49 protein-coding genes (1 of these 49 cut by a window edge) are annotated in these 56,635 nt (G+C 71.8%); 26 read left to right on the forward strand and 23 right to left on the reverse strand.

Translation table 11 applies throughout. The features are described 5' to 3' along the window. Positions 1 to 536 precede the first annotated feature (536 nt). Positions 537 to 1,535, forward strand: a complete 999-nt coding sequence (gene trpS, locus AC07AB_RS29810) for a tryptophan--tRNA ligase (RefSeq protein WP_478573196.1) — start codon at positions 537 to 539, stop codon at positions 1,533 to 1,535. A gap of 19 nt (positions 1,536 to 1,554) precedes the next feature. Here trpS and proC read toward each other — a convergent pair whose 3' ends face one another. Then, complete coding sequence (gene proC, locus AC07AB_RS29815; RefSeq protein ID WP_478573198.1) at positions 1,555 to 2,364, reverse strand: pyrroline-5-carboxylate reductase; 810 nt, start codon at positions 2,362 to 2,364, stop codon at positions 1,555 to 1,557. Between the two features lie 300 nt (positions 2,365 to 2,664). Here proC and AC07AB_RS29820 point away from each other — a divergent pair, with 300 nt between their 5' ends. From AC07AB_RS29820 to AC07AB_RS29830, 3 genes are all read left to right on the forward strand, one after another. Further along, entirely contained in the window at positions 2,665 to 3,051 is a 387-nt protein-coding gene (locus tag AC07AB_RS29820) for a hypothetical protein (RefSeq protein WP_478573201.1), read from the forward strand. Between the two features lie 225 nt (positions 3,052 to 3,276). Next, positions 3,277 to 4,863: a SulP family inorganic anion transporter gene (locus AC07AB_RS29825; RefSeq protein WP_478573203.1), complete on the forward strand. Its 1,587-nt coding sequence runs from the start codon at positions 3,277 to 3,279 to the stop codon at positions 4,861 to 4,863. Between the two features lie 148 nt (positions 4,864 to 5,011). Continuing rightward, on the forward strand, positions 5,012 to 5,482 hold the full coding sequence (locus tag AC07AB_RS29830; RefSeq protein ID WP_478573206.1) for a hypothetical protein: 471 nt from the start codon (positions 5,012 to 5,014) through the stop codon (positions 5,480 to 5,482). A gap of 104 nt (positions 5,483 to 5,586) precedes the next feature. Here the strand turns inward: AC07AB_RS29830 and AC07AB_RS29835 are convergent, their stop codons facing one another. Next, positions 5,587 to 6,096: a hypothetical protein gene (locus tag AC07AB_RS29835; RefSeq protein WP_478573209.1), complete on the reverse strand. Its 510-nt coding sequence runs from the start codon at positions 6,094 to 6,096 to the stop codon at positions 5,587 to 5,589. Positions 6,097 to 6,198: 102 nt separating this feature from the next. After that, positions 6,199 to 6,513: an SH3 domain-containing protein gene (locus AC07AB_RS29840; RefSeq protein ID WP_478573211.1), complete on the reverse strand. Its 315-nt coding sequence runs from the start codon at positions 6,511 to 6,513 to the stop codon at positions 6,199 to 6,201. 167 nt (positions 6,514 to 6,680) lie between these two features. On the opposite strand from AC07AB_RS29840, the gene AC07AB_RS29845 reads away from it, so the two are divergent. Further along, the gene (locus AC07AB_RS29845) at positions 6,681 to 8,894 is read left to right on the forward strand and encodes a protein kinase domain-containing protein (RefSeq protein WP_478573213.1); all 2,214 of its coding nucleotides are present in this window, start codon (positions 6,681 to 6,683) and stop codon (positions 8,892 to 8,894) included. 160 nt (positions 8,895 to 9,054) lie between these two features. On the opposite strand, the gene AC07AB_RS29850 is transcribed toward AC07AB_RS29845, so the two are convergent. Next, positions 9,055 to 9,984 carry a helix-turn-helix transcriptional regulator gene (locus AC07AB_RS29850; protein WP_478573216.1) on the reverse strand — a complete coding sequence of 310 codons (930 nt, stop codon included), beginning with the start codon at positions 9,982 to 9,984 and terminating at the stop codon, positions 9,055 to 9,057. 143 nt (positions 9,985 to 10,127) lie between these two features. On the opposite strand from AC07AB_RS29850, the gene AC07AB_RS29855 reads away from it, so the two are divergent. Then, positions 10,128 to 11,159, forward strand: coding sequence for an MBL fold metallo-hydrolase (locus AC07AB_RS29855; protein ID WP_478573218.1), 1,032 nt, complete (start codon positions 10,128 to 10,130; stop codon positions 11,157 to 11,159). Continuing rightward, entirely contained in the window at positions 11,156 to 12,685 is a 1,530-nt protein-coding gene (locus AC07AB_RS29860) for a carboxylesterase/lipase family protein (RefSeq protein WP_478573221.1), read from the forward strand. Before AC07AB_RS29855 ends, AC07AB_RS29860 begins: the two co-directional genes overlap by 4 nt. A gap of 61 nt (positions 12,686 to 12,746) precedes the next feature. Here the strand turns inward: AC07AB_RS29860 and ilvD are convergent, their stop codons facing one another. The 4 genes from ilvD to AC07AB_RS29880 all read right to left on the reverse strand — a co-directional run bounded on the left by ilvD (position 12,747) and on the right by AC07AB_RS29880 (position 17,378). Then, the gene (gene ilvD / locus AC07AB_RS29865) at positions 12,747 to 14,597 is read right to left on the reverse strand and encodes a dihydroxy-acid dehydratase (RefSeq protein ID WP_478573223.1); all 1,851 of its coding nucleotides are present in this window, start codon (positions 14,595 to 14,597) and stop codon (positions 12,747 to 12,749) included. 230 nt (positions 14,598 to 14,827) lie between these two features. Continuing rightward, on the reverse strand, positions 14,828 to 15,502 hold the full coding sequence (locus AC07AB_RS29870; RefSeq protein WP_478573225.1) for a TetR/AcrR family transcriptional regulator: 675 nt from the start codon (positions 15,500 to 15,502) through the stop codon (positions 14,828 to 14,830). Beyond that, entirely contained in the window at positions 15,499 to 16,323 is an 825-nt protein-coding gene (locus AC07AB_RS29875) for a sugar phosphate isomerase/epimerase family protein (protein ID WP_478573228.1), read from the reverse strand. The genes AC07AB_RS29870 and AC07AB_RS29875 overlap by 4 nt, the downstream gene beginning before the upstream one ends. 23 nt (positions 16,324 to 16,346) lie before the next feature. Continuing rightward, entirely contained in the window at positions 16,347 to 17,378 is a 1,032-nt protein-coding gene (locus AC07AB_RS29880) for a Ppx/GppA family phosphatase (protein WP_478573230.1), read from the reverse strand. Positions 17,379 to 17,423: 45 nt separating this feature from the next. On the opposite strand from AC07AB_RS29880, the gene AC07AB_RS29885 reads away from it, so the two are divergent. Then, entirely contained in the window at positions 17,424 to 18,245 is an 822-nt protein-coding gene (locus AC07AB_RS29885; RefSeq protein ID WP_478573233.1) for a DUF3109 family protein, read from the forward strand. 31 nt (positions 18,246 to 18,276) lie between these two features. Here the strand turns inward: AC07AB_RS29885 and AC07AB_RS29890 are convergent, their stop codons facing one another. Beyond that, on the reverse strand, positions 18,277 to 19,947 hold the full coding sequence (locus tag AC07AB_RS29890) for a BACON domain-containing protein (protein WP_478573236.1): 1,671 nt from the start codon (positions 19,945 to 19,947) through the stop codon (positions 18,277 to 18,279). A 433-nt stretch (positions 19,948 to 20,380) separates the two neighbouring features. Here AC07AB_RS29890 and radA point away from each other — a divergent pair, with 433 nt between their 5' ends. Both radA and disA read left to right on the forward strand, forming a co-directional pair. Next, positions 20,381 to 21,793 (forward strand): DNA repair protein RadA, encoded by a 1,413-nt coding sequence (radA, locus tag AC07AB_RS29895; RefSeq protein WP_478573239.1) that lies wholly within the window; start codon positions 20,381 to 20,383, stop codon positions 21,791 to 21,793. A gap of 88 nt (positions 21,794 to 21,881) precedes the next feature. Beyond that, complete coding sequence (gene disA, locus AC07AB_RS29900) at positions 21,882 to 23,006, forward strand: DNA integrity scanning diadenylate cyclase DisA (RefSeq protein ID WP_478573242.1); 1,125 nt, start codon at positions 21,882 to 21,884, stop codon at positions 23,004 to 23,006. 442 nt (positions 23,007 to 23,448) lie between these two features. Here the strand turns inward: disA and AC07AB_RS29905 are convergent, their stop codons facing one another. Both AC07AB_RS29905 and AC07AB_RS29910 read right to left on the reverse strand, forming a co-directional pair. Beyond that, positions 23,449 to 24,261, reverse strand: coding sequence for a hypothetical protein (locus tag AC07AB_RS29905; protein WP_478573245.1), 813 nt, complete (start codon positions 24,259 to 24,261; stop codon positions 23,449 to 23,451). 198 nt (positions 24,262 to 24,459) lie between these two features. After that, positions 24,460 to 24,999 carry a pyridoxamine 5'-phosphate oxidase family protein gene (locus AC07AB_RS29910; protein ID WP_478573248.1) on the reverse strand — a complete coding sequence of 180 codons (540 nt, stop codon included), beginning with the start codon at positions 24,997 to 24,999 and terminating at the stop codon, positions 24,460 to 24,462. A 227-nt stretch (positions 25,000 to 25,226) separates the two neighbouring features. Between AC07AB_RS29910 and AC07AB_RS29915 the strand changes: the two genes are divergently transcribed. From AC07AB_RS29915 to cseC, 5 genes are all read left to right on the forward strand, one after another. Continuing rightward, complete coding sequence (locus AC07AB_RS29915; protein WP_478573251.1) at positions 25,227 to 26,162, forward strand: HhH-GPD family protein; 936 nt, start codon at positions 25,227 to 25,229, stop codon at positions 26,160 to 26,162. Positions 26,163 to 26,712: 550 nt separating this feature from the next. Beyond that, on the forward strand, positions 26,713 to 27,261 hold the full coding sequence (locus AC07AB_RS29920) for a SigE family RNA polymerase sigma factor (RefSeq protein ID WP_363135313.1): 549 nt from the start codon (positions 26,713 to 26,715) through the stop codon (positions 27,259 to 27,261). Positions 27,262 to 27,314: 53 nt separating this feature from the next. Then, positions 27,315 to 27,917 (forward strand): hypothetical protein, encoded by a 603-nt coding sequence (locus AC07AB_RS29925; protein ID WP_478573253.1) that lies wholly within the window; start codon positions 27,315 to 27,317, stop codon positions 27,915 to 27,917. A 7-nt stretch (positions 27,918 to 27,924) separates the two neighbouring features. Beyond that, positions 27,925 to 28,629 (forward strand): two-component system response regulator CseB, encoded by a 705-nt coding sequence (gene cseB, locus AC07AB_RS29930; protein WP_478573256.1) that lies wholly within the window; start codon positions 27,925 to 27,927, stop codon positions 28,627 to 28,629. Positions 28,630 to 28,763: 134 nt separating this feature from the next. After that, complete coding sequence (gene cseC, locus AC07AB_RS29935) at positions 28,764 to 30,098, forward strand: two-component system sensor histidine kinase CseC (protein ID WP_478573580.1); 1,335 nt, start codon at positions 28,764 to 28,766, stop codon at positions 30,096 to 30,098. Positions 30,099 to 30,296: 198 nt separating this feature from the next. Here cseC and AC07AB_RS29940 read toward each other — a convergent pair whose 3' ends face one another. Continuing rightward, entirely contained in the window at positions 30,297 to 30,752 is a 456-nt protein-coding gene (locus AC07AB_RS29940) for a VOC family protein (protein WP_478573258.1), read from the reverse strand. 280 nt (positions 30,753 to 31,032) lie between these two features. After that, a complete protein-coding gene (locus AC07AB_RS29945) occupies positions 31,033 to 32,235 on the reverse strand; it encodes an MFS transporter (RefSeq protein WP_478573261.1) in 1,203 nt (400 codons plus the stop codon). A 56-nt stretch (positions 32,236 to 32,291) separates the two neighbouring features. Between AC07AB_RS29945 and AC07AB_RS29950 the strand changes: the two genes are divergently transcribed. Beyond that, a complete protein-coding gene (locus tag AC07AB_RS29950) occupies positions 32,292 to 32,897 on the forward strand; it encodes a CGNR zinc finger domain-containing protein (RefSeq protein ID WP_478573264.1) in 606 nt (201 codons plus the stop codon). A 160-nt stretch (positions 32,898 to 33,057) separates the two neighbouring features. On the opposite strand, the gene AC07AB_RS29955 is transcribed toward AC07AB_RS29950, so the two are convergent. Continuing rightward, on the reverse strand, positions 33,058 to 34,572 hold the full coding sequence (locus AC07AB_RS29955) for an MDR family MFS transporter (protein WP_478573266.1): 1,515 nt from the start codon (positions 34,570 to 34,572) through the stop codon (positions 33,058 to 33,060). 263 nt (positions 34,573 to 34,835) lie between these two features. On the opposite strand from AC07AB_RS29955, the gene AC07AB_RS29960 reads away from it, so the two are divergent. Further along, complete coding sequence (locus AC07AB_RS29960; protein WP_478573268.1) at positions 34,836 to 35,411, forward strand: TetR/AcrR family transcriptional regulator; 576 nt, start codon at positions 34,836 to 34,838, stop codon at positions 35,409 to 35,411. 234 nt (positions 35,412 to 35,645) lie between these two features. Here the strand turns inward: AC07AB_RS29960 and AC07AB_RS29965 are convergent, their stop codons facing one another. Further along, positions 35,646 to 36,341, reverse strand: coding sequence for a M23 family metallopeptidase (locus AC07AB_RS29965; RefSeq protein ID WP_478573271.1), 696 nt, complete (start codon positions 36,339 to 36,341; stop codon positions 35,646 to 35,648). Positions 36,342 to 36,838: 497 nt separating this feature from the next. Between AC07AB_RS29965 and AC07AB_RS29970 the strand changes: the two genes are divergently transcribed. Further along, the gene (locus tag AC07AB_RS29970; RefSeq protein ID WP_478573273.1) at positions 36,839 to 40,216 is read left to right on the forward strand and encodes an NACHT domain-containing protein; all 3,378 of its coding nucleotides are present in this window, start codon (positions 36,839 to 36,841) and stop codon (positions 40,214 to 40,216) included. On the opposite strand, the gene AC07AB_RS29975 is transcribed toward AC07AB_RS29970, so the two are convergent. After that, positions 40,197 to 40,610 (reverse strand): ATP-binding protein, encoded by a 414-nt coding sequence (locus AC07AB_RS29975; protein ID WP_478573276.1) that lies wholly within the window; start codon positions 40,608 to 40,610, stop codon positions 40,197 to 40,199. The genes AC07AB_RS29970 and AC07AB_RS29975 overlap by 20 nt on opposite strands. A 215-nt stretch (positions 40,611 to 40,825) precedes the next feature. On the opposite strand from AC07AB_RS29975, the gene AC07AB_RS29980 reads away from it, so the two are divergent. The 3 genes from AC07AB_RS29980 to AC07AB_RS29990 are packed head-to-tail and all read left to right on the forward strand — an operon-like array spanning position 40,826 to position 42,145. After that, positions 40,826 to 41,716 (forward strand): helix-turn-helix domain-containing protein, encoded by an 891-nt coding sequence (locus AC07AB_RS29980; protein WP_478573278.1) that lies wholly within the window; start codon positions 40,826 to 40,828, stop codon positions 41,714 to 41,716. An 11-nt stretch (positions 41,717 to 41,727) separates the two neighbouring features. Then, positions 41,728 to 41,922 carry a DUF397 domain-containing protein gene (locus AC07AB_RS29985; protein ID WP_478573281.1) on the forward strand — a complete coding sequence of 65 codons (195 nt, stop codon included), beginning with the start codon at positions 41,728 to 41,730 and terminating at the stop codon, positions 41,920 to 41,922. A gap of 31 nt (positions 41,923 to 41,953) precedes the next feature. Further along, on the forward strand, positions 41,954 to 42,145 hold the full coding sequence (locus tag AC07AB_RS29990) for a DUF397 domain-containing protein (RefSeq protein WP_478573283.1): 192 nt from the start codon (positions 41,954 to 41,956) through the stop codon (positions 42,143 to 42,145). Between the two features lie 1,056 nt (positions 42,146 to 43,201). On the opposite strand, the gene AC07AB_RS29995 is transcribed toward AC07AB_RS29990, so the two are convergent. Beyond that, the gene (locus AC07AB_RS29995) at positions 43,202 to 43,837 is read right to left on the reverse strand and encodes a GNAT family N-acetyltransferase (protein ID WP_478573285.1); all 636 of its coding nucleotides are present in this window, start codon (positions 43,835 to 43,837) and stop codon (positions 43,202 to 43,204) included. Between the two features lie 131 nt (positions 43,838 to 43,968). Then, a complete protein-coding gene (locus AC07AB_RS30000) occupies positions 43,969 to 44,694 on the reverse strand; it encodes an SDR family oxidoreductase (protein ID WP_478573287.1) in 726 nt (241 codons plus the stop codon). Positions 44,695 to 44,765: 71 nt separating this feature from the next. Here AC07AB_RS30000 and AC07AB_RS30005 point away from each other — a divergent pair, with 71 nt between their 5' ends. Next, positions 44,766 to 45,581 (forward strand): helix-turn-helix transcriptional regulator, encoded by an 816-nt coding sequence (locus tag AC07AB_RS30005; RefSeq protein WP_478573290.1) that lies wholly within the window; start codon positions 44,766 to 44,768, stop codon positions 45,579 to 45,581. 118 nt (positions 45,582 to 45,699) lie between these two features. Here the strand turns inward: AC07AB_RS30005 and AC07AB_RS30010 are convergent, their stop codons facing one another. Continuing rightward, positions 45,700 to 46,239 carry a GNAT family N-acetyltransferase gene (locus AC07AB_RS30010; protein WP_478573292.1) on the reverse strand — a complete coding sequence of 180 codons (540 nt, stop codon included), beginning with the start codon at positions 46,237 to 46,239 and terminating at the stop codon, positions 45,700 to 45,702. A 250-nt stretch (positions 46,240 to 46,489) separates the two neighbouring features. Continuing rightward, a complete protein-coding gene (locus AC07AB_RS30015) occupies positions 46,490 to 47,257 on the reverse strand; it encodes a TioE family transcriptional regulator (RefSeq protein ID WP_478573294.1) in 768 nt (255 codons plus the stop codon). Positions 47,258 to 47,315: 58 nt separating this feature from the next. Here AC07AB_RS30015 and AC07AB_RS30020 point away from each other — a divergent pair, with 58 nt between their 5' ends. Further along, the gene (locus AC07AB_RS30020) at positions 47,316 to 48,521 is read left to right on the forward strand and encodes an erythromycin esterase family protein (protein WP_478573297.1); all 1,206 of its coding nucleotides are present in this window, start codon (positions 47,316 to 47,318) and stop codon (positions 48,519 to 48,521) included. Positions 48,522 to 48,853: 332 nt separating this feature from the next. Here the strand turns inward: AC07AB_RS30020 and AC07AB_RS30025 are convergent, their stop codons facing one another. Then, positions 48,854 to 49,300 carry an anthrone oxygenase family protein gene (locus AC07AB_RS30025; RefSeq protein WP_478573300.1) on the reverse strand — a complete coding sequence of 149 codons (447 nt, stop codon included), beginning with the start codon at positions 49,298 to 49,300 and terminating at the stop codon, positions 48,854 to 48,856. A gap of 105 nt (positions 49,301 to 49,405) precedes the next feature. Here AC07AB_RS30025 and AC07AB_RS30030 point away from each other — a divergent pair, with 105 nt between their 5' ends. Both AC07AB_RS30030 and AC07AB_RS30035 read left to right on the forward strand, forming a co-directional pair. After that, positions 49,406 to 49,984 (forward strand): TetR/AcrR family transcriptional regulator, encoded by a 579-nt coding sequence (locus AC07AB_RS30030; RefSeq protein ID WP_478573303.1) that lies wholly within the window; start codon positions 49,406 to 49,408, stop codon positions 49,982 to 49,984. 834 nt (positions 49,985 to 50,818) lie between these two features. Then, complete coding sequence (locus AC07AB_RS30035; protein ID WP_478573305.1) at positions 50,819 to 52,552, forward strand: ABC-F family ATP-binding cassette domain-containing protein; 1,734 nt, start codon at positions 50,819 to 50,821, stop codon at positions 52,550 to 52,552. A gap of 285 nt (positions 52,553 to 52,837) precedes the next feature. Here AC07AB_RS30035 and AC07AB_RS30040 read toward each other — a convergent pair whose 3' ends face one another. Continuing rightward, positions 52,838 to 55,366 (reverse strand): ATP-dependent Clp protease ATP-binding subunit, encoded by a 2,529-nt coding sequence (locus tag AC07AB_RS30040; RefSeq protein WP_478573308.1) that lies wholly within the window; start codon positions 55,364 to 55,366, stop codon positions 52,838 to 52,840. Between the two features lie 452 nt (positions 55,367 to 55,818). Between AC07AB_RS30040 and AC07AB_RS30045 the strand changes: the two genes are divergently transcribed. Beyond that, the gene (locus AC07AB_RS30045) at positions 55,819 to 56,406 is read left to right on the forward strand and encodes an SCO3374 family protein (RefSeq protein WP_478573310.1); all 588 of its coding nucleotides are present in this window, start codon (positions 55,819 to 55,821) and stop codon (positions 56,404 to 56,406) included. On the opposite strand, the gene AC07AB_RS30050 is transcribed toward AC07AB_RS30045, so the two are convergent. Then, a protein-coding gene (locus AC07AB_RS30050; RefSeq protein ID WP_478573311.1) for a histone-like nucleoid-structuring protein Lsr2 crosses the window boundary here: on the reverse strand, positions 56,385 to 56,635 show its 3' portion. It continues 85 nt past the right edge of the window; the window shows 251 of its 336 coding nt (coding positions 86–336); its start codon lies off the right edge, out of view; the stop codon is at positions 56,385 to 56,387. The genes AC07AB_RS30045 and AC07AB_RS30050 overlap by 22 nt on opposite strands.

The raw sequence follows: 56,635 nt of genomic DNA on the forward strand, positions 1-56,635 counted from the left end.
TTTCCGACTCTATCAGATCCTCGCGGTCCTGATTTCCGCCGGTGCGTTTCGGCCTTTCGGCTTCTTCGCGTTTCCAACTCTACCAGATCCGTTTTTCGTTCCGTTTCCGGTCCGAATTACATTTCCGGTCCCCGTTGGAGGGGGTTTCTCGCGCCTTCCGGCGTGGTCACTACTTTAGCGGATTTCCCTGGTGACTCATAATCGAGTCCGTGGTCCGAATTCTGGCATGCCGAAATCGTTCCCGTTCAGGAGCCGTGCTGTAGTGATTTGCCGCCGGTGCGGCTCAAGTGGCTGTCCCGCCGCCCTTTCGGACGCCGCGGCAACTCGGAGCACACTACACGAGGGCTCGCCGAGCATCAAAACCTGTGGCGGGCGACCGCTGGTGAGCGTACGGTCGGGCGGTGATCCCGCATGCGTACACACAGCAGTGGTGGGCCGCCTGACCGCGGCCGACACCTGCGCATGCTCCACCGGCCGCCGCATCGGCGGCCTTTCTGTTGTCCGCCACGGGGGCTCCTGACCAGGAGACGACAGAGATGAAGCGGATCTTCAGCGGGGTCAAGCCCACCGGGCACCTGACGCTCGGCAACTACCTGGGGGCCGTCCGGCGCTGGGTCGAGGTCGATCAGCACCGCGCGGACGCGCTCTTCTGCGTAGTGGACCTGCATGCCCTGACCGTGGACCACTCCCCCGCCCGGGTGCGCAGGCTCAGTCGCCAGGCGGCCACGCTGCTGCTCGCCGCCGGGCTGGACGCGGCGCGGTGCACCCTGTTCGTACAGAGCCACGTCGATGAGCACACACGGCTCTCCTATCTCTTGGAGTGCTCGGCCACCGACGACGAGATGCGGCGGCTGGCTCAGTACAAGGAGAGAGCCGCGCGGCAGGGGGCGGCGGGCGAGGGCGTACGGCTGTCGTTGCTGTCGTATCCGGTGCTCATGGCGGCCGACATCCTGGCGTACGGGACGGACGAGGTGCCGGTGGGGGACGACCAGGCCGAGCACGTGGAACTGACGCGGGAGCTGGCCGGGCGTTTCAATCAGCGGTACGGGCGCACGTTCGTGGTGCCGAAGGCGGTGTACCCCGCGGTGGCCGCGCGGGTCATGGATCTGCGGGACCCGCTGTCGACGATGGGGAAGTCCCGCGCCGACACGAGCGGGACCGTCTATCTGCTCGATGAGCCGGAGGCCGTCCGGCGGAAGATCATGCGGGCGGCGGCGGATGACGGCGGCCGGGTCGCGTACGACCGGGAGGAGCTGCCGGGGGTGGCCAACCTCTTGGAGATCCTGGCGGCGTGCGCGGGCGGGGAGCCGGCGGAGCTGGCCTGTGCGTACGGCTCGTGCGGCGCGCTGAAAGCGGACACGGCGGAGGCGGTCGTCGAGCTGCTGCGGCCGGTACGGGCGCTGCACGCCCGGTTGTGCGCCGACCCCGGCCATGTGGACGGGGTCCTGCGGGCGGGCGCCGAGCGGGCGCGCGCGCTGGCGCGGCCACGGGTGGACGCCGCCTACGCGGCCGTGGGGCTGCTGCCCGCGGGCTGACCCGGTGGCCGAACGGCGGTCATCCCTGGCCGGAGGCCAGTTCGCGGCTGCGGTCGCGGGCCGCTTCCAGGGCGGCGATCAGGGCGGCGCGTACGCCGTGGTTCTCCAGTTCGCGGATCGCGCTGATCGTGGTCCCGGCCGGGGACATCACCGCCTCGCGGAGCTTGACCGGGTGCTCGCCGCTGTCGCGGAGCATCACGGCCGCGCCGATGGCCGCCTGGACGATCAGGTCGTGCGCCTTGTCGCGGGGCAGGCCGAGCAGGATGCCCGCGTCCGTCATGGCCTCGACCAGGTAGTAGAAGTACGCCGGTCCCGAGCCGGACAGGGCGGTGGCCGCGTCCTGCTGGCTCTCGGCGACGCGGAGCGTCTTGCCGACGGGGTTGAAGAGCGCCTCGGTGCGCTGGAGGTGCGCCTCCGTGGCGTGGGTGCCCGGGGAGATGACGGACATGCCCTCGTCCACGAGGACGGGGGTGTTCGGCATGACGCGGACGACGGCGGTGCCGGCCGGCAGCCGCTCCTCGAAGAAGGTGGTGGGCAGCCCGGCCGCCGCGCTGATGACCAGGCGGTCGGCGGCCACGTGCGGGGTGAGGTCGTCGAGGAGCGCGCCCATGTCCTGCGGCTTGACCGCGAGGATGAGGACGTCGGCGGACTTGGCCGCTTCGGCGTTGGTCACGGATTCGACGCCGTACTTGCCGCGGAGCTCTTCGGCGCGCTCCGGGCGGCGGGTGGTGACCAGGACGTCCGCGGGGGACCAGCCTGCGCGGATCATGCCGGAGAGCAGGGCCTCGCCGATCTTCCCGGTGCCGAGTACTGCGACCTTCTGGGACATGGGTCTGTTCACCTCACCGATGCGCCGGATGTGTCGCGGGCCATCCTCGCATTCCGCCTCCGCGGCGATCCGGGCGTTTCAGCTGTCGGGACCGGCCCGGTGGGTAGGCCCCAGGGGGCGGGGAACAGGGCGTACGGCGCTCGGGAGGGCGCTTTTGCCAGGGCGTCCGCCGGAGTGATCGGAACAGAGAATTCCGGTTCAGTGACCCTGAGTTCATTTTGCTGTTACATGACTCATCACAAAAGACGCTGTTCTTTGGACACAATGAAGGTAAGTGTCCAAGCGCGCCGGAGGGGGGCGATGGCCGTGGCATCCCAGTCGGTCGGCCGTTCGCTGCTGACCGCCCTGTCGGTGCTGCTCGCCCTTCTCTTCGCCATCGACGGTCTGACCACACAGGTCGCACCCGTCACCGCCGTCACCTCGCTCCCCGCCGCCTCCTCCACCGCGCTCACCGAGCGCGCCGAGGAAGAGGCCGAGCGCCGCGAGACGCGCCGGGCCACCCGGTCCTCGACCGCCGTGCCCGTACCGCATGCGCAGACCGGGCGTATCCGCGTGGGCGGCCCCGACCGCTGCGGGCGGGACACCGCCGCCCGTGCGCGAGAGGCCGGGCGCGGGGCCGGGCACGCGGTCTCGCCGTTTCTGAGATCCGGCGGGCTTCCCGTCGCCCTTCAGGTCTTCCGCTGCTGACAGCTCTGTCTCCGCCCGGCCTGTCCTCTTTCCGCTCGGCCCATTCCCGCCTGTCCTCTTCCTGAAGGCCGCGGGGAGCTCGTACGCGCCCTCGACCGGCTCGTACGGTCCGCGCTGCCCGCGCACCGGCCGACCCGTGCAGGGTCCCGGCCCGCTCACCCATCACCCGCCAGGTAACGCAGCTCATCGACGTGCGCCCGCCGTGGCGCGCTGGAGGCGCTCCGCATGCAGAAATCGCCGCTCAACCGCGTCCGAAAAGTCCGAGTCCGAGTCCGACGCGGCCGTCCGCACGGCCCCTCCCCCCAGTCCCTGGCGTCCCAGGCGCTCGGGACGCCCTGGTTTCGGGCCGACGCCCGGGCCGACCTCACCTCCTCTCTCGTCGTCTTCCTCGTCGCCCTCCCCCTCTGCGTCGGCGTCGCCGTCGCCTCCGGGGTCCCGGCCGAGCTGGGGCTCGTCACCGGCATCGTCGGCGGACTGCTGACCGGGCTGATGCCCGGCAGCAGCCTCCAGGTCAGCGGCCCGGCGGCCGGGCTGACCGTGCTGGTCTACGAGGCCGTGCGGGAGTACGGGCTCGGGGCGATCGGCGTCCTCGTGCTCGTGGCCGGGCTGTTGCAGATGACGATGGGGGCGCTGGGCATAGGCCGGTGGTTCCGGGCCATATCCGTCGCCGTCGTGCACGGAATGCTCGCGGGCATCGGGCTCGTGCTCATCGCCGGCCAGCTGTACGCGCTGGCCGACGCCAAGGCCCCGGCCGGCGGGCTGGAGAAGATCGGCTCGCTGCCGGAGCTGGTCGCGGACACCGCCGGTTCCGGGGCCGCGCTCAGCGCCGTCGCGGTCGGGGCCGCAACGGTGGCCGTGCTCGTACTGTGGCCGCGCTGGCGGCGCGGCGCGCGGGCGCTGCCCGCGCCCCTGGCCGCGGTCGCGCTGGCGACGGTCGCCGTTGCGGCCCTCGGCCTGCCGGTGGCCCGGGTCGAGGTGCACGGCCTGCTCGCCGCGGTGCAGCCGCCGGGCGCCGCCGACTTCGCGCGCCTGGCCGATGTGGGGGTGCTGGGCACGGTCCTGGCCTTCACGCTGATCGCTTCCGCCGAATCGCTGTTCAGCGCGGCGGCCGTGGACCGGCTGCACGACGGCCCCCGTACCGAGTACGACAAAGAGCTCATCGCGCAGGGCGCGGGCAACGCGGTGTGCGGGGTGCTCGGCGCGCTGCCGATGACCGCCGTGATCGTACGGAGCGCCGCCAATGTACGGGCCGGGGCGCGCACGAAGATGTCGCGCGTGCTGCACGGGGCGTGGCTGCTGATCTTCGCGGTGCTCTTCCCCGCGGCCCTGGGCGTCATTCCGCTGGCGGCCCTCGCGGGCGTCCTGGTGCACGCGGGCTGGAAGCTCATACCGCTGCGCGAGCTGGGGCCGCTGTGGCGTCAGCATCGGGGTGAGGCCGTGGTGCTGATGGTGACGGCGGTGGCCATCGTGACGACCAATATGTTCGAGGGCGTGATCATCGGTCTGCTCATGGCGGTCGCCAAGGCGGCGTGGGAGACCTCGCACGTACGGGTGGAGACCACGCAGGTGAGCGGGGATGCGGCGGAGGGGACGGTACGCGTCCGGGTGCTGGGCAGCGCGAACTTCCTGCGGCTGCCGAAACTGCTGGACGAGCTGGAGACGCTGGCGCACTCGCTGCCGCACGGGCGAGAGGTGGAGCTGGACCTGAGCGGTCTGCGCCATGTCGACCACGCGTGCGGGGTGGCGCTGGAAGGCTGGGCGGAACGGCACGCTCCGGCGACGGCGGGGTCGGCGCTGCCTTCGGAGGCGTGACCGCGTGGGCCCGCCGCCGCCGGAGGGACGGCGGCGGGCCCCGCTCACAGGCGTCGGCCGCGCCCCGGACATCCCGGCCGCCGAACTCCGGGGCGCGTCAGGGTCATCCCCCATGGTGTTCGCGGACGGGCGGCGGGAGCGTGGCGGTATGAGTCGTTCATACCGTTCAGGTGAGGTATCCCGTACCGAGGAGCGGCAGTTGGCCGTGGCCTCGGCCAGTCTCGGCCCGTGGCGGGCCGCGGCCGCGGTCGGCGCGCTCGGCGGCGGAGTGTCGCTCGGGCTCAACGCGGTCACCGGAGACTTCGGCCTCGGTGTCGTGGCCGGTTCGCTGTCCGTCGCGCTGATGCTGTTCTTCCTGGTCGGCGGCGCGGGGGCGGCGCTCGGCGGCCGCGATGGCGCCCGCGCGGACCACCGCATCCGGCGCTGGGCCCGCAGCCACCCCTGGCAGGTCGCGACCGTGCCCGCCGCGTTGCTGCTGGTCAGCGACTTTCTGATGCGTCAGATCCTGACGAGCGAGGGCTTCTTCGGCAGCCTGTGGGACGGCCTGTGGCGCGGGGCGCTGGTGGCCGGCGCGATCGGGCTGATCGGTGCGATGAGCGGCGCGCGCCGCCGGGCCTGAGCGGTACGCGGGCGTACGTATCGGGGTGCCGCCGGGCCTGAGCGGTGCGCGGGCCGTACACCTCAGCGGTGCGCGGGCGCACGTATCGGAGTGCCTCCGGCCGGCTAGCGGTTCTTGCGCTTCTTCGGCTTGCCCGCCGGGTTGCCCGTACGGGCCGTACGCCGCCGCTCGTACCGGCCGCGCTCCTCCTCGTACTCCGCCCGCCGCAGCTTCTCGCCCGGGGCCTCGACGAAGGTGCGGCAGAAGTAGGCGAGCAGGATGCCGACGAAGCCGATGACGCGGATGCTGCGCATCGACTTCTCGGCGGCGGCGTCGGCCGGGGCGTCCGGGCGGCGTACGAACCCGGACCAGGTGTGGCGGAAGGCGATCGCGCTACAGATGGCGAAGGCCACCACGAGCAGGACGTTGACCAGGCTCCCGGCCTCGGCGTCCGCCACGCCCTGGAAGGCGAAGCGGAGCACGAAGCACCCGGCCGCCGCCGCGGCCAGCGAACCGATCGCGGTCGCGGCGCGGCGCAGCGCGTAGCCGCCGTCGTGGTTCAGCCAGGTCGTGCCGTAGAACCGGATCTCCGTGGGCCGGGGGCCCGCGTCCGGGGCCTGCCGCTCATCGCTCATACCCCGATTATCGCCCGGCCCCGCCGAACCGTTCGGGCCGGTGGGCGACCGGGCCGGTGGGCGACCGGGCACGAGCCCGGCCCGGCCGCCCGCCGGGGGCCATCAGCCCGAGCAGCGCACCGTGATGAAGCCGTCGCTGCCCGTCTTCACATACGCGTCGGAGACGTACTGGCCGGGCGCGATGCTGTCCCAGATGTCGGTCGTCCCGTACGGGCCGGAGATCCGCTGGCCGCGGGTCTGGCAGCGGATCGGCACCCGCGAGCCGATCGCCAGTTTCTTGACGAGCTGGCTGCTGGTGCTGGGGCCGCGCCGGACGCTGAGCTGCACGTCGGGCGCGACCGGGTAGTAGACGACGCTCGCGGCCCGCGCCTCGGCGTCGGCGCTCTCGTTGATTTCCTCGGCCTCTTCCACAGCCATACGGCCCTCCCCCATGGAAACTTCGCGCCCCGCGCGGACGGCGGGGCCCCAACCGGTCGCGGCGACCGGTGACATGCGCAGGCTAGCAACGCTTCCCGGGAGCCGTACGCACCATCGACTAGGCTCCGGACGTCGCGTGGATGCGGCCGACATCACGGGGGTGGGGTATGCCGCCGCTGCGCAGTACCGGGACGGGCCCGGAAGCGGAGGATCCGGAGTACGCCGGGGAGTACCGGCTCGAAGCGCGGCTCGGCGCGGGCGGAATGGGCGTCGTGCACCTGGCGCGGTCGACCTCCGGGCTGCGGCTCGCGGTGAAGGTCGTGCATGCGCAGTACGCGGCGGACCCCGAGTTCAGGGCGCGGTTCCGGCAGGAGGTGGCGGCCGCGCGGCGGGTGAGCGGAGCGTTCACGGCGCCGGTCGTGGACGCCGATCCGGACGGCGTACGGCCCTGGATGGCCACCCTCTACATCCCCGGTCCCACCCTCGCCGAACGCGTGAAGCGGAACGGGCCGCTGGGGCCCGGCGCGGTGCGGCGGCTGGCCGCCGGGCTCGCCGAGGCGCTGCGCGACATCAACCGCGCGGGCGTCGTGCACCGGGACCTCAAGCCGAGCAATGTGCTGCTGGCCGAGGACGGGCCGAAGGTCATCGACTTCGGCATCTCGCGCCCGTACGACAGTGAACTGCGCACGGAGACCGGCAAGTTGATCGGCACGCCGCCGTTCATGGCGCCGGAGCAGTTCCAGCGCCCGCGCGATGTGGGGCCCGCGGCCGATGTCTTCGCGCTGGGGTCGCTGCTGGTGCACGCGGCGACCGGGCGCGGGCCGTTCGAGTCGGAGAGCCCGTACATCGTCGCCTATCAAGTCGTGCACGACGAGCCGGATTTGGCGGGCGTTCCGGATGATCTGGTGCCGCTGGTGCGCGCGTGTCTGGCGAAGGAGCCCGGGGACCGGCCGACGCCGGACGCGCTGATGGCGGAGTTGCGGTCCGCGCCCGTACCGCCGCCGTCCGCGCCGCCGGGCCCGCGCGTCCCGGTGCAGCGCGGTGCGGCGGGGGCCGCGGGCCCTGCGGCGCCACACGGTGACGCGGCCGGTGCGCCGGAGGACCTCCCCACCCCGCGACGCACGGCCCCGCCGCCGCGCGCGCGGGCTTCGGACGCCGCTTCCGGTGCGCGGCGCGGCAGGCCGCGGGCCCGCCTGCTGGCGGCCGGGGCCGTGGCGCTGGTCGTCGTGGGGGCGGGGGCCGCGTGGACGGTGCGGCAGCTGGACGGCGCGGAGCCCGCGCCACCGCGGCGGTCGCCCGTGGCGACAGACCGGCAGCCGTGGGAGTCGGGGGTGTACGAGGGGGCTCCGGCCAAGGGCGGCGAAGTGCGGGCGACGTTCTGCTCGTACGGGTACGGGGCGCTGTTCTGCTCCGGCCGCGGCGTGCAGGCGTCCCGTATCGACCCGGCCGGCGGGAAGGTGGCGTGGAAGCGCCCGGCCGCGGACACCACGGGCAGGGGCGGCGCGCCGACCGCGCCCGTACTGTCCGGTTCCGTGGTGCAGGTGGTGTCGCGGGACGGTGCGCGGCTGACGGCGCTCGATCCGCGTACGAAGCGGGTGCGGTGGAGCCGGGACGTGTCCGCGTACGGCGGGCGGGTCTACCACGCGGGCGGGACGGTGCTGCTGGTCGCGGCGGACGGCACGGTCACGGCCGTGGACAGTGCGACGAACGAGGAGCGGTGGCACCACCGGGTGGCGGGGCAGGACCAGCCGCAGTTCTCCTCGTACGGCGACGGGCGCGTGGCCTACGCCGTCACGCCCTCCCCCGACGGCCGGCACACGCGGATCGCCGCCGTCGACCCGGTGCGCGGCACGACGCTGTGGGAGCGGCGGAGCGAGGGGGCGCTGTCGGCGGCCGGTACGGGCCCGGGCGGCGCCCTCTTCCTCACCGCGACCGCGCCGGACACCCGCACCTCGGCCGTCGTGCGCTACGACCCGGCGACGCGCGTCGAGCACCGGGTGCGGCTGTCCTCGCCGCTCGGCGCGGTGAGCGTCACGGCCCGCGGTTCCATGGTGTATCTGCTGGGCGCCGAGGGCGGGCTGGTGGCCGTGGACACCGCGCGCGGCGGGCGCGGCTGGCGGCTGGAGACGTCCGTGGCCAACGCGTCGCATCTGGTCGCCGCCGACGGCCGGCTCTACTTCTCCGCCGCGGACGGCCGGCTGCTGGCCGTGGACACGGCCCGGCACACGCTCATGGGCCAGACGCCGCCGCGCCTGGCGCGGGCCGGGCACGGCTATCTGGAACTGGTGCCGGCTCCGGTGGTGGCCGACGGCAGGGTCTTCGCGGCGGCGCCGGACGGCACGGTCTTCGCGGTGGACGAGCGGGCGCCGGCGCGCTGGTAGAGCGGGGCCGCGAAGCCCGGAGCCCGCCCATAGGCACTCCGGCGAACCGGCCGGTCGCGCGGGGGTTCCCGGAGGGCACGGCCGGACAGGCGGGCCCCCGCAGTCGCGCGGACGCCCGTATGCCCGTACGCCCGTACGCGCTCCATCGATCCCGGACGGGCTACGCGGGGCGCCCCTCCCGGAGAGCGCGGCCGTCGGCCCGTTCGCCGGAGCGCGGGAGGGCCACCGGTCCGGCGGTGCCGGCCGTGGCCTGGGCGAGGAGGGCCATGGCTTCCTGTGAGGGCGAGCCGGGATCGGTGACGGCCAGGGCCAGGTTCTGGTCCTCGGCCTGCGGGAGGCTGAGGCTCTGGTGGGTGACGGTGAGCGCGCCGACGAGGGGGTGCCGCATCTCGTGGCGGGCGGCGGCGCAGGGCTGCACCCGGTGGCCGGCCCACATGGCCGCGAACTCCCCGCTCCTGACCGTGAGTTCGCCGATGAGCGATGTCAGCAGCGTGTCGTCGGGGTAGCGCCCGGCGACCATCCGCAGGTTCTCGACCATGCCCTTGGCCTTCGCTTCCCAGTCGGCGTACAGCTCGCGCGTGTGGGCGTCGAGGAAGAGCATCCGGGCGAGGTTGGGCCGCTCCGCCGCCCGCTGCGGGCCGCCGAAGTCCAGGTGCGCGGCGAACAGCGCGTGGCCGAGCCGGTTCCACGCGAGTACGTCCGCACGGCGGCCGGTCACCAGCGCCGGGACGCCCTCCAGCGTGTGCAGCAAGGCGAGCGTGTCGGCTCCCACGTGTTCGATCTGCGGACGGCGGGCCGGTGCGCGCCTGCGGCCGGCGTCGGCGAGGTCGTGCAGATGCCGGCGCTCCGCCTCGTCGAGGCCGAGGGCCCGGGCGACGGCGTCCAGGATCTCGGGGGACGCGCCCGCCGCCTGCCCCTGCTCCAGCCGCGTGTAGTAAGACGCGCTGACCCCGGCGAGCAGCGCGAGCTCCTCCCGGCGCAGGCCCGTCACGCGCCGCCGGTCGCCGTAGTCCTTCAGGCCGACGTCGGCGGGGCGCACCTGGGAGCGCCGCGCGTGCAGGAAGTCACCGAGGCGGCCGCGTTCTCTCATGCCGTCAAGTCTGCATCGGGCGGGTGCGCCCCAGCCTGACCCTGCCAGAGGTAGGCGGCGGCGGGGCTGGTCGCTCGGGGCGGGCCCGGCGACGGTGGTGCTCCCGGCCCGGGGCCCCGACCGAAGAAGACCTGGAGCATTCGATGGACCTCACCGACCGCATCGACCCCACTGACGCCACCGACCCCGCCGACCCCGCCGACCGCATCGAACTCGGCGGCGTCACCGTCACCCGCGTCAAGGAGTTCTACGGCCCCATCGGCTTCACACCCGACGCCTTCGTCCCCACCGTCCCCCCGGACGTCTGGCGCGCCAACGCCGACTGGCTCGCGCCCGACTTCCTCGACCCGCGTACGAACATGGTCAACGCGGCCGTACAGACCTGGGTGCTGCGCAGCGAGGGGAGGACGATCCTCGTCGACACGGGGGCGGGCGACGACAAGGAGCGCCCGTACTCCCCCGTCTGGAGCCGTCTGCGGACCGGATTCCTGGACCGCCTGGCGCGGGCGGGCGTCGCGCCCGAGGACGTCGACATCGTGATCAACACGCATCTGCACGTCGACCACGTCGGCTGGAACACGCGCCTCGACGGCAGGGAATGGGTCCCCACCTTCCCGAACGCCACCTATCTCATGCACAAGGACGACTACGACTTCTGGAACCCGGAGAACGGGCACACGCCCCTGCTCGGCCGCGGCAACCAGAACGTCTTCGAGGACAGCGTCGCCCCCGTGCACCGGGCCGGACAGGTCCAGTTGTGGGAGGGCGGCCACCGGATCGACGGCAGCCTGAGCCTCGAACCGGCCCCCGGGCACACCCCCGGTTCCTGCGTCCTCACCCTCGCCGGCGGCACGGACCGCGCCGTCTTCATCGGCGATCTCGTGCACAGCCCCGTGCAGATCATCGATCCGGACCACAACAGTTGCTTCTGCGAGGACCCCGCCGTGGCGCGCGCCACGCGCCGCCGGATTCTCGGCCGGGCGGCGGACCAGAACGCGCTGGTCTTCCCCGCGCATCTGGGGGGCCACGGCGCGGCCGAGGTCGAGCACGCGGGTGACGGGTTCGCCATCAAGGGGTGGGCCCCGTTCACCCCGTACGAGCTTGTCGAGCCCGTCGAGAGCGATGAGGGCGACGAGAGCGACGAGGACGCGGCGGGCGAGGTGGCGCGGGCATGAGGACTCGCACCGTCGACACCGCTCAAGGGGCGGTCCGCGGCGCCCGCCGCGAAGGCTTCGCGGTCTTCCACGGCATCCCCTACGCCGCGCCGCCGTCCCGCGCCGGGCGCTTCGCCGCGCCGTCGCCGCACGATGCGTGGACCGGCGTCCGGGACGCGACCGCGCCCGGCCCGACCGCGCCGCAGGCCGAGCGGAACCTGGGCGCCATCGACATGTCGCCCTACTTCGGGCCCGGCTGGATCCCCGGGGACGACTACCTCACCGTCGACGTGTGGGCGCCCGACGGCGTACGGACGCCCGGCACCGGCCCCGGCACCGGCCCCGATCCCGAACCCCGCGAACGCCCCCTGCCGGTCATGGTGTTCGTACACGGCGGGGGCTTCGTGGCCGGGTCGGCGCGGGCGGGCCTGTACGACGGGGCCGCCTTCGCCCGCGGCGGCGTCGTTCTGGTGACCGTCCAGTACCGCCTCGGCATCGCCGGCTTCCTCGACCTCCCCGGCGCGCCCCGCGACCGCGGCCTCCTGGATGTACTCGCCGCCCTGCGCTGGGTACGGGAGAACATCGCCGCGTTCGGCGGCGACCCGAACCTCGTCACGCTCTTCGGCCAGTCCGCCGGGGCCACCCTCACCGGCGCCGTCATCGCCGCCCCGCGGAGCGGCGGCCTCGTGCGGCGCGCCATCGTGCAGAGCGGCAGCGGCCTGGGCGCGTTCTCGCCCGAGCAGGCCGCGCGGGTGACGAAGGCGGCGGCGGACGCGCTGGGGGCCGCCCCGTGCGCCGAGGCGTTCGACGCGGTTCCCGACGCGGGCCTGGTCGAGGCGGCGTCCCGGCTCGGCGGAACCGACCTGCGGACCGCCACCGCCCACGACCCGCTGATCGGGCTCAGCCCCTTCAGCCTGGTCGCGGACGAGCAGCCCGCCGACGCCGTGGCCGCCGGGCGCGGCGCCGCCGTCGATCTCCTGATCGGCACCAACTCCGAGGAGGGGAACCTCTACCTCGTCCCCTCCGGCGCCCACGCCGCCTCGACCGCGGCGGACGTCCGTACGGCCGCGGAGCTCTCCCACCCCGCCCCGGGCCCGCTCCTCGACGCCTACCGCGCGGAGCGTCCCGAGGCCACGCCCGGGGAGTCGCGCTCCGCCGTCATGGGCGACGCCCTGTTCGGCGCGGGGAGCTGGGCCCTGGCCGGGGCGCACGCCAACCGGTCGGCGGGGGCCACGTACAGCTATCTGTTCGACTGGCGCTCGCCCGCCCTCGGCGGGCGGCTCGGGGCCGCCCACACCGTGGAACTCCCCTTCGTCTTCGGCCTCGACCCGGCGCCGCTGCGCGGGGAGCGCGCGCTGCTCGGCCCCGGGGGACCGCCCGCCGGCCTGGCCGACCGCGTGCACGCCGCCTGGATCCGCTTCGCCCGCACCGGCGACCCCGGCTGGGTCCCGTACGACACCGAGCGCCGGGCCACCATGGTCATCGGCCGCGACTGGGAACTGTGTGAGGACCCGCGCGGCCTCGTCCGCGAGGCGTGGCAGCGGTGAACCGACAGACGTCCGCCCGCCCATGGTGATCGACCGTGGACGGGCGGACGGACAGCCGGACCTAGCCGAGCAGGCCCACGTCCCGCACCGCGCCCTTGTCCGCGCTCGTCGCCATGGCCGCGTACGCGCGCAGCGCCGTGGAGACCTTCCGCTCGCGCTTCTTCGGGGCGTACGTACCGCCGAGCGCCGTCCGGCGGGCCGCCAGCTCGTCCTCGCCGACGAGGAGTTCCATCGAGCGGTTCGGGATGTCGATGCGGATGCGGTCGCCGTCCTCGACGAGCGCGATCGTGCCGCCGGACGCCGCCTCGGGCGAGGCGTGGCCGATGGACAGGCCCGAGGTGCCGCCGGAGAAGCGGCCGTCGGTGACCAGCGCGCACGCCTTGCCGAGGCCGCGGCCCTTGAGGAACGAGGTGGGGTAGAGCATTTCCTGCATGCCGGGGCCGCCCTTGGGGCCCTCGTAGCGGATGACGACGACGTCGCCCTCCTTGATCCGCTTGGTGAGGATCGCGTCGACGGCGTCCTCCTGCGACTCGCAGACCACGGCCGGGCCCTCGAACGTCCAGATCGACTCGTCGACGCCCGCGGTCTTCACGACGCAGCCGTCCTCGGCCAGGTTGCCGTAGAGGATCGCGAGCCCGCCCTCGGTGGAGTAGGCGTGCGCGATGTCGCGGATGCAGCCGCCCTCGGCGTCCGTGTCGAGGGTGGCCCAACGCTCGGACTGCGAGAAGGCGGTCGCGGAGCGGACGCAGCCGGGGGCCGCGTGGAACAGCTCGACGGCCTCGGCGGACGGCGAGCCGCCGCGGATGTCCCACTGCTTGAGCCAGTCGGCGATGGAGGCCGAGTGGACGGTGTGGACGTCCTCGTTCAGCAGGCCCGCGCGGTACAGCTCGCCGAGGATGGCGGGGATGCCGCCGGCCCGGTGCACGTCCTCCATGTAGTAGACGCCGCCGGGCGCGATGTTCGGGGCGACCTTCGACAGGCACGGCATACGGCGGGAGAGCCCGTCGATGGCCTTCATGTCGAAGTCCATCCCGGCCTCCTGCGCGGCGGCGAGCAGGTGCAGGATCGTGTTGGTGGAGCCGCCCATGGCGATGTCGAGGGCCATGGCGTTCTCGAAGGCGGCGCGGGTGCCGACGTTGCGCGGCAGTACGCTCGCGTCGTCCTGCTCGTAGTGGCGCTTGGTGATCTCGACGACCGTACGGCCGGCGTTCTCGTACAGCGCCTTGCGGGCGGTGTGGGTGGCCAGCACCGAGCCGTTGCCCGGCAGGGACAGGCCGATGGCCTCGGTCAGGCAGTTCATGGAGTTGGCGGTGAACATGCCGGAACAGGAGCCGCAGGTCGGACAGGCGTTGTCCTCGATGCGGGCGATGTCCTCGTCCGAGACGTTGTCGTTGACGGCCTCGGAGATCGCGGTGATCAGGTCGAGCTTGCGGACCGTGCCGTCGACGAGGGTGGCGCTGCCGGACTCCATCGGGCCGCCGGAGACGAAGACCGTGGGGATGTTGAGGCGCATCGCGGCCATCAGCATGCCGGGGGTGATCTTGTCGCAGTTGGAGATGCAGATCAGCGCGTCCGCGCAGTGCGCCTCGACCATGTACTCGACGGAGTCGGCGATCAGGTCGCGGGACGGCAGGGAGTACAGCATCCCGCCGTGGCCCATGGCGATGCCGTCGTCGACCGCGATGGTGTTGAACTCGCGCGCGATGCCGCCCGCGGCGTGGATCGCCTCGCTGACGATGCGGCCGACCGGCGCCAGGTGGGTGTGGCCGGGCACGAACTCGGTGAAGCTGTTGGCCACTGCGACGATCGGCTTGCCGAAGTCCTCGCGCGCTACGCCCGACGCCTGCATAAGCGCTCGGGCGCCCGCCATGTTGCGGCCGTGGGTGACAGTGCGGGACCTCAGCTCGGGCACAGTGGACACTCCCTCGGGGTTGTTCGACGCCGTCGGTGCGGCTGTGGCCGAGCGTACGCCCTCCGCTCCAAGATCTGGACACGGCCTCCGGTATGTGAGACGAGGGACCGGAGAGCGGACGCGGTGGCGGGGGCGCGGGCGGAGTGCGGGCAGGGCGCGGGCGGGGTGCGGGCGGGGGGTGCGGGCCTCGCTCAGCCGCCTGTCACCCCTCGCCCGTCATCCGCCATCCGTCATCCCTCGCCGGTCAGGTGCCGCTGCACCGTCGGGGCGACCATGACGATGACCGTCTCGACGTCGGCCGAGGCGAGCGGCTCGGCCTTGATCACATACCGGAGCAGCACGGCGCCCACCACCTGCGCGGTCGCCAGCTCGGAGCGCAGCTCGGGGTCCGGCACGTCCAGCTCGCTCGCGATACGGACCATGAGCTTGCTGGTGACGAGGTTGCGCAGGACGGTGGCCGCGGTCTCGTTGGAGACGGCCGAGCGGACGATGGCGAGCAGCGGATCGCGGGTGACCGGGTTCTCCCACAGCCCGAAGATGAAGCGGGTCAGCCGCTCCCCCACCCCGTCCATGCCGCCCGCCAGCACGGTGTCGGACGCGGAGAGGGCGGGCGCGAAGGCGACCTCGACCGCCGCCGCGAAGACCTGCTCCTTCGTCCCGAAGTAGTGGTGGACGAGGGCCGGGTCCACGGACGCGCCCTTGGCGATGGCGCGGATCGACGCCCTGTCGTAGCCGCGCTCGGCGAACTCGGCGCGGGCGGCCGTCAGGATGCGGTCCCGGGCGCCGGGCCCCTGGGCCGTGCTCGTACGGGCGGGACGGCCGCGCTTCTTCGGGGCGGAGCCGGACTCCGCCCCGTCCACGCACTCGTTCACGCGCCCGCCCGCTGGCCCCTCGACGTCACTCATGATCCCGGCACTCCGGTGGAGGAGGCGAGGTACAGCCGGGTGAAGGCGAGCGCCTCCGCCAGGTCGGCCTCGCGTTCGGCGGCGGACATCGCCCGGCGGGTATTGACCTCGACGACGACGTGCCCGCCGAAGCCGGAGGTCGCGAGCCGCTCCAGCAGCTCCGCGCACGGCTGCTTGCCGCGGCCCGGCACCAGGTGCTCGTCCTTGTTGGAGCCGTTGCCGTCGGCGAGGTGGACGTGGGCGAGCCGGTCGCCCATGCGGTCGATCATGCGGAGCGCGTCCGTACGGGCCGTGGCGGTGTGCGACAGGTCCACTGTGAAGTGCCGGTAGTCGTCGTTGGTGACGTCCCAGTCCGGCGCGTACGCGAGCATCTCCCGGTCCCGGTAGCGCCACGGGTACATGTTCTCCACGGCGAACCGCACATCCGTCTCGTCGGCCATCCGCCAGATTCCGTTCACGAAGTCCCGCGAGTAGTTGCGCTGCCAACGGAACGGCGGGTGCACCACGACCGTGGACGCGCCCAGCTTCTCGGCCGCCGCGCGGGCCCGCTGGAGCTTGACCCACGGGTCCGTGGACCACACCCGCTGCGTGATCAGCAGACAGGGCGCGTGCACGGCGAGCACCGGCACCTGGTGGTAGTCGGAGAGCCTGCGCAGGGCCTCTATGTCCTGGCTGACGGGGTCGGTCCACACCATGACCTCGACGCCGTCGTAGCCCAGACGCGCGGCGATCTCGAAGGCCGTCGCCGTCGACTCCGGATACACCGAGGCCGTGGACAGGGCGACCTTCGCATCCGGGATGCGCACCACTGGCTCCGTCACGAAGGACAGCGTACGACCGCCCGTCATCCGGCGGGCAGCCGGTCCAGCCGCCGCAGGATGACGCCCTCGCGCAGCGCCCATGGGCAGATCTCCAGCTCGGCCACCCCGAAGAGGTCCATCGCGCCCTCCGCGACCAGTGCGCCGGCCAGCAGCTGGGGCGCCCGGTCCGCGGAGACGCCGGGCAGCTCGGCGCGCTGCTCGCGGGTCATCCCGGCGAGCCTGGGCACCCACTCCTCCAGCGCGGCGCGGGACAGCGAGCGCTGCGCGTACAGGCCCTCGGGGGAACGCGCCGCGCCCGCGATCCTCGCGAGCTGCTTGAAGGTCTTGGAGGTCCCCACGATGTGGTCCGGCGCGCTGTGCCGGGCGAAGTCGCCGATGACCCGGGCTATCTCGGCCCGTACGTGCCGGCGCAGCGCCCGTACGTCCGCGGGGTCCGGCGGGTCGCCGGGCAGCCAGCCGGCCGTGAGCCGGCCCGCGCCGAGCGGCAGGGAGGCGGCCACGTCCGGGGTCTCGTCCATGCCGTAGGCGGTCTCCAGGGAGCCGCCGCCGATGTCGAGGACCAGCAGTCTCCCGGCCGACCAGCCGAACCAGCGGCGGGCCGCGAGAAAGGTGAGCCGCGCCTCTTCGGGGCCGGAGAGCACGGACAGCGCGACGCCGGTCGCCTGGTGGACGCGGGCGAGGACGGCGTCCGCGTTGGCCGCCTCGCGGACGGCGGAGGTGGCGAAGGCCAGCACGTCCTCGCAGCCCTTGTCCTCGGCGGCCTGGAGCGCCTTGCGGACGACGTCGACGAGGCGGTCGATGCCGGCCTCGCTGATCGCGCCGCCGGTGCCGCCGCCGTTCGTGTCGCGCTTCTCACTCCCGTACTCGGCGCCCTCGCCGCCTTTCCCGTGATTCCCGCCGGCCTTTTCGTGGTCCCCGGCGTCCTTTTCCAGGAGTTCGGCAAGCCGCAGATCCGCCTTGTGGGAGTGGGCGGGCAGCGGGCGCGCGCCGGGGTGCGCGTCCACCACCAGCAGATGGACGGTATTCGAACCCACATCGAGGACACCGAGTCTCATGGACGGAACGCTACTGCGGGCCCGCACGGCGCATAGGCTTGCGGGGTGGCGAAGACGAAAAAGGCGAAGCGGGACAAAGAAGTGAAGAACACGGCGAAGAGAGCTGAGACGGCGCAGCCGCAGCCGTCCGACGAGGTCGGTCTGGACTTCGCCCGCGCCTGGGTCGAATTCCCCGACCCGGCCGACGACGAACAGGTTTTCCGCTGCGACCTGACGTGGCTGACGTCGCGCTGGACCTGCATCTTCGGGCAGGGCTGCCAGGGCATCCAGGCCGGGCGCGCGGACGACGGCTGCTGCACGCTGGGCGCGCACTTCTCGGACGAGGACGACGAGCGGCGGGTCGCGCTGCACGTGGACCGGCTGTCGCCGGAGGTCTGGCAGTTCCACGACGAGGGCAAGGCGTCCGGCTGGGTCGAGGTCGACGAGGACGGCGAGCGGCAGACCCGCCGGTACGAGGGGTCCTGCATCTTCCAGAACCGCCCCGGCTTCGCGGGCGGCGCGGGCTGCTCGCTGCACATCCTCGCGCTGCGCGAGGGCCGCGAACCGCTGGAGACCAAGCCGGACGTCTGCTGGCAGCTCCCGGTCCGGCGCACGTACGACTGGATCGACCGCCCGGACGACACGCGGGTGCTCCAGGTCACGATCGGCGAGTACGACCGCCGGGGCTGGGGCCCCGGCGGCCACGACCTGCACTGGTGGTGCACGTCGGCGACGTCCGCGCACGGCGCGGGCAAGCCGGTGTACGTCTCGTACGCGCCCGAGCTGACGGAGCTGATGGGCGAGGAGGCGTACGAGCGGCTGGTCGAGCACTGCGAGGCCAGGCTGGCGGCGCAGCTGCCGATGGTGGCACCGCACCCGGCGGACTGAGGACCGGGCCGCCGGGCGCGCCGCGGCCATCTCACCCGCCCCCCGCGGGCGCCGACGTCGGGGCCGGGGGTGTCGGGGTCGGCGTGGTGGGGCTCGGGGACGGCGGGGTGGGCGTCGGGGTGGGGGTCCGGCCCCGGCCTTCGACGGTGATCACCGCGCCCGCCGGGGCCACGGAGATCCGGGCGGTCCACGGCCCCGCGGGCTCCCGCGCGTGGTCCACGCCGACCATGATCGTGACGGTCTGCCCCGGCTCCAGCGCTCCGGACGACCTGCTGAGGCTCAGCCATGGCGCGTCGGCCGAGGCCGACCAGCGCACGGCCCGCCCGCCGCTCGCCGTGAGCGTCACGGCCGTACCGTCCCCGCTCGGCTGCGCGTCGACCGTGAGCCGCCCGGGGCCCGGTACGGGGCCGGGCCTCCCCGGCGCCGAGCCCGCGCCGGACGGTCGGCCGCTCTCGCCGTCCGCTCGGCCGCCCTCGCCTTCGCCGTCCTCGTCGCCGCCGCTCCCCGGCGCGCGACTCGCGCCGGGGAGCGGTCTCCCGTCGGCGCCGGTCACCTCCACCGACACGCCCGGCGACGGGCTTTCCGCCGGATAGCGGGGGACGGCGCGGTCGCTGCGCACGCTGCCCGCCTTCTCGTACGGGCGCCCGTCGAGCCCGTCCGGCGAACGGGCCGTCACGGACGTCGCGCCGTCCTGCCCCTCCCCCGTCTCCTGTGCGCCGCGGTAGGCGGCCCACAGGGCGAGAACGGGCGCGGCCACCACCGCCGCGACCACCGTCGTCGTCACGGCGCGGTTGCGCATCCGGCGGCGGCGCGCGGCGCGGTCCTTGGGGGCGAGGGGGAAGCCGCTCCGGTCGAAGCGCGGGCCGGCGAGCGTGGTGCCGCGCGCCGGGCGTGTCCGCAGCGCGAGCTGCATGGCGGCGTGCGCCGCCGGACGCGGCGCTTCCAGTACGGGCAGGGTCGCGGCGTCGGCCACCATGCCGGGCCACGGTCCGCCCGCGGTGGCCCGCTCGGCGGTGCGGCGGCAGTCGCCGCACTCGTCCACATGGCGCACCAGCTCGCTCCGGAGCGCCGTGCCCAGCAGCACGTGGGTGTCCTCGGCGAGCCGGGCGACGACCTGGCAGTTCCCCAGTTCGACGACGGCGAGCGCGGTACGGGTCCGCTCCACCTCGCACGCGGCGGCGGACAGCAGGGCCCGCGCCGCGCCCTGCTCCATCCGCAGCACGGTCGCGACCTCGGCCGGGGAGAGCCGGTGGCGCACGGCGAGCTCCAGTGCCTCGCGCTGTTCGGAGGAGGTGCCGGCCGCCTCGGGCCAGGCGAGCCGGGCGAGCTCGCGCCGCCGCTGTACGGCGGCGGCCTCGGACATGCCGTCCGCGTCCGAGGCGGTCGCGGTGTCCGAGGCGGTCGCGGTGTTTCCGCCGTGTCCGGCGTTGAGCTCGGCGAGCTTGCGCAGACAGGTCCAGCGGGCGAGGGCGTACAGCCAGGGGCGGCGCAGCCCCTCCTCGTCGGGGCAGCGGTCGTCGCGGCGCTCGGCGAGGGCGAGCACCTCGCCGAGCACGGCGGTCGCCGCGTCGTGCTCGCACAGTACGGAGAGGCAGTAGGTGAACAGCCCGTCCAGATACGGCTCGTACCGCGCGGGCGGCTCTTTCACCGGCTGAGACGGCTGGGACGACTGGGATGGCCGAGATGGCTGAGACGGCTGCATTGGCTGAGACGGCAAGGGCGCCGACCGCGGCTGCGACGGCGGAAGCTCATGGGGCAGAGGAGACAGAGGAGGCTGCGACGACTGGGGCTCATGGGGCAAGGGGGACTGCGACGGGTGGGGCTCCTGAGGCGATTGGGGCGCACGGCGCCGCGCCCGGTGTGCGCCGGTGGAGTGCGTCGGGTGGTCGGGCCTGCTGCTCATCACCCGGCGACGGTAGAAGGACGATGCAGATCACCTCGCGCCTCTTGCTCCCTTTTAACCCTTACGGGTGACCATCTCCCTCAAAAGAGGACACGAACCCAACCTTTCGTGATGGCGCCTCCCGCTCACCTGGCAGCCCCTGACACCCCCTGCGCTGCCTGCGCCGGCTGCGCCGCCTGGGACTGTCCCGCGTCATTCGGCGTTGTCGGACCCTGCCGCTAGCGTTACCGCCATGGCAACCCGTAAAGCGTCCGCCAAGGACCGGCCCTCCTACCGCTGCACCGAGTGCGGTTGGACCACCGCCAAGTGGCTCGGCCGCTGCCCGGAGTGCCAGGCGTGGGGCACGGTCGAGGAGTTCGGCGGCGCTCCAGCGGTCCGTACGACGGCGCCCGGCCGGGTCAGCGCCGCCGCGCTGCCGATCGCCCAAGTGGACGGGCGCACGGCCACCGCGCGCTCCACCGGCGTGGACGAGCTGGACCGCGTGCTGGGCGGCGGCCTCGTACCCGGCGCGGTCGTGCTGCTCGCGGGCGAGCCGGGGGTCGGCAAGTCGACGCTCCTGCTGGACGTAGCGGCGAAGGCGTCCTCCGACGAACACCGCACGCTCTATGTGACGGGCGAGGAGTCGGCCAGCCAGGTCCGGCTGCGCGCCGACCGCATCAACGCCCTCTCCGACCACCTCTACCTCGCCGCCGAGACCGATCTGTCGGCCGTGCTCGGCCACCTCGACACGGTCAAGCCCTCCCTCCTGGTCATGGACTCCGTCCAGACGGTGGCGTCCTCGGAGATCGACGGGGCGCCCGGCGGCATGGCCCAGGTCCGCGAGGTGGCGGGCGCCCTGATCCGCGCCTCCAAGGAGCGCGGCATGGCCACGCTCCTCGTCGGCCACGTCACCAAGGACGGCGCCATCGCCGGCCCCCGGCTGCTCGAACACCTCGTGGACGTCGTCCTGAGCTTCGAGGGCGACCGCCACGCCCGGCTGCGCCTGGTGCGCGGCATCAAGAACCGCTACGGCGCGACCGACGAGGTCGGCTGCTTCGAGCTGCACGACGAGGGCATCACCGGCCTCGCCGACCCTTCCGGCCTCTTCCTCACCCGCCGCTCCGAGCCCGTGCCCGGCACCTGTCTGACCGTCACCCTGGAGGGCCGGCGCCCCCTGGTCGCCGAGGTCCAGGCGCTCACCGTCGACTCCCAGATCCCCTCCCCCCGCCGCACCACCTCCGGCCTGGAGACCTCCCGGGTCTCGATGATGCTCGCCGTGCTCGAACAGCGCGGCCGGATCAGCGCGCTCGGCAAGCGGGACATCTACAGCGCCACGGTCGGCGGCGTGAAGCTCTCCGAACCGGCCGCCGACCTCGCCATCGCGCTCGCCCTGGCCAGCGCGGCGAGCGACGCCCCGCTGCCGCAGAACCTCGTGGCGATCGGCGAGGTGGGGCTCGCGGGCGAGGTCAGACGGGTCACGGGCGTACAGCGCCGGCTCGCCGAGGCGGCGCGCCTCGGCTTCACCCACGCCCTCGTACCGAGCGACCCGGGGAAGATTCCCAGCGGTATGCGGGTACTGGAGGTCGCGGACATAGGGGACGCGCTCCGGGTGCTGCCGAAGCGCGTACGCCGGGAGGCCCCACAGGAGGAGGACCAGCGCCGGTAGACTTTGCCCGGGTCTCGCCCGTACGCCCGCGTACACGCGCCGGAGGGGCGGGCTGCGGCACCGTTGACCTTGCGACCGGAGGAGTGCAGTGGCAGCCAACGACCGGGCATCGGGCCCCGGCAGGGCCGGGGGAAGCTCCGGTGCCGACGGCCTGATGCGCGCCACGCTGAGCGCGGTCGCCCCCGGCACCGCCTTGCGCGACGGCCTGGAGCGCATTCTCCGCGGCAACACGGGCGGGCTCATCGTGCTGGGCATGGACAGGACCGTCGAATCGATGTGCACGGGCGGCTTCGTCCTGGACGTCGAGTTCTCGGCGACCCGGCTGCGCGAGCTGTGCAAGCTCGACGGCGGGCTGGTCCTCGACAAGGACATCACCAAGATCGTGCGGGCGGGGGTGCAGCTCGTTCCGGACGCCTCCATCCCCACCGAGGAGACCGGCACCCGCCACCGCACCGCGCAGCGCGTCTCCATCCAGGCGGGCTTCCCGGTCGTCTCCGTCAGCCAGTCGATGCGGCTGATCGCGCTGTACGTGGACGGGGAGCGGCGCGTCTTGGAGGAGTCGGCGGCGATCCTCTCCCGCGCCAACCAGGCGCTCGCGACCCTGGAGCGGTACAAGCTCCGCCTCGACGAGGTCGCGGGCACGCTCTCGGCCCTCGAAATCGAGGACCTGGTGACGGTCCGCGATGTCACGGCGGTCGCCCAGCGCCTGGAGATGGTGCGCCGTATCGCCACCGAAATCGCCGAGTACGTCGTGGAGTTGGGCACCGACGGGCGGCTCCTCTCGCTCCAGCTGGACGAGTTGATCGCCGGTGTCGAGCCGGAGCGCGAGCTCGTCGTGCGCGACTACGTCCCCCAGCCCACCGCGAAGCGGACCCGTACGGTCCCCGAGGCGCTGGCCGAGCTCAACTCGCTCACCCACTCCGAGCTGCTGGAACTCCCCATCGTGGCCCGTGCGCTGGGATACAGCGGCTCGCCCGAGACCCTCGACTCGGCGGTCTCGCCGCGCGGCTACCGACTCCTCGCGAAGGTGCCCCGGCTGCCGGGCGCCATCATCGAACGCCTCGTGGACCACTTCGGCGGCCTGCAGAAGCTGCTCGCCGCGAGCGTCGACGACCTCCAGGCCGTCGACGGCGTCGGCGAGGCCCGCGCCCGCTCGGTCCGCGAGGGCCTCTCCCGGCTGGCGGAGTCCTCGATCCTCGAACGCTACGTGTAACGGCTCCACGGGAAGCAGCCGCGTCGGGCACGGCAGTAGGGCCGCCCGGGGGAACGTTTCCCCCGGGCGGCCCTACTGCCGACTGCGCGTTCCGGCGCCTGCTGTGCGCGCGCCGGGAAGGTGTCGGCGGTGCGGCTGCCCGGGCGGTCGGGGACGGCCGGGGTCCACGGGTCCACGGGTCCACGGGTCCACGGGTCCACGGGTCCACGGGTCCAGGATGCGGACCGCGCCCGATTTCGACGCGAGGTTCGCGCTTCGCGCTCCGGGTGATCACGGCCGGTCTCCGCGAGGAGCTGGCGCGCCGGCGCGCGGCGTGAGCAAACGGGCTCACCGAACCCGTCCCGCAGGGGAGCAGAGCGGAGCCCCCGGCCCCCGGCAAGCCGCGCCTCCGCGAGTCGGCCCTCCGAGGGGGCCGGCCCTCCGCGGGTCAAGTCTCCGCGGGTCAGTCCTCCGCGAGGACGAAGGATCCCTGCGTCTTGCCGAGCCCCGGGATCTCCGCCTCGATCAGGTACGTGCCGGGCTCGACGGAATCCGTGGCCGGGGTCGCGCAATTGGCGGCGCTCGGCTTCCGGTCCCACTCCACGGTGCGCTTGGTCTCGCTGCCGCCCGCGACCTCGATCGGGACCGGGCCGCTGCCCTTCGGGCAGTCGCCCGAGGACCACACCGGCTTGTCGGGCTCCTCGGTCGGCGCGATCTTCAGCAGGGCGGACTTCACTCCGAAGTCGACCTTGCAGGCTCCGCTGCCGGTGTTCTTGGCGATGACCTCGAACTTCGGCTTCTCGTCCGGGGCGTAGGTGTTCTTCACGCTGCGCACCGTCAGATGGACATCGGAGGTGCTGCACTCCGGCAGGCTCGACCCGGCCGGTACGGCCTTCCCGTCGCCGGCCCCGAGCACGCCGGGGCCCGCGGCCCCGCCCGAGCCCGTACCGCCGCCGCTGCCCCCACTGCCGCCGCTGCCACCGGAATCGGAACCGCCGCTTCCGCCGCCGCTGCCGGACTCGTCACGGCCGCCCGGCCGTTGGCTGTAGTGCGTGCCGGACGGGGTCGGCCCCGGCGTGATGGTGCTGGTGGAGCCGGAGTCGTCGCCGTTCGACCCCTTGCCCTGGTCGTCCTTGCTGCCGCTGCCGCTGCCGCCCAGACTGACGGCCCACACCACCAGCAGCACCAGCAGCGCGATCAGGGCCAGCGCAACTGACCTCCGCCGCCAGTAGATGGAGGAGGGAAGCGGCCCGATCGGATTGCGCAGAGATCCCACGCGAAGACTCTACGAGAGATCCGCCACGGCACCAGCCAATACACCCCGTGGGGCCCCGTACTTTTCTCATCATCTGCCCGGAAGCCGTGCTCACAGGCGGCACAGGGGCCGTCCGGCCCGCGACACGCCGACGCCGCCCGACGGACGGCGGAGCGGCGGAGCGGCGGGTTGTACGGACGTACGGGCTCCGAGCCGCCGTCAACGTGACGCGGACCACTCCCGCTTGTGCCCGAACCCCTGGGCGTTGTCGATCAATCTGAGCCAGTCGGGGCGCAGTTCCCACAGGGCCGTGGCCTCCATGGCCGCCCGCAGCCGTTCGGAGGCGACGGTGAAGGGGAAGCGCTCCGTGTACGTACGCCAGGCGTCCGCCCGTTCCGCGCCCGCCAGCCGTCGGCAGCCGCCCCGGCCCTGCACCCCCGTCAGCTCCGTCCACTCCTGACCGTCGCGCTGCACCGTGAAGGCGGCGCGCGCGCCGGGCGCGTCGAGGGCGCGGCCGTGCCGGGTGGAGGTCGAGGTGACGAAGTACAGGACCGGCGCGTCCGCGTCGCCGCCGCGCGCATACAGCACGGCGCTGGCCTGCGGGCCGTCCTCGTCGGCATACGCGAGCGTCATCGTGGTGTGCCCGTCGAGCGCCCGCAGGATGGGCCCGGCACCGCCCGTGTCGGGTGTGCCGCCGGTGTCGGCCTGGGTCATCGTGAACTCCTCGGGGCAGGCGTCGCGCCACGTGGCGTACGGCATACGGCATACAGCGCTCGGGCACGGTGGAGCGCCCGGCGCCGATGACATTGGAACACCCGCGCCCGCCGGAGCTCCCGCGGCCGTGGCGGGGACGGGGACGGGGCGGGGACAGGGCGGGGACAGGGCCGGGGCCAGGGGCGGGAGCACAGGCCCGAGCGAGTGGGGACGCGCGTCCGACCCGGGGCATGCCGCACGGTCCCGCCCGGGCGTGCCAGGATCGATGAGCCATGACTACGACGCCAACGCCCACCACGCCCCCGACGCCGGCCGCCGCCCCCGCGTCCCCGCCCCCCGCGGCCCTGCACGCCGCCGTCATCGACTGGTTCGACACGCACGCGCGCGACCTGCCCTGGCGCCGCCCCGACGCGGGCCCCTGGGCCGTGATGGTCAGCGAGTTCATGCTCCAGCAGACCCCCGTCAGCCGGGTGCTGCCGGTGTACGAGCAGTGGGTGGCGCGCTGGCCGCGCCCCGCCGACCTGGCCGCCGAACCGCCCGGTGAAGCGGTACGCGCCTGGGGCCGGCTCGGCTACCCGCGCCGCGCGCTGCGGCTGCACGGCGCGGCGGCGGCGATAGCGGAACGGCACGGCGGGGACGTGCCGAACGACCACGCCAAGCTGCTCGCGCTGCCCGGGGTCGGCGAGTACACCGCGTCCGCCGTCGCCTCCTTCGCGTACGGGCAGCGGCACGCGGTCCTCGACACCAACGTGCGCCGGGTCTTCGCGCGCGCCGTGACCGGCGTGCAGTACCCGCCGAACGCCACCACCGCCGCCGAGCGCAAGCTCGCCCGCGCCCTGCTCCCCGAGGAGGAGTCGACCGCCGCCCGCTGGGCCGCCTCGACCATGGAGCTGGGCGCGCTGGTCTGCACCGCACGCAGCCCCGCCTGCGCCCGCTGCCCGATCGCCGCGCAGTGCGCCTGGCGGGCGGCCGGGTCACCGGCGCACGACGGCCCGGCGCGCCGCGGCCAGACCTACGCCGGTACGGACCGGCAGGTGCGCGGCAAGCTGCTGGCCGTGCTGCGCGAGGCGGTCGGGCCGGTGGAGCAGGCGGTGCTGGACGGGGTGTGGGACGAGCCCATCCAGCGGGCGCGCGCGCTCGACGGGCTGGTCGCGGACGGGCTCGTCGAACCGCTCGCGGACGGGGCGTACCGGCTGCCGCTGACGTGACGACGGAAGTCGCGGCTTCCGTGGCCGCGGCTTCCCTCGCCGCGACTCCCCTCGCGACGGCTTCCGTAGTCGCGGCTTCCGCGATGACGGCTTCCCTCAGCGCGGCTTCCGCGATGACGGACGCCACGGCTCATGTGACGGCTCACGTAACGGCTCGCATGACAGCGAACGTGACGACGGATGTATCGGCTCACGCAACCGTGGGCATGACGATGGACGTAACGGCTTCCCCGACCGCGGACGTAACGGATCATGTCGGCTGCCGTAACAACAAACGTCACAACCGCCCCACAGTCTCCAACTGCCGCCATTCTCGGGGCCTTTCACCCTCGAAACCCGGTCCCGAAGCCGTCACCGGACCGTCACCGTCCGACACCCGGACGAACGCAATGTCCGGTTCGTTCCCCCTGTTACACAACCTATGGACAGCTGTGCACATGCCGAAGGGCTATCGCACATGGCGCTGCAACAGCGCCTCCGTAGCGTCCTCTACGTGCTGGACGACCACCAGCGTGACGCGGGGAACGCAAGCGGAATGGAGGCTGCTCGGATGGCTGGCAGCGGCAAGGTTCTGGATTTTGAGGAGTACGTTCGCAACCGGCAGGACGCGCTTTTGCGCAGCGCCCGCCGCCTGGTTCCGGACCCCATCGACGCTCAGGACCTCCTCCAGACCGCGCTGGTGCGCACCTACGGTCGCTGGGACGGCATAGCCGACAAGTCCCTGGCCGACGCCTATCTCCGACGCGTCATGATCAACACTCGCACGGAGTGGTGGCGCGCCCGTAAGCTCGACGAGGTGCCGACCGAGCAACTCCCGGACGCGAGCGTCGAGGACGGCACCGAGCAACACGCCGACCGCGCACTTCTGATGGACATCCTCGGAGTCCTCGCCCCCAAGCAGCGCAGCGTCGTCGTGCTGCGACACTGGGAGCAGATGAGCACTGAGGAGACGGCGGAGGCGCTCGGCATGTCGACCGGCACGGTCAAGAGCACGCTGCACCGGGCGCTGGCCCGTCTGCGTCAGGAACTGGAGAGCCGCGACCTGGACTTCCACGCGCTGGAACGAGGCGAGCGGGGGCAGGAACGGTGCGCGGCCTGAAAAAGCCGGCTCCTCCCAAGCCAGCACTGATCACCGGCGGCACGGTGGCCTCCATGGCCGCCGCCGCCTGCCTCGTGCTGTCCGGCTGCAACGCGAGCGGCGAGGGCGTACGGAAAGAGGGCCCCGCACAGAGCGAGAGCGCGGCCAGAGCGAAGCGAACACCATCGGCGTCGGCCTCCCCCTCCCAGGAGAAGGTCGACGCCATCGCGCTGATCAAGGCGGACCCGAAGGTCAGCCCTCAGATCAAGCGGGGCCTCAAGCCCTGCACGAAGAACCAGTACCCCGTCGACGTCTCGTACGGGCAGCTGACCGGCTCGTCCCGGACCGACATCGTGGTGAACATCCTGACCTGCGGCGACTCCTTCGGCGTGGGTGCCTATGTGTACCGGCCCAAGGGCGACTCCGACTCGTACGAGAACGTGTTCTCGGCCGAGCAGTCGCCTGTCTACGCCGACATCGACCGCCGTGACCTGCGGGTGACCAAGCAGATCTACGCTTCAGGGGACGCGATGTGCTGCCCGTCGGGCGAGGACGTGTTCACGTACCACTGGACGAAGAACAAGTTCCAGGAGACGGGGCGCACGCACACCGACTACAGCAAGACCGTCAACGGCGACGACAAGGACGACCTCCCCAGCACGGGAACGGAGGGCTAGAGCAGCGGTGGCCGATACACATGTGCTTTTCGTCGAGGACGACGACGTCATCCGCGAGGCCACGCAGCTCGCCCTGGAGCGCGACGGCTTCGAGGTGACCGCCGTGCCGGACGGGCTGACCGGGCTGGAGAAGTTCCGCGCCCACCAGCCGGACATCGCGCTGCTCGACGTGATGGTGCCGGGGCTGGACGGCGTCAGCCTGTGCCGCCGAATCCGCGACGAGTCGACCGTCCCGGTGATCATGCTGTCGGCGCGCGCCGACTCCATCGACGTCGTGCTCGGCCTGGAGGCCGGCGCCGACGACTACGTCACCAAGCCCTTCGACGGCGCCGTGCTCGTCGCCCGCATCCGGGCGGTGCTGCGGCGCTTCGGCCACGCCAGCGGGCCGGGCGGCGCCTCCGGCGCCGACGACGCGCAGTTGGAGGGCGGCGTACTGACCTTCGGCGACCTTGAGGTCGACACCGAGGGGATGGAGGTGCGCAAAGGAGGCCGGTCCGTCGCGCTGACCCCGACCGAGATGCGGCTGCTGCTGGAGTTCTCGGCCGCGCCCGGCACCGTGCTCTCCCGCGACCGGCTGCTGGAGCGGGTCTGGGACTACGGCTGGGGCGGCGACACCCGCGTCGTCGACGTCCATGTGCAGCGGCTGCGCGGCAAGATCGGGCAGGACCGCATCGAGACCGTCCGCGGCTTCGGCTACAAACTTCGAGGCTAGCCTCTCCTCATGGTGCCGCACTCCCTCGGGGAAAGCCCCCTCGCGCCCCGGCAGCCACCCGCTTCGCCCCGGCCGGGCCGCGTCGGCTCCGGGCGGCCGGGCCGCGCCGGTACGCCCGGGCCGAGGGCGCGCGCCTGCCGGGCCGCGCCGCGCGGCAGGGCACGGGGCGTGGCTCGGTGAAGCTCGCCCTGCGCACCGGGCTGCGCTGGAAGGTCAGCCTCGCCATCGCCGGGGTGGGCGCTCTCGTCGCCATCGCGCTGAGCCTCGTCGTACACAACGCCGCGCGCGTCTCGATGCTCGACAACAGCCGCGATGTGATGGACCAGCGGGTGCAGGACGCCCAGCGCATCTACGACTCCACCCACCGGCTGCTCTTCCGCACGAAGATCGACGACCCGGCGCTGCCGCAGCAGCTGCGGGAGGCCGCCGCCGTCGGGCTGCGCGCCACCTACCTCCAGGACTCGGGCGGCGCCCCGGAGGTATGGGCCTCCGTACCGCTGCGCGACGGCAAGATCCTCTCCGTCCACACCCGGTTCAAGGACCGCTTCGCGATCCTCGACGAGCTGGACAAGGCGCTGGTCATCGGGTCGATCTCGGTGGTGCTCGGCGGCTCCGCGCTCGGCATCCTGATCGGCGGCCAGCTCTCCAGCCGGCTGCGCAAGGCGGCCGTCGCCGCCCGCAACCTCGCCGAGGGCGAGTCGGACGTCCGCGTACGCGACTCCATCGGCGGCCGGGTGCGCGACGAGACCGACGACCTCGCGCGCGCCGTGGACGGGATGGCCGAGGCGCTCCAGGACCGGCTGGAGGCCGAGCGGCGCGTCACCGCCGACATCGCGCACGAGCTGCGCACCCCGGTCACCGGCCTGCTCACCGCCGCCGAACTGCTGCCGCCCGGCCGCCCCACCGAGCTCGTACGGAACCGGGCGCAGGCGATGCGCACGCTCGTCGAGGACGTACTCGAAGTGGCGCGGCTGGACGGCTTCGCGGAGCGGGCCGAGATGCAGGACGTCGAACTCGGCGAGTTCGTGATGCGCCGGGTCCGGGTCGTCGCCCCGGACGCCCACTGCCGGGTCATCCGGGACGCCTACGTCTCCACCGACCCGCGCCGCCTGGAGCGCATCCTCGGCAACCTCCTCGCCAACGCCGCCAAGCACGGCAAGGGGCCGTTCGAGGTCACGGTCGAGGGCCGGGTGCTGCGGGTCCGCGACCACGGCCCGGGGTTCCCGGAGGAACTGCTGCGGGAGGGCCCGAGCCGCTTCCGTACGGGCAGCAAGGACCGCGCGGGCAAGGGCCACGGCCTGGGCCTGACCATCGCGGCAGGCCAGGCCAGGGTCCTCGGCGCACGCCTGACCTTCCGCAACGCCGACCCGGTCGCCGAGGGCGGCACCGGCGCCGTCGCGGTGCTGTGGCTCCCCGAGTCGGCCCCCACCAGCACGGGCAGCTTCCCGGTCATCCAGGTCCCGGACTGAGCCGGGGCCGGGAGCGGGGCCCGGACCGGAGCCCGGATCGGAGCCCGGATCGGAGCCTGGAGCGGGCCGGCCCCCCGCTGAGCCGGTGCGGGCCGAGACGGGCAGAGGACAGGCCGAGACGGGCCGAGGACGAGCCGAGGCGGGCCTTGGGGCCCGAGCGGCGGCTCAGCGGGTACGGCCGGGCGGCGGCGGACCGGTCTACTCGGTGCACTCCCCCCAGCCCTTGCTCATGTCCATCTGCTCGCTCGGCTGGGTGAGCGCGAAGCAGTTGCCCGAGTCGTCCTGGAAGACAGCCTCGATGCCATACGGCCGCTCCTGAGGCTCCTGGAGGAACACGACGCCCCGCGCCCTGAACGCCTCGTAGTCGCCCTTGACGTCGTCGGTGGTCAGCACCCCGGGGCCCAGCGCCCCCTTGGCGACCAGCTTCTTCACCATCTCGACGGATTCCTTGTCCAGCCTGCCCTCGGTGGGCAGCGACAGCGTCAGTTCGAGGTCCGGCTGGTTCTTGGCGCCGACGGTCAGCCAGCGCATTCCGCCGTCGCCGCCGATGGTCATGTCCATACGGACCTCGAAGCCGAGCTTCTCGGTGTAGAACTCCTTGGCCCGGTCCTGGTCGAGCACCCAGACGTTGCCGATGGCGAGACCCTTGATCATGACGCGCTCCTAGGGATGAGGTCCGTCACTGCCACCGTAGGCAGGACGGGTTCAGCACGCTTCTTGAGATCGCGTGGGCGGGCGGCTGCCCGTCCACGGCCGACTGCCGCTGTCTTCGATCTGTCCGATCTGCCCTGCTGTCCTGCTGTCCTGCTCGCTGCCATGGATGCCGGCCGCCGCGGATGCCGACTGTCATGGATGCTGGCACAGGGGTCTGACAATCGACTGTGAGCTGCGCAAACGTCGCCGGAAGGGCTCTGCACGCCGGCTGAGGCGAGAGTCAACTGCGCGACGGGGCAGGAGAGGAAGAAGCCGAGCCGGAAAGGCCGACCGCCGCGAAGACCAGCGCGGCGAGGACCTCGGTCCCGGCGGCGGTCACCAGGGCACCCGTCAAGGACCGGCCGGCGAGCGGTCCGGCGAGCCCCGCCCCGACCGCGAACCCGGTGATCTTCAAACTCGCCCCCGTGGTGAAGATCTGGCCGCGCAGCCCCTCGGGAGCCTCCCGGTGCCGCACCGCGAAGAGGGCGGTGAGCTGCGGTCCTTCGGCGACGCCCGCGAGCACCATGGCGGCGATGAGCGGTACGGGCCGCCCCGTGGCCGCCAGCAGGAACGCGGCGGCGAGGACGAGAGGGCCGCACCACAGAACGGTGTCCGGGCGCAGCGACCGGGGGAAGCGGGAGAGCGCCGCGTTGGCCGCGAGGGCGGAGGCGGCGACGACGGAGAGCAGCAGCGCGCCGCGCCCGGCACCGCCGAGGACCTGTACCCCGAGCAGCGGGGCGCACGCCACGAGCATGCCCTCGCCGAGGCAGGAGACCACGGAGGCCGCCGTCGCCCGGGCCAGGGTCCGTGTCCGTACGACGGCGCGGAATCCCGCCGCGAGCCCCGCGAGGACCGAGGCCGCGGGTGCGGCGCGCGCCGGGCGGGCCGCCGGGGGCAGCGTCCACGCCGAGGGCAGGGCGAGGCAGATGAGCGCGACGGCGACCGCCACTCCGGCCCGGGCTCCGATCAGCCCCGCGGCGATTCCGGCCAGGGCCGGGCCCGCCAGGCTCGCGACGTTGAACGTCATCGCGTCGAAGGCGTTGGCGCGCGGCAGCGCCTCGGGCGACGCGACACGCGGCAACTGCGAGGTCCAGCCGCCGGCCAGGGCCGGCCCCAGCAGCCCCGCGAATACCGCGATCGCCACGGTGCAGGGAAAGGGGAGGCGGCCGAGGCTGATGAGGACGGCGGCCAGCGCGGCGGCATAGCCCGCGAGCGCCCCGGCCAGCAGTCGGCCGGGGTGTGTGGACCGGTCGAGCAGCACGCCGAAGAGCGGGCCACCGGCCGCGGCCGAGACCGTCATGCCCGCCAGCAGCGCGGACCCGGAGGATGCCGATCCGGTGGCCGCGAGACCGGCCAGCAGCAGGGCGGGCCCCGACATCTCGTCACCGGTACGGGCGGTCGCCGCACCGAGCGCGTACGACCCCATCGCGTAACGCTTCCTCATGCGAGGCACGTTACGTACGTAACGCAGAACATGACCAGGAGCGTTACATTCGCCTGGTGCTGACTCCGAACAGCGAATGGTCCACCCGGCACTCGGTGCAGAGCACCGCCCGGCGGACCGCAGCCCTCATCAACGCCCTGTCCGCCGAGACCGCCGCCGACGGCCCCACTGGTCCCGCTGGCCCCACTGACAACCCCGCCGGCCCCACCGGTAACGCCGTCGCCGAAGTGCTGCGCGCGCACGGCGAATCCGAGCCCGTCTCCCTCTCCGCCCGCGACATCGCGGAGATGCGGGAGGTGGCCGACGCGCTACGTGAGGTGTTCGCCGCCGCCGACGTGGACGCCGCCGCGGCCGTACTGAACCTCCTCCTCCAACGCACCAGCGCCCACCTCCGCCTCACCGCCCACGGCGGCGGCTCTCCCTGGCACCCCCACCTCGACAGCCACGACGACGGCCCCTTGGGCGAGTGGTTCCTCGCCTCGTCCTGCCTCGCCCTGACCGTCCTCGTCTGGGACCGCCAGCGCCCGCCCGGCGGTCTCTGCGCGTCGCCGAGCTGCCGCGATGTCTTCGTCACGCTCAACAGCGGCCCCGCCCGCCGCTTCTGCTCACGCCGCTGCGCGACGCGCGAACGCGTGGCGGCCCACCGCCGCGCCCACGCCTGACGGACCGGCCGCGCCCCTCCCCGTAGAAAACCTGACGGACCGGCCGCGCCCCTCCCCGTAGAAGAACCCGTAGAAGAAACAGCCGCACCCGCCCCCCGACCCAGGGGGGCGGGCAGGGAGCGGGTGCGGCAGCAGGTGGTGGCGGGTCGGTCCGGGCGCGTCAGGCGCTGCTGACCGCCGCTTGCTCGGCCGGAGACGCGTCCGCCGGGGTGTCTTCCGGCTTCGGCTCGGCGCCTCGGAGCGGGATCTCCTTTATGAACCAGGCGGCGGCGAACCCGATGATGCTGATCCCCGCGCCCCACAGGAAGACGTTGTGCGTACCGCTGGAGACGGCGTGCATGTACGCGTCCTTGATCATGGTCGGCAGTCCGTGGATCTTCTTCGGGTCCATCTGCGCACCGCTGGCGACGAAAGCGCCGCCCTTGTCGCCGAGGCGCTCCACCATCGTGTCCTTCACCTGGTTGGTGAAGATCGCGCCGAAGATCGCGACACCGAACGAGCCGCCGATCGTACGGAAGAGGGTGGCCGACGAGGAGCCGACGCCCATGTCCTTCATCTCGACGCTGTTCTGCGCGATGAGCATCGTGATCTGCATCAGGAAGCCCATGCCGGCGCCGAGCACCGCCATGTAGATGCCCGAGGTGAAGCGCGAGGTCTCGGTGTCCATCTGGGCGAGCAGCGCCAGCCCGATGGTGATCAGCGCGCCACCCATGATCGGGAACATCTTGTACTTGCCGGTCTGGGTGGTGACGCGGCCCGCGATCAGCGAGACGACCATCATCGCCAGCAGCATGGGCAGCAGCAGCAGGCCGGAGTTGGTGGCCGAGGCGCCCTGCACGGACTGCTGGTAGAGCGGCAGGAAGGTCATCGACCCGAACATCACGAAGCCGACCAGGAAGCCGACCACCGTGACGAGCGAGAAGTTGCGGTTGCGGAAGATGTGCAGCGGCAGTATCGGCGCGTTGACCTTGCGCTCCACGAAGACGAAGGCGATGAGCGCGACGACCCCGAGCACCCCCAGCCCGATGATGCGGCCGGAGCCCCAGGCGTACTGCGTGCCGCCCCAGGTGGTGATCAGCACGAGCGAGGTGATGCCGATGGTCAGCAGCGCCGCGCCCACGTAGTCGATACGGCCCTCGGCCCGCTTCTTCGGCAGGTGCAGCACCGCCGTGACCATCGCCAGGGCGATCGCACCGAGCGGCAGGTTGATGTAGAAGGACCAGCGCCAGCCGAGGTGGTCGGTGAGGGTGCCGCCGACCAGCGGGCCGCCGATCATGGCGACGGCCATCACGCCGGCCATCATGCCCTGGTACTTGCCGCGCTCACGGGGCGGAATCAGGTCGCCGATGATCGCCATCACGCCGACCATCAGACCGCCGGCGCCCAGACCCTGGACGGCACGGAAGGCGATCAGCTGATCCATCGACTGGGACATGCCCGACAGCGCCGAGCCGATGAGGAACAGCACGATCGAGGTGAGGAAGATGCCCTTGCGCCCGTACATGTCGCCGAGCTTTCCCCAGATCGGGGTGGAGGCGGCGGTGGCGAGCGTATAGGCGGTGACAACCCAGGAGAGGTGGCTGAGGCCGCCCAGCTCTCCGACGATGGTGGGCATCGCGGTGCCCACGATCATGTTGTCCAGCATGGCCAGCAGCATGGCGATCATCAGCGCCATCAGAACGACGCGGACGCTGCGCGGTTGCGGGACCTTTGCCGGAGTCTTTGCCGGACTCTTCGGCGAATCGGCTGGTGGGGCCTCGTGTCGGGAACGGGCGCTTGACATACTTTTTGCTCCCCCTGGGGCGGCAAGAGAGCCGGACCGACAACTTACTTGCCGACCGGCTAGGTGGGTACACTCCGTAAGGTAGAGCCGCTACTAGCCGGGCGTCAAGTAAGTTACAACAGGCCCCACAGCCAGACGAACGCAGGAGAGCATCCATGGGCACATCGCAGGCGCGCCGGGGCGACACCCGCCAGCGCATCCAGGACGTAGCTCTCGGACTCTTCGCCGAGCAGGGCTACGAGAAGACCTCACTCCGCGAGATCGCCGAGGAGCTGGGCGTCACCAAGGCCGCCCTCTACTACCATTTCAAGACGAAGGAAGACATCTTCGTCTCGATCTTCGAAGACCTCGGCCGCCCGCTGGACGAGCTCATCGCCTGGGCCCAGGGAGAACCCCACAGCCTGGACACCAAGACGGAGCTCCTGCGCCGCTACAGCACATCCCTCAACGATGCCGCCCCTCTCTTCCGCTTCATGCAGGAGAACCAGGCGACCGTGCGCGAGCTGAGCATCGGCGAGCGCTTCAAAAAGCGCATGTCCGCCATGAGCGATGTGCTCCAGGACCCCACGGCGCCGCTGGCGGACCAGGCCCGCTGCGTGGTCGCGCTGTTCAGCGTGCACGTCGGAATGTTCGCGCTGAACAACATCGAAGGCGACCCCGAGGAGAAGCGCAAGGCCGTCCTGGAGGTCGCCATCGATTTGGTGACCCAAGCCCATGGATCTCATGTGTGAGTGCCATGCGGCTGGGTGGACTCGTCGTCCGAGCCCACCCAGCCGAGGTCATGTGGATTCATCGGGATTCAGTTGGGCTCAGGTGAAGCCGACCCACTGAGTCCGACTGGAATCAGTCCGCCGAATCCGTGGCCCGCCGTCCGCTGCCCGCTGTCCGCTGTCCGCTGTCCGCTGTCCGCTGTCCGCTGGAATCAGCTCGCCGTTTAGCTCGCCGATTCAGCTCGCCGAATGGGCTCAGAGCTTCTGGCCGTGGGCACTCATGAAGCCGAGCGGCTCCACCGAGGTGCCGTAATCCGGGCTGGTGCGGATCTCGAAGTGCAGGTGCGGGCCGGTCGAATTGCCGGTGGAACCGGAGTGGCCGATCTCCTCGCCGGTCTTCACGGACTGGCCGACGTGAACGCCGATCTTCGAAAGGTGCGCGTACTGCGAGTACGTGTTGTCGTCGTGCTTGACCACAATGGCATTACCGTACGCCGGGCCGTCGCCGCCGCCATTCGGGCCCGCCTTCACGACGGTGCCGCCGTGCACGGCCTCCACCGGGGTGCCGGTGTTGACCACGAGGTCCTGCCCGCTGTGGTCGTGCGCCCAGTGGCTGCCGGCGATGCCGTACGGCTGACCCATCTGGTAGGAGCCCACCGGCTTCACCCAGGAGGCGGCCTTCTTCGCGGCGTCCTTCTTGTGCTGCTCAGCGGCCTTCTTCTGCTGGTCGGCGGACTTCTGCTGGTTGTTGGCCTGCGCCTTGATCGCGCTGTCGAGCGCCGACACCGAACCGAGCTCCAGCAGGCTGCCGTGGCCGGCGTCCGCGGCCATCGCGACGCCGGAGCCGAGCGCGGCCGAAGCCCCCAGCCCGGCGGCCAGCACGGCGGCACGGGTACGGAGAACGGACTTGTTCGACTTCTTCGGACTACGGAACGGGGTGTGCTTCGACATACGGAACAACCTCCAGGGGTGCCAGGAATGATTAAGTCCCGGCTGCGGACCGGGAGCGCCATACCTTGGTAACCCGGCAATGGCGTGCCGCCAAGGGGGGCCGCTACTATCCTCGGCCGTACTGGAGGAAAAGGAATTCCGCCTCTTACCGACAGCGCGAGCCAAACCGGAAAACCCCCGCCGGGCGACGCCGAAACGCTCGCCCGGCACTCGCGGGGAACCCCTTGACCTGCCCGTACGCTCGTACGCCCGAAAGCCTCGGCCTCCTCCCCCGCAAAAGCCCCGCACCCGGCGGGCCGAAAGTCCCGGGTCCGGTCATAGCGCTCCCCCTAATGCGTTTAGTACCGGGTTTGAGCCCTGTGCGTCATGTCACCGCGATATAAGATCCACTCGAATTCCGGCGGGACTTTCGTATGTCCGTTTCGGGACCGACGGCCCGGGTGCGGCGGTACGCTGCCGATCGGCAAGCGCCGCACAGTCCCTGGGGGTACGGGCGAGTGGATCCCGCAAGCACCGGTGCAGCACGGCTCGCGTCCAGCGCCGTCGCACCGCTCATCAAGAAGCTGTTCGTGCACGAGGGCCCCGGCGCCGGCCTGGTCGACAGACCCGTCCGCGTATCGGGGCTGGTCTCCTTCCGGGGCGAGAAGCGCACGCTGGAGCGCGAGGACGTGCTCAAACTCGCGTCGCACCTCGTCGACCGGGCCGTACGAGCCGCCGGACCGCACGACGCGCTGCCGCCCCCCGAGCGCCAGGAGGTCGTCAGCGCCCTGCACCACGCCCTGTACGCGCTGGGCTCCCTGGACATGGACGACGTACAGGCCGTCCGCCTCGGCCACACGGAACTCGCCCGGCGGCTCCGCGACCGAAGCGACCGAAGCGACCGGGCGGGCTCCCCGGCCCGGCACCTCTCCACCGACGCGCGCTACCTCTACGACTCCGTCCTGGAGACCGCCTGCCTGCACATCCTGCACTTCTTCACCCAGCGCTCCACCTTCGTGGCCCGGACGCTGGTGGAGCAGAGCGGCCTGATAGCCGAGCTGATCGCCAAGATGGACGCCCTCATCGCCCGGACCCCGCGCCCGGGGGACGAGGACACCGCCTTCGAGCACCGGTACCTCGCTCACATCGCGCAGAAGCACGGCAAGCTCACGATCTACGGCATCGACTTCACCAATTCCCCGGACCGCTGGCAGCTGGCCAAGGCATACCTGAGCCTGGGGGCGAACGAGTCGGGGCGGATGGTGACGCTCAACGCGTACGGGGAGTGGCGGGGGAAGGGGGCGCCGGGCGTCCTCACCGGTTCGAGGGGCGGGGAAGCGCTCGGCGGGGTCCCCCGTCCGACGGAAGAAGAGGTGTCCACCGCCCTGACTCGCGCGATGGGCAGGGCGCTGCGGTCCGTACCGCCCGACGGCGACCATCAGCTCGTACTCGGCGACCCCGACGGCGCGGGCGAGCCCACCGTCCTCGGCCACTTCACCTCCAGCACCCCGCTCCCCGCCGACCAGGCGCTCATCCACCACGACCGCGTGCTGCTGCGCGGCGTGGCCGGATCGGGCAAGACCACCCTCGTCCAGTGGCTGGCCGTCTCCGCCGCCGCCGGCCAGGACCTGGCCGAACACATGGCGTACCTCCAGGACCGCATCCCGTTCGTACTCCCCCTGCGCACCCTCCCCACCCACGGCGAGCGCGCCCCCGGCCCCGACCGCTTCCTCGCCGCGACCGGCTCCCCGCTCGCCGGGGCCCAGCCCGACGGCTGGGCGGACCGCGTGCTGCGCGCCGGACGCGGGCTGCTGCTGATCGACGGCGTCGACGAGATCCCCGACGCCGACCGGCCGCGCACCCGCACGTGGCTACGCGATCTCGTCGACCTCTACCCCGGCAACCGCTGGCTGATCACCTCGCGCCCCTCGGCCGTACGCGACGACTGGCTGGCGTCCGACGGCTTCACCGAACTGACCCTCGCGCCCATGGGGCGGGTCGAGGTCGCCTCCTTCGTACGGCGCTGGCACACGGCGGCCCGCGTCGGAGCAAGCGCCGAGGAGAGCGCGCAGCTCGCTACGTACGAGACCCAGCTCCTCAGCTCCGTCGCGGCCAAGCCGGACCTGGGCCGACTCGCCACCAACCCCCTGATGTGCGGCCTGATCTGCGCCCTGCACCGCGACCGGCGGGGTTTTCTGCCGACCGGACGCAAGGAGCTGTACGACGCGGCCCTGTCGATGCTGCTGACCCGCCGCGACCGCGAGCGCTCCATGACCGGACTGGCCGAGGTGGAGCTGCGCGAGGAACCGCAGATCCAGATCCTGCAAAAACTCGCCTCCTACCTCATCCGCAACGGCCGTACGGAGATGGAACGCAGCCGGGCCGAATCCATCATCACGGACGCGTTGCCCGCCATCCGCGAGGCCGCCGCCCAGTGCGACGCGCGCACCCTCCTCAAGCACTTCGTTCACCGCAGCGGCCTGCTGCGCGAGACGTCGCCGGAGACGGTGGACTTCATCCACCGGACCTTCCAGGACTACCTCGGGGCGCGGGCCTTCGTGGAGGAGGGGGATTTCGGGCTGCTGGCCCGCAACGCGGGGGACGACCAGTGGGGGGACGTCATCCGCATGGCGGTGGCGCACGCCAGGCCGCGCGAACGCGCCGAACTCTTCCGTGCCTTGCTGGCCCACGGGGACAGGGCGGAGGGCGGCCGGGACCAGGCCCGCAGCTACCTCCTGTCGATGGCGTGCCTTGAGTACGCGTCCGAGCTCGACCCGGCCGTACGCGCGGAGGTCGAGCAGCGCACCGCTACCCTCATCCCGCCAAAGAACGTCGGCGAGGCCATCGCCCTGGCATCGGCGGGCCCGCTCGTCCTGGACTTGCTGCCCGGCCCGGAAGGGCTCGACGAGGAGACGGCGGGCAACATCGTCTCCATCGCATGCGACGTGGGGTCCGAGCGGGCGATCCCCTTCCTGGCACAGTTCACCCGGCACGAGTCGGAAGTGGTCCGTGTCGAACTGGTCACCTCCTGGAACCAGTTCGACACGGACCGGTACGCACAAGAGATCATCGCCCACCTGGAACCCGCCGGCCTGTACTTCACCGTACGGTCGGACGAACAGCTACGGGCGCTACGGACCCTCGGCACGCGTCCCATGCTGGACGTCCATGGCGACGTATCCGCCGAGGCGCTGACCGCGTACGCGCGCGACGCCACCCTCACCCACATCAGAATCTTTGGGAACACGCTCCTCACCGACCTCTCTTTCCTCGTCGGCCAGACAGAGCTGCAATCGATCAGAGTCGAGGACTGCCCAGAGCTGCGCGACCTGTCGGGCATCGGCGCACTGCCGCTGACAGCCGTCAGGCTGATCAACCTGAACCACGGAAGCCTCATCCGGCGGCTGCCGTCGTCGTCCCGCGTACTCGACCTGACACTCCCGCCGCAGGCCGCTTGGCGGCTGGAAGACCTGCCGGGCGAAGCGCCCCTGCGCCGCCTCCATCTCACCCGCGCCACCCGGCCCGAAGGCGGGCTGTGCGGCCTCGGCCGGTGGTGGCCGGGCCTCACCGAACTCCAACTCGGCGCGGCCAGCAGCCCGCAGACCCCGGCCGACTGGGCGGAACTCGGCACGCTGCCTGATCTGTCCGACCTCCGCATCACCCCGGCATCCCTGGACGTCATCCCGGCCGATGTCGTCCTACCCTCCGTCCGAACCCTCGGGCTGGAGCGGGGCTCCCTCTCGCCTCACAGAGTCGAGGAGATCGCCCGCCTCTGCCCGCAGCTCGCGGTCCTCTACCTGCTCAGTCACGATCTCGTCCGAGAAACCCTCAGCGGCCTGCCGCCGGGGGTCGAGGTCCGCGCACCCGACGAGGACGTCACCCCTCAGCGACGTTGAGCTGAAACCACACCCCTTTCCCGCCACCGGCGGCGGTGGCCGTCACCCCGCACAGGTCGGCCATGGCATAGACGAGAAAGAGCCCGCGCCCGTGCGTATCACCGAGCTCCGCCCGTCGCGGAGCGGGGAGTTCGGTGAGCCCGGGCCCGTCGTCACGCACCTCGATCCGTACGTGCGCGGGCTCGACGGCGGCCACGAGCAGAACGTCGCCCTTGGCGTGCTGATGCACATTGGTCACCAGCTCCGAGGTGCAGAGCACGGCCACTTCGGCGAGGTGATCCAACTCGGACGCGGCGAGAACGCTGCGCACGAAGTCGCGGCAGATCTTGGGAGCGGTGGGGGTGCTGGGGGTGAACACGCTGTGGGTCAGCGACGGTTCGGTACGTACGCCCATGAGACGCCTCCATGGCGTTTCGCAGTGGGGGGTGCGGTGCGCTGCGCTTCCCGCGAGGGCATGTCGACTGAGACGCTTCCGACATCGCTGTGTGAGCGTCACGACACGTAGAGTAGAGTTCGTCTCATCATGAGTGCAACCTGCTCTCGGCTATTGGTGGACCCCACCGCCCGCCACGGGCACACTGAGAGCACACCCAAGGGGAGGCTCCGGCCTTGGCATTGCGAACCGTCATCACCGAGCGACAACGCCGACTCGGCTTGGAGCTCCGCAAGTTGCGCGACCAGGCGCAACTGTCCGTCAGCGACGCAAGCGCCCTGATCGGCCTGGGGGCCACACACCTCAGCCACATCGAAGCCGCCCGCACCGCCATCCCTGCGGACAGACTGCGCGCGCTGGCCGAGGCGTACAAGGTCAGGGATGAGCCGTACGTTGACGCGCTGGTGGAGATGTCAGAGAGCAGCGGGAAGGGGTGGTGGTCCGCTTACCGCAAGGAGCTGCCGCAGTTCACCCTGGACCTCGCTGAACTTGAGTCACAAGCGACTGCGATCCAGAGTTACGAGACACTGATCATCCCAGGTCTACTCCAAACCGAGTCGTATATGCGGACCCTCTTCCGCAAAGGTCGCCCCGGCGCCTCTCGCGAAGAGATCGAAAGGCTTGTGAGGTTCCGGAAGGAACGGCAGGAGATCCTCAGCTCGGGTCCAACTGTCACGTTTCACGCCGTGATCCATGAAGCGGCATTGCGTGTGGCGGTGGGTGGAGCGCAGGTGATGCGGGAACAGATCATGCACCTCGCTCGGGCCTCCACGAAGCCCGGCGTGACGATCCAGTTCCTGCCGTTCGAGTCCGGCGTCAGCTCGGGCTGGTTCAGCGCACCGTTCACCCTCCTCAGCTCAGGGGTGCCCGGGCTTGAGACGGTCATCGCTGAACATCCTTCCGCAAACTTGCGGCTCAGCGGCGCTGAGACCATCGCCCAGTACCAGGCGACGCTCGACGCCCTCAGCGAGAACTCACTGCCGCCGATGCGAGGGGCCGAATCCCAGGAGCTACACGAGAGACAAGACTCCCTGGGGCTGGTCCATCACGTCCTTTACACCTACTAGAGAAGACCGCCATGCCTGAACTCTCTTGGCAGAAATCCACATTCAGCGAAGGCCCCGGCGTCAACTGCGTCGAACTAGCCGCACTGTCCACCCACATCCACCTCCGCGAGAGCGACGCACCCGACACAGCTGTCGTCACGACCCGAGGCGGCCTCCGCGCGTTCCTGCGATATATCGGGAACGGCGGCCTCGACCACACGAGTTGAACACGGCCACCACCCCACTGAGGAGGGCACCATGCCGGAGCCGACTTGGCAGAAGTCCACGTTCAGCGAGAACCAGGCCAACTGCGTAGAACTCGCCGCGTCCCCCGCCGGGCTCCACCTCCGCGAAAGCGACGAGCCCGAAGCAGTCGTCACCGCGACCCGTCCCGAACTCCGAACCTTCATTCGCGCCATCCGCACAGGCACCTTCGATCACCGACACTGAGCCACCGGGCCAAGGCCCAGCGCCTACGGCCCCGACCCATGAACGAGCAGGGCGGCGAACCCCCGGCGGGGGCGGGGGCCGCTGCCGCGTGGGGCGGCATTGTGCTCGGTCGGCTGCGGGCTTCGTCTCGGGCCCTACGGGCCCAAGGCGCCAGCAGCGGAAGGGGAGGGGGCGGTGCGGGGGCCGGTTCGCTGAGCGCGAGCGAATCGGTGGCGGAGGTCAAGACAGGCTCCGCTGCGCTCCGCCGCTGGCTGCTGCCGCGATGAGGTGGAGACGAGTGCTTCGGCCGCGCGTCTCGTCTCGGGCCCTTCGGGCCCAAAGCAAGGGGATGGGGCCTGGCCGCAGGCAAATTGTGCGCAAGGGACCACCAGTCAGGGGCCACAGACCGACTCCATGGCCATCCAGGTACCTATATGCCCGGTATGCCCGCTCCTTGGGTCAATAGAGTGCAGTTACTGCCCGGTTAGGGCCCCGAAAAAGCACTTCAACGGGTCCCAACTCACCTCTGTCGCAGCACATCAGGCCGAACTGCCCCCACGCCGCCACGTCCGCCCCTGGGATCACACCCGTCTCGTAAACAGCCCTCTCGCCGTACCCTGCGGAGCTTCATACGTCATAGGGCGGTACCAAACTCCCCCGCGCCCAACTTGGCCTGGGCCTTCCCCAAGGGAGCACGGCAAACCAGCCCAGCCCGCCCCGCTCCTCGCCGCTACCGGCCATCTTTGGACCCGCAGGGTCCGAGACGAACCCGCCGCCCGAGCCACCCACAACACCCGATCGCGGCAGCAGCCAGCGGCGGAGCGCAGCGGAGCCTGTCCTGACCCCAACCACCAACCGGCCCGCAGGCAGCGAACCAACCTCAGGCCGCCCCCCTCCCCTCCCGCTGCCAGCGCCTTGGACCCGAAGGGTCCGAGACGAAACCCGCACCCAACCACTCCCAATACCGCCCCACGCGGCAGCCCCACCAGCGCAACCAACCCACCAGCCCCGGACGCCGCAAACCCCAAGCCGCAAACCCCAGGGCACCCAAGGCACCCAAGCCTCAGCCCCCACCCCTCAAGGCCGATAAATGCACTCCGCCAGAGTGGTGCGCTTCTTCCACCCCAACGTCTCGTACAGCGCGCGCCCGGCGTCCGTCGCGCCGAGGACACCGAGGCCGGCCCCTTCCCCCACGGCGTGGTCGGCGAGGGCGCGCATCACGAACTGCCCCAGCCCCCGCCGCCGATGGGCCTCCTCGGTCTCCACCTGGTCCACGATCCCGGCCTCCCCCACCACCGCGACCTGCCCCCTGGCCGCCGGCTCACCCGCCGCGCTCAACACCCGCACGTGGATGACGGACCCACTGGCCTCCACCACCGCCGTGTACCCCTCGGGCACAAGCGGGTTCGTGGCCACGAGATCGGTCGCCATCAGGTGGCCGGTCTCCTCAGAGGCCATCACCCAGCCAGGAAGCAGCCAGGGCTCGACCTCCTCCGGCTCCCCCGGCATCTTCATCCAGGTACGTGGCGCGCTCACCGATGCGGCCGCGCTGCGGACGAGCGCCTCATCGGTCACGGGCAGGACATGCCGCCCCACTTCCCGGGAGCTGCCGGCCACCGCGATGTAGAACCCCCAGGGCTTCTCCACCGGCGGCGGCGTCGCCCGCGACACGGACCAACCCGCCACCCAAGTCCGGACCAGCTCCGCAACCATCAAGCTCACCCCCACCAACAGCTACAACAGCAACGGCAACAGCAACGCGTAATAGCTAAATGTCAGTAGCGCATGTTACGTAGCCGCACCCCGCCCGGCATCCGGTTTAGGTCATCAGCGCCCTGCCCCCGTCACCACGGCACAGGCGTTCCGTCCCACGAGAAGAAATCGCCGGTCGGCCCGTCCTCCGGCAGCAGCGCCAGCCGTACGGCCCCCCGAGCGGCCTCAGCCGGGTCCCCATCCGCAGCGGCCGCGCGGGAGTTGAGGTCGGTGGCCCGCAGGCCGGGGGCGAGCGCGTTGACCTTGAAACCCTCCTCGGCCAGCGTGTTGGCGTACAGGACGGTGAGGGCGTTGAGGGCGGCCTTCGACGACCGGTACGCCGCCGCCCCGCCGCTCCCGTGCGCGAACTGCGGATTCGGGCCCGTACTCCAGGCCAGCGACCCCGTCCCGCTGGAGACGTTGACGATCCGAGGGCGCGGGGAGCGGCGCAGGGCGGGCAGGAAGGCATTGGTCACCGTGACGACCCCGAAGACATTGGTCTCGTACGTACGGCGAAGCTCTTCGATACCGGATTCCGTCGGCGGCGCGAGCGAGGGCAAGATGCCCGCGTTGTTAACGAGTACGTCCAGGCAGGCCAAGCGGTCCACGCGCCCGGCCGCCGCGGCCACGCTGTCCGGGTCCGTCACGTCGAGGACGAGCGGCCGCGCGGCGTCGCCGATCTCCTCGGCGGCCCGCTGCCCGCGCCCGGCGTCGCGGGAACCCACGTAGACGACGAAGCCCTCCGCGGCGAGCAGGCGGGCGATCTGCTTGCCGATTCCTTTGTTGGCACCGGTGACGAGTGCTGTGCGATCGTTCATGGCAGCCACGGTCCCCTGGTGGCCCCCGGCCTGCCAGGGACAACCTGTACCAGGCAGTGGGAGGAGAGTTCATGGCGCGGCAGGAGCTGGCCCGTTTCCTGCGGGAGCGCCGCGCGGCCCTGCGCCCGTACGAGCTGGGTCTGCCCACCGACGCCCCGCGCCGTACTCCGGGCCTGCGCCGCGAAGAAGTGGCGGAGCTCGCCCACATGTCTGTCGACTACTACGTACGGCTTGAGCAGGCGCGCGGCCCGCGTCCGTCGGCCCGCATCCTCGACGCACTGGCCCAGGCGCTGCGCCTGACGCCGGCCGAACGCGGCCACTTGTTCCGCCTGGCCGGAACGGGTACGCCGCCGCCCGCCACCGGTGCCGTACGGAGCGTTCGCCCGCATGTGGCCCGGATGCTGCGGCGGCTGCCGGAGACCGGCGCGATCGTCACCGACGCGGCGTACGGCGTCGTCGCCTGGAACCCGCTGGCCCAGGCCCTGCTGGGCGGTGGCCTCGGGCGGGGGACGGCGAATCTGGCCCGGCGCCGGTTTCTCGGGGAGGGGCGGTTGTACGAGAGCTCCAGCTTCGAGGAGTTCGGGAGCATCGTGGTGGCACGGCTGCACCGGGCCGCCGACCGTTACCCGCACGATCCGCAGCTCGCCGCCCTGCTGCTCGAACTTCGCACCGGCAGCGCAGAGTTCCACCGGCTCTGGGAGACCCGCCCGGTCCACGCCCCCGGCCACCGCACCAAGACGCTCGATCACCCGACGGCGGGCAGACTCCGGCTGAACTGCGACGTGCTCCTCGTACCCGAGGACGACCAGGAAATCGTCCTGATCACGGCCGACCCCGGATCTCCCTCGGCCCGGTCTCTGCGCAGGCTGGTCGCGGCGGACAGCTAGGCCGTAGGCCGTACGACCCAGAGGTAATGCCCGGCACGCGCGCGGGCACGTCGCGGTCGCGGACCGCTCGCGCCCGCGAATGAATGGGCGGGCGCTCCCCAGCGGTTACGTCACGGACTCAGCCGGACGGCGTGACCGTGGACCGCATGCCGAGCCACTGCTCGGCGCCCCATGCCTCGAACCGCTCCACTTCGGTGAACCCCAGCTTCGCCGCGAGGCGCATCGAACCGACGTTGGCGGACTGGGTGGTGAGCACCACCGGCTCGCCGGGAAGGACGCCGTCGAACCAGCCGAGCGCCGCCGCGCACGCCTCGGCGGCGTACCCGAACCCCCACGCCCGCGGCAGGAACAGATAGCCGAGGTCGGCCCTATCCGCGGCGGCCGGGCGACGGTGCCCCGTTGCTCTCCTGAGCAGGATCTGGCCGATCATCACCCCGTCGAGATCGACGACGAAACTCCCGGGCCACCTCTCGGGCACCTCGGGCGTCTCGCGCTCAAGCTCGTCACGCGGCCGGGGGCCGCCGAGGTAGGTGTGCACCTCTGGCGAGGCGAGCAACTCGATGAACACCGCGCGGTCCCGCGCCTCGGGCTCACGGAGTACGAGCCGCTCGGTCCTGATCGGCTCAGGCGGCCACGTCACAAGTCCCAGATTTTCCATCGGCGCACGCTAACAGGAGGTCAGATCAACCGAATGGCGCACGGCGCACGGCGCACGGCGCACGGCGCACGGCTCGCGGCTCGCGGCTCGCGGCTCGCGACAGTGCGCCTTGTCGGACTCCGGCGGTCGCCCGCTCCGGGCCCCGAGCCCGTACCAGCGCCCTCCGGCCAATCGCTCGCCGAGTCAACGGCTCAACGGCTCAACGGCTCAACGGACGACTCTGCCAACGCCCATTCCCACAGCCGAAATCTCATCCGCATCGACTGAGGTAAACCTCCAGCTCGGCGGCCCCGGCCAGCAACGCCCGCCCCCGGGCGTTCAGTCGGCCGCTCCAGTCACACAGTGCGGCCTCCAACGGCTCCAGCCCGCCGGCCGTTCGCACCTGGGCGATCAGTGGGGCGATCTGCTCCAGGAGGTAGCCACCGCGCCTGAGTTGGTGGGCCAGCCGGGCGTCCCGTACGTCGGCCTCGTCGTAGACGCGGTACCCGGTCCGCGGGTCGCGACGCGGACGGACCAGCCCGGCGTGCTCCCAGTTGCGCAGCGTCGCGGGCCGGATTCCGAGCTGCCCCGCCAGCGGCCCGATGAACGTGCCGCCGGGCCCGGACATCTCGACACCCCCAGGCCCCGCGTCGGGCTTGGAACCCGCTCCGGACCCCCGCCCCACACCCGACTCCAAGTCACGAAGGGCGCTCTCCACGGCCTTGAGGGTCCGTCGGTCTTCGAGTAGCTGGGCATGGCTCTCGTCGATGAGGCGGAACGCCTCATCGGCCGCGCCCTGGTTCACGGCCCGCATGATCGACGTCGCCACCTGGTGGCCGTGGCCGGGCACCAGGGCGAGGAACGCGCGCAGGGCCCCGGCGTGCAACGGGGTGTAGGTGCGGTAGCCGTGGGGTGTGCGACCGGCGGCCGGAAGGATGCCGGCCTCCTCGTAGTTCCTGATCGCCTGCGTGGACAGACCGTGCTCGCGCGCCAGATCAACTGGCCTGAGTCGTATACCGCTTTGAAGGTTTCGCCCCATGAGGCCGACCGTATCGCAGAAAAGTTTCCACCGAGGCTTCAACGATACCGTTGAGGGTATGGACAATGACTTCAAGGACACTGCCCATGCCGTCAAGGCTGCCGCCATCATGGGGCTGCTCTCGGCCCGGCCTCGGCTGCTCGCTCTGGGGGAGCCCACCCACGGCGAGGACGCTCTGCTCGACCTGCGCAACGAGCTCTTCCAGCAGCTCGTCGAGGAAGAGGGATACCGGACGATCGCGATCGAGAGCGACTGCATGATGGGCCTGGTCGTGGACGACTACGTCACCGCGGGCACGGGCACCCTCGACGAGGTGATGGAGCACGGGTTCAGCCACGGATTCGGCGCCTCCGCGGCCAACCGCGAACTGGTGCGCTGGATACGGGACTTCAACGACGGCCGACCCACCTCCGACCGGCTCCGCTTCGCCGGTTTCGACGGTCCGCTGGAGATCACCGGAGCCGCGAGCCCCCGGCAGGCCCTCACCGCGCTCCACGGCTATCTCGCGGCTCAGGTGGACGCGGACCTGCTCCCCTGCACCGGGGAAACACTCGACCGCCTGCTCGGCCCCGACGACCGGTGGACCGATCCCGCCACGATGATGGACCCGTCCCAGTCCGTGGGGCAGTCGGCCGAGGCCGGTCAACTGCGGCTGCTCGCCGACGATCTGGTGGCGCTGCTCGACGCGCGGACACCGCACCTGATCGCGGCGACCTCGCGGGACGGCTGGGACCGGGCGCGCCTGTACGGGCGTACCGCCACCGGTCTGCTGCGGTACCACCACTGGATGGCCGACACCTCGCCCGCCCGCATGACGCGGCTGCTGGGTGTGCGGGACCAGATGATGGCCCACAACCTCCTCGCCGTCGCCGAACGGGGCCCGACGCTCGCCCACGCCCACAACTCCCATCTCCAGCGGGAGGAGAGCACGATGCGGATGTGGGACCACCCGCTGCTCAAGTGGTGGAGCGCCGGCTCCATCGTCAGCGCCCACCTGGGCGAGGAGTACGCCTTCGTGGCCACGGCCCTCGGCACGATCCGGCACCAGGGAGTGGACACCCCGCCGCCGGACACCCTCGAAGGGCTCCTGTACGCGCTCCCGGAGGACCGCTGCGTCATCGACGCCCGGCGGCTGTCCACCGCCCTCGGCGATTCGCGGCCCGCGCTCCGCGAGTCCCCCTGGTTCGGCTACGCCCCGCTCGATCCGGGCCACCTGGCGAACAGCGACGGCGTCGTGTTCGTCAAGGACGTCCCGAAGCAGTAGGGCGCGCACCGGGCCGTGATCAACGAGCGGGCCCTCCCCAGGTACCGATCTTCGTGCCGCTCTTCACGCTGACCTTCGATCCGGTAGATCGCCTTGCGTCAAGCGTGCGCAACTGCCCGACCTGGAACGGAAGTTCATCGAGCCGTACCCCGAGCCGTTGCGCCAGCAGTTCGAGAGCGCGGCCTGACGGCTCAGGCCCGGCGGGAGGCGATGGGAGATACCGCGGGAATCCGGTGCCCGGCCGACGGTGTCCCATCGTTTCCGGCAGTAGCGTGACGCCCCCGCGACCAGACCCTGCCGGAGGGCCTGATCACGGGGGCCGCGAAGGGGGGTCAGATGAGGGCGGTGACCAACAGGGCGAAGGCGGCGATGATGACGGCGACGCGGACGTAGTGCAGGCGGTCCCAGCGGTTCATCTGCTGCCTCCAGTCGGCCGGCGGGCCATCGGCGGTCCACGTCTTGATCCGGTTGTTGATCGGGACGAGCAGCAGGATCGACATGGCCACGCTGAGGATCAGCAGCGCGCCGGCGGTGGTGACGAGGCCGGTGCCGTGGTGGTGCCAGCCGGTGACGGCCCAGACCGCGACGAGGACGAGCGAGCCGATGTACCAGAACGGCATCACGGCGCCGAGCAACCGGGCCCCGTGGGCGCGACCGCGCAGGCCATTGTCGGCGGGGAGTGCGTTGAGGATCGGATTGATGACGAAGGCGACGGAGAACTCCACCCCTACCATCACGCCGACGACCACGGTAGTGAACACCTCAAGTGCACTGAGCATGATGACCCATCCCGATGTCCGGCATTGAATATCTAGCGCTGCTAGCTGACGGGTCGACGCTAGTACTGCTGCCGCTCGCTTGTCTAGCGGTGCTAGGATCGAACCATGTCGGTACAGGAGCGCAAGCAGCGCGAACGGGCGGAGCGCGAGCGCCTCATCGTGGCGACAGCCCGCGAACTCGCCGAGCAGCAGGGCTGGGACGCGGTCACCACCCGTCAGCTCGCCGAGCGCATCGAGTACAGCCAGCCCGTCCTCTACAGCCACTTCCGCGGCAAGCGCGAGATCATCGGCGCCGTCGCCCTCGAAGGCGCCGCCGAGGTGGCCGCGGCACTGCGGGCCGCGGTCTCCGCCGCGGACGGACCTCGCACCCGGGTCACCGCCCTCGCCCGCACCTACCTCGAATTCGCCGCACGCAACCCGGCGGTCTACGACGCCATGTTCGAGCTCGACGGCGGCCTGGCCTTCGCGGACGAGGGCACCCCGCAACCCCTGAAGGACGCCTTCGCCGCCCTACTGGAAAGCCTCGGCGAGGTCGCCGGGGACGGCGTCAACCCGGGGCTGTTCACCGAGGTGTTCTGGGCGGCCCTGCACGGGCTGGCCACCCTGACCCGAGCGGGACGGCTGCCGCCGGAGGACGCCGGACCGAGAGTGGAGCTGCTGGTGGACCGGCTCGCCATGGCATGACGCGACGGCGGGACCCGAGGCCCCCGGCTGCGCGCCCGCCGGGATGGCCCGCCCGCAATATCGCTTCCGGTCACTCGCGCCCACACGGCGCAGCCGTGGATCGCCGGCCCCGTACCCCCGAAGGGCTCCCGCCCCGCAAGCTGCGATGATCATGATCACGACCCGATACGCGCGCCGGCGCCACCATCAGCGGTCCGACTGCCGAAGCACCCGGGATTCCAACCCATGCGAGTTCAGTCCATACGGGCCCAAAATAACGTCGGAGGAAGGGAGTTGAGGGCGCTGCGGTGCTGCCGCCGGGCGCGGTCTCGTACGCCGTCCGCTACGGGTTTCACCTCGCGCCCCGAAGTACAGCGCCGCCCCACCCATCACTCCCCTCCCCCCTGCCCCAGAAAATAGAGCGACCCCATCCGCAAACGCCGCTAGCCTGTCCCCATGCATATGCGTTTTTTCTTCGTCTGATTCCCCTTCGGGAGCCGTAGCGCTTCCCGGACGGCAGTGGGTCGTACGGTTTTGTGCCGCACCCGCAGTGATCGGATTACTTGGCCCCTCGCGGCGCGACTCAGGCGCGCCGCCAATTCGGTGCGCCTGGGTCGGCCCGTATCAGGAACGAATCGGGCACGTATCCGTCAGGTCCGTTAGACCGTTTCCGTCAGGCCGTATACATCAGGCCCTATCCGACCGGCCGTATACGACCGCTTTGGATCGCAACTGACCGCACCTGACCACATCCGTTCGCGGCCCCCGTTCACGCCCGTCCGCAGCCATTCGGCTTCCTCTCGGTGACCCCGCATTACTCATGGTTACTTCGCTGCCGAGAAGGTGGATCCGCACATGCAGAACTCATATCGCTCACGCTCCTCTCAGACCTCTCAGACCCCTCAGGTTTTTCAGGTCGTGCTGACCGATGCCGTACGGGCCCCCGCGCCCGGGCGGCCGGCCGTGCTGGACGGGGTCGGGCTGTCCGTCGCTCTGGGTGAGCGGATCGGGGTGACCGGAGAGAACGGTTCCGGTAAGTCGACGCTCCTGCGGATGATCGCCGGGGTCGATGCGCCCGACGGCGGGCAGGTGCTCGTACAGGCCCCCGGCGGCGTCGGATATCTGCCGCAGACGCCGGAGCTCCCGCTCGACGGCACCGTACAGAGCGCCGTCGACCACGCCCTCGCCGAGCTGCGGCGGCTCGAAGGGCGGATGCGCGCCGTCGAGGAGGGACTCGGGCGCGGCCCGGGCGACCTCGATGCCAAGCTCCAGGAGTACGGCGCGCTCGTCGAGGCGTTCGAGGCCCGGGACGGCTACGCCGCCGACGCCCGGGTGGAGGCTGCCCTGCACGGGCTGGGGCTGTCCGGGATCGGCCGGGACCGGGTGCTCGGCAGCCTCTCCGGCGGCGAGCTGTCCCGGCTGGGGCTCGCCTGCCTGCTCGCCGCCTCCCCGCAGCTGCTGCTGCTGGACGAGCCGACCAACCACCTCGACGCGGCGGGGCTGGAGTGGCTGGAGGACCGGCTGCGCCGGCATCGCGGCAGCGTACTGGTGGTCTCGCACGACCGGGTGTTCCTGGAGCGCGTCGCCACCGCGCTGTGGGAGGTCGACGCCGAACGGCGCGCCGTTACCCGGCACGGCAGCGGCTATGCGGGCTATCTGCGCGAGAAGGCGGCTGCCCGGCTCCGCTGGGAGCAGGCGCACCAGAACTGGCTCGCCGAAGTGGACCGGCAGCGCGCCCTCGCCCACACCGCCGCCGGTGTACTGGCGTCCGGGCCGCGCCGGGACGCCGAGCGGTCCGCGCAGCGGCATCAGCGGAACGTGGAGAAGCAGATATCCGCCCGGGTGCGCAACGCCAAGGAGCGGCTGCGACGGCTGACGGAAGACCCCGTTCCGCGGCCCCCGGAGCCGATGCGCTTCACCGCACGGCCGGCCGGAGGGGCGGCGACCGGCGAGGCGGCGGCCGGAGGAGCGTCGGCCGACGGCCGGAATCCTCTGGCCGACCTCAGCCGGGTACGGGTGGGCGACCGGCTCGACGTCGATTCCTTCGAGGTCGGGCCCGGTGAGCGCGTACTCGTCACCGGTCCCAACGGGGCCGGGAAGAGCACCCTGCTACGCGTCCTGGCAGGCGCCCTCGAACCCGACCGGGGCCAGGTCACTCGCGCCCGCCGGACCGGCTGGCTCCCGCAGGAGAGCACCGGCGAGATCGCCGACCCGCGCGCCGACCTGCTGGCCGCCTACGCCGAGTCCCTGCCCGGCGCGCCCGAGGAGCACCGCGAGGCGCTGCTCGGGCTCGGGCTGTTCCGCCCGGCCGACCTGCTGACGCCGGTGGGCGACCTGTCCGTCGGCCAGCTCCGCCGGCTGTCCCTGGCCCGGCTGCTGCGGCGCCCGGTCGATCTGCTGCTGCTGGACGAGCCGACCAACCACCTCTCCCCCGCCCTGGTCGAGGACCTGGAGGAGGCCCTGTCCCACTACCGGGGCGCGCTGGTGACCGTCTCCCACGACCGGATGCTCACCCGGCGCTTCACGGGCCGACGGGTCGAGCTGGAAGGGGGGCGCGTACGGGCGGAGCCCCGCATCCCGGCCTCCTGAGGCTCCCGAGGTTCCTGAGCCTGCTAAGGGCCCCTGAGCCCTTTAGCCCCTGAGCCCCGGCCCCGTACACCGACGGCGCATCCGCCCCGCCCCGTACGCCGACGGCACACCCGACCCCGCCCCGGACCCGACCCCGCCCCCAGCCCCAGCCCGTACACGAACGAACAGCCGCGGCCCCGGACGCAAAGAAACCGGCCCCGGACCGTCATATACGGTCCGGGGCCGGCCCCTCACATGTCGCCGACAAGCGTCAGGCAGCAGCCCTCAGCCGTCAGGCGCCACGCGTCACGCGTCCTTGCTCAGATTCGTCGGCCCAGCGCCACCGGCCGCCTGCTCGATCGGCGGGGTGTCCGGCAGGGCTGCCTTCTCCTCGCCGCGGAAGGTGAACTTCTGCTGGTCACCCTCGCCCTCGACGCCGACGACCACGATGTGACCGGAGCGCAGCTCACCGAAGAGGATCTTCTCGGAGAGGATGTCCTCGATCTCCCGCTGGATCGTCCGGCGCAGCGGCCGGGCGCCCAGGACCGGGTCGTAGCCCCGCTTGGCGAGCAGCGACTTGGCTTCCGCGCTGAGCTCGATGCCCATGTCGCGGTCCTTGAGCCGCTCGTCCACCTTGGCGAGCATGAGGTCGACGATCTGGATGATGTCTTCCTCGGTCAGCTGGTGGAAGACGACCGTGTCATCGACGCGGTTGAGGAACTCGGGGCGGAAGTGCTGCTTGAGCTCTTCGTTGACCTTGTTCTTCATGCGCTCGTAGTTGGTCTTCACATCGGCCGCACCGGCGAAGCCGAGGTTGAAACCCTTCGAGATGTCCCGGGTGCCCAGGTTGGTCGTCATGATGATGACCGTGTTCTTGAAGTCCACGACCCGGCCCTGGGAGTCGGTCAGCCGACCGTCCTCCAGGATCTGGAGCAGCGAGTTGAAGATGTCCGGGTGGGCCTTCTCCACCTCGTCGAAGAGGACGACGGAGAACGGCTTGCGGCGCACCTTCTCGGTGAGCTGGCCGCCCTCCTCGTACCCGACGTAGCCGGGAGGGGAGCCGAAGAGCCGGGAGACCGTGTGCTTCTCGCTGAACTCCGACATGTCGAGGGAGATCAGCGCGTCCTCGTCGCCGAAGAGGAACTCGGCGAGCGTCTTGGACAGCTCGGTCTTACCGACGCCGGACGGGCCCGCGAAGATGAACGAGCCGCCGGGGCGCTTCGGGTCCTTGAGGCCCGCACGCGTGCGCCGGATGGCCTGGGAGAGCGCCTTGATGGCGTCCTTCTGGCCGATGACGCGCTTGTGCAGCTCGTCCTCCATGCGCAGCAGGCGCGAGGACTCCTCCTCGGTCAGCTTGAAGACCGGGATGCCGGTGGCCGTGGCCAGGACCTCGGCGATCAGATCGCCGTCGACCTCGGCGACGACGTCCATGTCGCCGGCCTTCCACTCCTTCTCCCGCTTCGTCTTCCCGGCAAGGAGCTGCTTCTCCTTGTCGCGCAGCGAGGCCGCCTTCTCGAAGTCCTGCGAGTCGATCGCGGACTCCTTGTCCCGGCGCACGTCGGCGATCTTCTCGTCGAACTCGCGGAGGTCCGGCGGTGCGGTCATCCGGCGGATGCGCATCCGGGAGCCGGCTTCGTCGATCAGGTCGATCGCCTTGTCCGGCAGGAAGCGGTCGGAGATGTAGCGGTCGGCCAGGGTGGCGGCCTGGACCAGCGCCTCGTCCGTGATGGAGACCCGGTGGTGGGCCTCGTAACGGTCGCGCAGCCCCTTGAGGATCTCGATGGTGTGCGGCAGCGACGGCTCCGCGACCTGGATGGGCTGGAAGCGGCGCTCCAGCGCGGCGTCCTTCTCCAGGTGCTTGCGGTACTCGTCGAGCGTCGTGGCACCGATCGTCTGGAGCTCGCCGCGGGCCAGCATCGGCTTAAGGATCGAAGCCGCATCGATCGCGCCCTCGGCGGCGCCCGCACCCACGAGGGTGTGGAGCTCGTCGATGAACAGGATGATGTCGCCGCGGGTGCGGATCTCCTTGAGGACCTTCTTCAAGCGCTCCTCGAAGTCACCGCGGTAGCGGGAGCCGGCGACCAGCGCGCCGAGGTCCAGGGTGTAGAGGTGCTTGTCCTTGAGGGTCTCGGGCACCTCGCCCTTGACGATGGCCTGCGCCAGTCCCTCGACGACCGCCGTCTTGCCGACGCCGGGCTCGCCGATGAGGACCGGGTTGTTCTTGGTACGGCGGGACAGCACCTGCATGACCCGCTCGATCTCCTTCTCGCGCCCGATGACCGGGTCGAGCTTGGATTCGCGGGCGGCCTGAGTCAGGTTGCGGCCGAACTGGTCCAGGACGAGGGAGGTCGAGGGCGTGCCCTCGGCCGGACCGCCTGCCGTGGCGGCCTCCTTGCCCTGGTAGCCGGAGAGCAGCTGGATGACCTGCTGCCGCACCCGGTTCAGATCGGCGCCCAGCTTCACGAGGACCTGGGCGGCGACGCCCTCGCCCTCGCGGATCAGGCCGAGCAGGATGTGCTCCGTACCGATGTAGTTGTGGCCGAGCTGAAGGGCCTCACGGAGCGACAGCTCCAGGACCTTCTTGGCACGGGGGGTGAAGGGGATGTGCCCGGACGGGGCCTGCTGGCCCTGCCCGATGATCTCCTCCACCTGCTGGCGGACCGCCTCGAGCGAAATCCCGAGGCTCTCCAGGGCCTTAGCGGCGACACCCTCACCCTCGTGGATCAGGCCCAGGAGGATGTGCTCGGTGCCGATGTAGTTGTGGTTGAGCATCCGGGCTTCTTCCTGAGCCAGGACGACAACCCGCCGCGCGCGGTCGGTGAACCTCTCGAACATCGTTAATCGCTCCTCAGAGCGGTCAGGCAGATCGGGGACGGTCCCCTCCCTGTCCTTCCGCATGCTAGTCCCGTAGGACGGGACAGCTCATTCCAACTGCCGACATCCGTCCGGATCACCCCCACCGCAGCAGGGAAACCAATTCGCCGAACAGCCGACATCTGCTCCAACCCGATGGTGCGAGACGATGTTCCCGCAGGCCAGGCATATACGCCCGTCACCAGTACGCCGATGGCGAACGCCGAGCCTCCTGACACGCGGACCGCCCCTCTCCACTAGGGATGTCTTACCCGTCAGCACTGACAGTCCATGCCGCGCGGGTGGATTCCATCCGCTACGGGCGAACACCCGCACGCCCCCTTGGCGCCTCCGAACTCCCCTTGCCGATCACGGTTCGCTTCGGGGCCCGGACCGAGCGTAACCTCTGCCGGTTCGCGGCAGTTGCAGCAAGCATGACTTCCGCCGTCCCTGTGCCCCGCCCCAGGGCGCCGCTCGACGCCGTCCGGCGGTGGTACGAGCGCGAGCTGGGCTGGCCGGCCACGGGTGGCTCGGCCGGGGAGCCCGTACAGCTGCTCACCGGGGTCCGGTTCGACGTGCTGGAGCTGCCCTCCGACGCCGGGTTCGCGGTGCTGCGGCGAGTGGCGCGGACCGGTCCGGTCGCGTTCGACCCACGCGCGGGCGCCGTGCGGCTGCTGGTCGCCGCGGGCAGCGCCGACGAGCTGCCGGGGCTGCTCGACTGGCTGGAGTGGGGCGGCATCGCCCTCGATCTGACCGTGCTCGGACCGGGCGGCCGGATCGCCGCACCGACGCCGGGCGCGGTCGCCGGCTCGCGGGAGACCGTATGGGTACGGCCTCCCGAACCGGGGTGCGAGGTCGAGCCGACGCTGCCGGTCACCGGCCTCGGGGACGGTGGGGGCGCCCCCGATCTCGTACGGCTCGTGGGCGCGGCGGCGACGGAGTGTCACCGGGCCCGGTTGCTACGTGCCGCGGGGGCTCGCAGCGGTCAGCCCTCGGAGTTTCAGCCGTTGGCCTTCTCGTAAGCCTCACGCACGGTCGCGGGCACGCGGCCGCGGTCGTTTACCTCAAAACCGTTCGACTTCGCCCACGCGCGGATCTTCGCGGTGTCCTGGCTGCTGCCGGCGCCGGCACGGGCCTTGCCCCGGCTGGCCGCGGCGCGACCGCCGGTCCGACGGCCACTCTTCGTGTACGGCTCAAGCAGGCCACGCAGCTTGTCCGCGTTGGCGGTGGTGAGGTCGATCTCGTAAGTCT

The organism is Streptomyces sp. NPDC044033 (genome assembly GCF_056434425.1).

Bases quoted from the DNA above. Each gene is read 5' to 3' on its own strand.
- AC07AB_RS29820 (WP_478573201.1), top strand. From the start codon at position 2,665: ATGGCCGTGGCATCCCAGTCGGTCGGCCGTTCGCTGCTGACCGCCCTG.
- AC07AB_RS29910 (WP_478573248.1), bottom strand. From the start codon at position 24,999: ATGCCGTACGCCACGTGGCGCGACGCCTGCCCCGAGGAGTTCACGATG.
- AC07AB_RS29965 (WP_478573271.1), bottom strand. From the start codon at position 36,341: ATGTCGAAGCACACCCCGTTCCGTAGTCCGAAGAAGTCGAACAAGTCC.
- AC07AB_RS29855 (WP_478573218.1), top strand. From the start codon at position 10,128: ATGGACCTCACCGACCGCATCGACCCCACTGACGCCACCGACCCCGCC.
- AC07AB_RS29945 (WP_478573261.1), bottom strand. From the start codon at position 32,235: ATGAGGAAGCGTTACGCGATGGGGTCGTACGCGCTCGGTGCGGCGACC.
- AC07AB_RS29955 (WP_478573266.1), bottom strand. From the start codon at position 34,572: ATGGCGCTGATGATCGCCATGCTGCTGGCCATGCTGGACAACATGATC.
- AC07AB_RS30045 (WP_478573310.1), top strand. From the start codon at position 55,819: ATGACTTCCGCCGTCCCTGTGCCCCGCCCCAGGGCGCCGCTCGACGCC.
- AC07AB_RS29835 (WP_478573209.1), bottom strand. From the start codon at position 6,096: ATGAGCGATGAGCGGCAGGCCCCGGACGCGGGCCCCCGGCCCACGGAG.
- AC07AB_RS29960 (WP_478573268.1), top strand. From the start codon at position 34,836: ATGGGCACATCGCAGGCGCGCCGGGGCGACACCCGCCAGCGCATCCAG.
- AC07AB_RS30040 (WP_478573308.1), bottom strand. From the start codon at position 55,366: ATGTTCGAGAGGTTCACCGACCGCGCGCGGCGGGTTGTCGTCCTGGCT.
- AC07AB_RS30020 (WP_478573297.1), top strand. From the start codon at position 47,316: ATGGACAATGACTTCAAGGACACTGCCCATGCCGTCAAGGCTGCCGCC.
- AC07AB_RS29915 (WP_478573251.1), top strand. From the start codon at position 25,227: ATGACTACGACGCCAACGCCCACCACGCCCCCGACGCCGGCCGCCGCC.
- AC07AB_RS29870 (WP_478573225.1), bottom strand. From the start codon at position 15,502: ATGAGTGACGTCGAGGGGCCAGCGGGCGGGCGCGTGAACGAGTGCGTG.
- AC07AB_RS29940 (WP_478573258.1), bottom strand. From the start codon at position 30,752: ATGATCAAGGGTCTCGCCATCGGCAACGTCTGGGTGCTCGACCAGGAC.
- trpS (WP_478573196.1), top strand. From the start codon at position 537: ATGAAGCGGATCTTCAGCGGGGTCAAGCCCACCGGGCACCTGACGCTC.
- AC07AB_RS30015 (WP_478573294.1), bottom strand. From the start codon at position 47,257: ATGGGGCGAAACCTTCAAAGCGGTATACGACTCAGGCCAGTTGATCTG.
- AC07AB_RS29860 (WP_478573221.1), top strand. From the start codon at position 11,156: ATGAGGACTCGCACCGTCGACACCGCTCAAGGGGCGGTCCGCGGCGCC.
- AC07AB_RS30025 (WP_478573300.1), bottom strand. From the start codon at position 49,300: ATGCTCAGTGCACTTGAGGTGTTCACTACCGTGGTCGTCGGCGTGATG.
- AC07AB_RS30030 (WP_478573303.1), top strand. From the start codon at position 49,406: ATGTCGGTACAGGAGCGCAAGCAGCGCGAACGGGCGGAGCGCGAGCGC.
- AC07AB_RS30010 (WP_478573292.1), bottom strand. From the start codon at position 46,239: ATGGAAAATCTGGGACTTGTGACGTGGCCGCCTGAGCCGATCAGGACC.
- proC (WP_478573198.1), bottom strand. From the start codon at position 2,364: ATGTCCCAGAAGGTCGCAGTACTCGGCACCGGGAAGATCGGCGAGGCC.
- AC07AB_RS29830 (WP_478573206.1), top strand. From the start codon at position 5,012: ATGAGTCGTTCATACCGTTCAGGTGAGGTATCCCGTACCGAGGAGCGG.
- AC07AB_RS29840 (WP_478573211.1), bottom strand. From the start codon at position 6,513: ATGGCTGTGGAAGAGGCCGAGGAAATCAACGAGAGCGCCGACGCCGAG.
- AC07AB_RS29925 (WP_478573253.1), top strand. From the start codon at position 27,315: ATGGCCGCCGCCGCCTGCCTCGTGCTGTCCGGCTGCAACGCGAGCGGC.
- AC07AB_RS29990 (WP_478573283.1), top strand. From the start codon at position 41,954: ATGCCGGAGCCGACTTGGCAGAAGTCCACGTTCAGCGAGAACCAGGCC.
- AC07AB_RS29825 (WP_478573203.1), top strand. From the start codon at position 3,277: ATGCAGAAATCGCCGCTCAACCGCGTCCGAAAAGTCCGAGTCCGAGTC.
- AC07AB_RS30035 (WP_478573305.1), top strand. From the start codon at position 50,819: ATGCAGAACTCATATCGCTCACGCTCCTCTCAGACCTCTCAGACCCCT.
- AC07AB_RS30000 (WP_478573287.1), bottom strand. From the start codon at position 44,694: ATGAACGATCGCACAGCACTCGTCACCGGTGCCAACAAAGGAATCGGC.
- AC07AB_RS29985 (WP_478573281.1), top strand. From the start codon at position 41,728: ATGCCTGAACTCTCTTGGCAGAAATCCACATTCAGCGAAGGCCCCGGC.
- AC07AB_RS29845 (WP_478573213.1), top strand. From the start codon at position 6,681: ATGCCGCCGCTGCGCAGTACCGGGACGGGCCCGGAAGCGGAGGATCCG.
- AC07AB_RS29920 (WP_363135313.1), top strand. From the start codon at position 26,713: ATGGCTGGCAGCGGCAAGGTTCTGGATTTTGAGGAGTACGTTCGCAAC.
- AC07AB_RS29850 (WP_478573216.1), bottom strand. From the start codon at position 9,984: ATGAGAGAACGCGGCCGCCTCGGTGACTTCCTGCACGCGCGGCGCTCC.
- AC07AB_RS29975 (WP_478573276.1), bottom strand. From the start codon at position 40,610: ATGGGCGTACGTACCGAACCGTCGCTGACCCACAGCGTGTTCACCCCC.
- AC07AB_RS29890 (WP_478573236.1), bottom strand. From the start codon at position 19,947: ATGCAGCCGTCTCAGCCATCTCGGCCATCCCAGTCGTCCCAGCCGTCT.
- AC07AB_RS29995 (WP_478573285.1), bottom strand. From the start codon at position 43,837: ATGGTTGCGGAGCTGGTCCGGACTTGGGTGGCGGGTTGGTCCGTGTCG.
- AC07AB_RS29880 (WP_478573230.1), bottom strand. From the start codon at position 17,378: ATGAGACTCGGTGTCCTCGATGTGGGTTCGAATACCGTCCATCTGCTG.
- radA (WP_478573239.1), top strand. From the start codon at position 20,381: ATGGCAACCCGTAAAGCGTCCGCCAAGGACCGGCCCTCCTACCGCTGC.
- AC07AB_RS30005 (WP_478573290.1), top strand. From the start codon at position 44,766: ATGGCGCGGCAGGAGCTGGCCCGTTTCCTGCGGGAGCGCCGCGCGGCC.